Consider the following 57671-nt stretch of genomic DNA (forward strand, 5'->3'; position numbering starts at 1 on the left):
AGCGCGCCCCAATTGCCGCGCAAGCAGCCGCTCGACCCGGTTCATCAGTGCGCCCGTCTCATGACCCATGATGGTGCCGTAGCTTTCCCAGCTATCGGGGCAAATCAGCGCCTGCGGCACCGCCCGGACAATTTCCACATCATTGCTGCCGAACGTCGCGACCGCACGTTCAAATACATCGGTTATCCGCTTTTCCACCGGCAAAATATTTGAGCCGCTGCAAACGGCAAGCCGTATTCTGTTTGCCTCAATTTCCTGCCGGACTTCACCACTCATATGCGTCCACAGGAGTTCAAGATCGTCGACGGACCGCGCGATCGGCCCGATGCGGGCAAAGTGGCGCAGCTCAATTCCGTTTCCCTTCATCATGCCGTCGCCGGGAAGCGCACCGGCGCTTGGCAACAGGCTGTAAACCCCGCAAAAAGCGGCCGGAATGCGCAGCGAGCCGGCAAGATCGGCTCCGATATCGGCAAGGCTCATGCCGCTGGCGACCGCCGCCGCGCCGCCGCCACTGCTGCCGCCCGAAGTGTATTCAAGGTTCCACGGATTGTTTGTGCGGCCGATGAGGTCGTTGCCGGTCTGAAAATCCATCGCCAGCGGCGGCAGGCTGGTTTTACCGATGATGGTAGCACCGGCATCAACAAGCCTTTGCACGGCGGTTGCTGTTTTCTCGGGAACCATGGGCCGCTTTTCCGCCAGCCCGAATGTGCAGGGCATGCCGGCGACATGAATCTGGTCCTTCACGCTGATCGGCAAACCGGCAAGCGGGGTATCGGCAGCGAGTGCAGCTGGTTCGTCGACACAGTGAATGAAGGCATTGATCTGCGGGTCGAGCGCGCGCCGCCTGCCTTCCAGTTCCGATAATATGGCCTGATGTGTCACGTCGCCCGCCTTGAGCGCCGTAACCGTTGCCGATGCGCCTTCCATGTCATTTGCTCCAGAAAATTGATCCGGAGGCGAGGGTGTCACGGCAGCGGCGGCAATTCTGTCCCGATCGTGCTGTTTTGGCGAACATGGTGCCCGGCATCACACGACCGGGATATGGATAAGGGCTGTCGGTCGTCTCTTGCTCGCAAAATCCGGATCCGGCAAATAGGATTCGAACGGCCATTCGTCCCTCAAGGTAGGATCGGTCACAGCCGCCCAGCCGTGATAGATGCGGTTCCAGCTCTGATAGAGATATTTGTAGCTGCCGAAATGTTCGAACACCGCATAACGCCCCGGTTCGAAGCGGCGCCAGCCCTCACCCCAGCTGCTTGCATAGACTTCTTCGGTCAGCCCGCCGAAATATCCGGTCACCTGTGTGTCGTTGAGCTGATCCGGTTCATCCGGAAAGCTGCCGATAACCGCCAGCAGCCGGTTTCCGGCCTCGGCGACCAGACCGCCGCGAACCTGGTCGGATATCACTTGCCCGCCATCGAAGAAACTGCCATCCAGCGTTCCCTTGAACGAGCGAAAAACGAATGCGCGGCGGGGCTGATCCACCAGCTTCGGCTGTGACACCGGATGGTCTGCTGGTTGGGACAGTAAAAAGGGTCTGGAAAGGCCTTCCCGGCGACGTCCGTTGGCCGGATCTTTTCGGAACTGCGACGGCGTGCACCCGAAATGGCGGCGAAAGGCGCGTGAAAAGGCGCTATGGGTCTCGAAACCGCACTCCAGCGCAGTGGTGATTATCGACTGGCCCCGCTTGTCGAAAATCATCCTGGCCGCGTGTTCCAGCCGCCGGCTGCTGACATAGCCGCCGACAGATTCGCCCATATGGGCGACGAACAGGCGTTGAAAGTGGAAAGGCGAAAGATGGGCGTGCCGGGCGATGCGCTTGATCGTCAGGCGCTCGGAAAGCGCGCCCTCGATAAAAACAAGGGCACGTTCAAGCCGCGCCCTTGTTTGGTTGATCCGGGCGCCGTCTTCGCTCAAGACGATGCCTTGCCGGTCAGGAGAACATCAGTGAGGACAGCTTGCGCCGCGCCGAAACCGTTGCCGGATCCGTCGGACCCCAGGCCTCGAAGAATGTCAGCAACTGCTTGCGCGCGCCGTCGTCCTGCCATTCGCGGTCGGTCTTCATGATGTAGAGCAGATGGTCGGCCGCCTCTTCACGCTGTCCCCTCACGTTGAGGATCTTCGCCATGTCGAAGCGCGCTTCGTGATCGTCCGCATTGGCTGCCAGCCGCGCTTCGAGCTGCGCCGGGTCACCGAGGCTCGCCACCTCTTCTTCCAGTGCGAAACGGGCAAGGATACTGGCGACTTCCGGAACTTGTCTCTGCTCGTCGTTCAATCCCTCGATCAGCTCTTTTGCGCGATCGACCTGACCGGCAGCGATCATGCATTCGGCCATGCCGGCCATCGCCTTGGCATTGTCGGGCTGCTCCTGCAGGATCGAGCCGAAGATCTGGGCGGCAAGATTGACATCGCCGCTATCGAGCGCGGCACGGCCTTCGGCAAGGATCGCGTCGATATCCGGCGCACCGCCGTTTTCCTTCACCAGCTTGTCGATAAATTGCTTGATCTGGCTTTCAGGCACCGCGCCCATGAACGCATCCACCGGCTTGCCGCCCGAAAACGCCACAACCGCCGGGATGGACTGGATGCCCATCTGGCCGGGGATCGCCGGATGATCGTCGATATTGAGCTTGACCAGCTTGACCTGGCCGCGCTGCTCGGTCACCACTTTTTCGATGATCGGACCGAGCTGCTTGCAGGGTCCGCACCAGGGCGCCCAGAAATCGACAAGCACCGGCTGATTTTGGGATTCGGCAATGACATCGGCGGTAAATTCCGCCGTCGTGGTGTCCTTTATCAGCGGACCGCCCGACGGGGCGCCGGCGGGCGCTGCGGGAGCCTCAGGCTGGCCATCGCCAAAACTCACCGTGCCGCCCATCTGGTTGCCATAGGAACCGCCATAGGGGTTGTCGCCATCCTGCATCAGGTTTCTCCGGTTTTCCGTGCGGCTTTACGGGCCGCTCAATTATCTGCGTCACCATGCAAAATCGGTGACATCGCCTTGAATTTCAAGGTGTGCTTACGATAGCGCCACTATTAGCGGCTTATGGCCGGTTGATTCAAGAAATCGTATGAGATCGTCGCGGCCGATCGATGTCGTGGCATCGTTTCGAAGCGGGTGCGCGTTGATCGTATCATGTTTCATCAGCGCCTCGTCCAGCACCATCTGCACCCGGTTTTGGGAATCGTTGATGACACCGAAGGCCGTCACCGCGCCCGGGATGACACCGAGAAACTCCATCAGCCGATCGGGCTTGCCGAAGGAGACGCGGCCCTTAGCGCCGATCAGTGTGTGGATCGCCTTCAGATTGACTTCGGCATCTTCTTCTACCGTCACCAGGAAAAAATTGTCCTTCTTGTCTTTAAGGAACAGGTTCTTGGTGTGGCCGCCCGGGATCTCGTCGCGCAGCGATTGCGATTCGGAAACGGTGAAGACGGCCGGATGGTATTTGGTGCTGTGGGCGATGCCCATTGCATCGAGGCTCTCGAACAGCTCTTCGGCGGTTTTCGGTTGCGCGGCAATTGTCTCGGCGCTCATGTGCGGACCCTGTCGTTTCCTGATGTTGCACGGGGTTTTTTCGAGCCATGTGATAGGCTTGACGGCGAAAAATCGCAATCGAAAACCATGGCGCCGGCTCAATTCATTTTTCCTGTTGCATTTGCCGCCCGGTTGCGCCATATAGCGCCGGACGCAGGGTTTGCCCCTGCCGATTACCCCGCCGGGGATCGCAAGAACCACCGGCAAAGCCGAGCGGGCGTAGCTCAGGGGTAGAGCACAACCTTGCCAAGGTTGGGGTCGTGAGTTCAAATCTCATCGCCCGCTCCAGTTTTTCTCAGAGATATCAATAATTTACGTCTCGCTGGAATTGCAGCGGCTGGTATCAGTCGATGTTATTGCCGCGCTCGCCTATCTCGACCCGAACGGCATGGAGGTCATCTTGATGTTTCGGATCGGATGAAAGGATAAATCCTTCGTTCACATGATTACTCGCTCAGAACTGTCCATGTTCCATTTGTCTGACACCTGATGTTATTTTGATTGGTGCCTCCCGGCGATATTATTGCCCCATCGGTATAGAGTGCTCCTGCGTAGAGGCAAAATCCGGGCGCCGAGTCTTTTTTTGGTTTCTGCCAATTTGCGTTTTCACACTGGTTTCCGCCCAACACTGTTCCACCGGAAAATTGTTTCTCGCCGAGGAAGCATGTCCTTATAGGCTTGTCTTGTGCCATTACCGAAGAACTGCACGAGAGCAGTAATGCCGCAAGTAAAATTCGTTTCATATTCCCCTCCCAAAGTCGTGCGGGAGGATTTTCGCACGCAATTATTGATTGTGCAAATTGTCGACAAGTATTTAACACGCTGACATCCGTCATTCAGGGCACCAAAAACCGGTGCCTGACGACCGCGCCAAGATCAATACTGATCCGGTCTACGACTCGGGCAATTACGATAATGGGATGGACGCCCCCGACGGCTTCGCAATGAGCGTTACTGGATTTGTGTCAAAGAAATCCTGAAAAACGGGTCGTCCTTGTTTGAGATTGCTGCGGTCGGGGATCGCAAGAACCGCCGGTAAAGCCGAGCGGGCGTAGCTCAGGGGCAGAGCACAACCTTGCCAAGGTTGGGGTCGTGAGTTCGAATCTCATCGCCCGCTCCAGTTTTCCTGAGTGAAATCAAATTTTTAGCAGGATATCTCCCAAGCACGAGTTCTGCCTTCTCCCGCGTGTCGTCACCACGCCGTCACAGAAAAGAGGCAAGAACTCGGAATGGAGCCTCAATCGCCGTAGTAACCGAACTCGAACGCATAGGCTACGCGCCGACGTTGCATGACATGATATCAGCGAAGGGCTCGAATGCCGGCGCATCGCCCGGCAGGTGGATCGAGAACGGCTGCTTTTCTTTCGTCTTCCTGTCCGGCACCGGCCATTCATAACAGCTCGTGGCTGGGTTTAGGCAGTGGCCTTGCCCAGAAGCGTTGGGAAGAACTGCTTTTCCGCCGTGTATCTCCTTCTTCACATCACCAAAGCGGAGTTTCTATTTTTCGTGTGAACGCACCGCCGTTTCGGGGCTCTCCCCGTTGCCCGACGAAGTAAACAACCCTGTCCGGATATGTCGCATAAAGTCTACCGTCTGAGAGATAAAGCCGCGTCTCCCGTGGTTCCACGCCATCCCGAATGACCTTCAACTCACCTCGACGCCGGCCGTTGACAAACAGCTCCGAACGAACCATTCCCCCCGACGTGTTCTCACGGAGATACTCGAAACGATTTGCGGAACTGTCATCAAATTCCTCACGAACAAGCTGTCCCTGCTCGTAGAAGCGGTTGTAATATGTGCCACCGGCATTATCGGTAAGACGTATTCGTTCCCCGGTCACTGTACCGAACCGGTCGCGCGTGATTTGCGCTTCCTGTAGCTTTCGCCCCCCTTCATAGCGGTCGAAGGCGGAGGGCAAGCTGCCCTGTTCATAGAAGTAAACGTATTTATGACGATCATCTGCGCCGCGGTAGAGCGTCATACCTGTAATGTAATCCGATAACCAGTAGTCGTTGTATTGTCGCGATGCGACCGACCCGTCAAACGAAAGCATGGTCCACAGCGTACCCCGCTCCGTGGGTGTCACGGGAATGAGCCTGTTTGCCTGGCCCGTTGCACCGAATCCGACAAAGTGAGTCAGATGGCCGTCAAGTGTCCGCCCAATCCGGATCGTTTGCGATGTGTTACCATTCAGATCCTGAAACTGAATCTGTATCGGCGCATCGCAACACGAATCGTAGGTGTAGAATGCGCGATTCGCGAGTTCGCCCGCATTGTAGTGGTCTGAACGCTCAACATGGCGGCCATCTTTACAGTGGACCTCAATCCAAGTTCCATTGTCACGGTTTGCGGCAACTACATCATCGTCTATCGGATCGCCCCAGTGCTGGACGCCCTGAACGTGGGTATAGAGCGAGCCGCTGGTATAGGCGCCGTTCTCACACGGCGGCACTACCAGTTGCCCGGAACCGGGAGACAGGCCAACGGCCGTTTCTGCGCGCAGGCGGTTGAGCAGCACACGTATCGCACTCCGGTCAAGTTCGCGCGACTCGGCGAAATCGGAAAGTGCGGTTTTTGTCTTTCGCCCGCTGATACCATCCGGTGCGCCGACCCCATAGCCAAGCAGATTAAGTCGTAGTTGAGCTTCGAAGACCTCCCCTTTACGAAGAGGCCCGTTTGCTCCCTGATCGGCAATCAATGCGGGGCCAATGGCTTCCGCGTTGGCCGAATGATGCAAAGTTGAGGACAGTAGTATGAGAGCAGCACAACTCCACAGCCTAATCATCATCTCAAAGACCCTTGTTCTATCGACAGCGTAATACCACTAACAATGTGGAACTTGCCGCAAACAGGGTCGCAATGAGTGACTAAAGCCCCAAGTTAATCCACAAAGTACTTGCCATTTTTAATACAAAAGTCAAGTTAAGCTGGAATTCCAGTGATTTCAACTAGCGCATGCTTTTGCCCGCAACCAAAACAATAGGTCGGTCACGCCAGACGCTGGCGAATTTGACGGTGGAGCGGTAACGTTGATAACGCGGTTGGTACCTGCGGCATTGAAATGGCGGCGAAACCTGTCACACGGTCGCTCGCCCGGACCGGCTGTCTCGATTTCACGTTTCATTTAGCCGTCCAAGCGCATGGAGGAAGCATCATGGACTATTATGATCTTGGTCAATTCCGTCGGAAGGTAACCACCTCCTCGCCCAAAGCGCAGCTCTGGTTCGATCGCGGCCTGAACTGGTGTTACGGCTACAATCATGGCGAAGCGGTTTCCTGCTTCAACAGGGCGCTGGAGGCCGACCCCGATTGCGCCATGGCCCATTGGGGCGTGGCCTATGCGCTTGGACCCAATTACAACATGCAATGGCATCACTTCGACGAGGCCGGCAAGGCCGACGCGCTGGCCGGTGCCTATGACGCCACCGAACGGGCATTGGCACTGGTGGAAAACGTCACGCCCATGGAGCGGGCGCTGATCGAAGCACTGCCGGCGCGCTATCCGCAGCGCGAGCCGATCGGGGATCAGGTTCCCTGGAATGTCGATTTCGCGGACGCGATGCGCAAAGCTTATCAGGCGCAACCGGACGATCTGGAAATAGCAACGATTTTTTCCGAATCGGTGATGAATGTGACGCCCTGGCAGATGTGGGACCTTAAGACCGGCGGTATCGCAGAGGGCGCCGGGACGGCCGAGGTACGCAACGTGCTGGAGCGCGCTATGCGCGAGACCCCGGATGCGATGGAGCATCCCGGCATCCTCCATCTTTATGTACACCTGATGGAAATGTCGCCGTTTCCCGAACTGGCGCTGCAGGCCGGCGACCGTTTGCGCGAGATCGTGCCCGACAGCGGCCACCTCATTCACATGCCGACCCATATCGACATTCTGTGCGGTCACTATCGCGACACGCTGGTCTACAACCAGAAGGCCATTGCAGCCGACCGCAAGTTCCTCGAGCGCGACGGCGCCATGAATTTCTACACGGCCTATCGCATCCACAATTACCACTTTGCCGTCTATGGCGCGATGTTCCTCGGCCAGTACGAACCGGCGCTCGCGGCCGCGCAGGAACTGATCGATACGACTCCCGAAAAATTGCTGCGGACGCCGTCTCCGCCGATGGCCGATTTTATCGAGAGCTATATCTCGATGAAGCAACACGTCTATATCCGCTTCGGCAAATGGCGCGAGATCATCGCTCAGGATCTTCCGGACGACCGGGAGCTCTACAGTAATACGCTTGCCTCGATACACTATGCAAAGGGTGTCGCCCATGCGGCGATGGGCGACGTTGCCAGCGCCGAACGCGAGAAGGCGCTGTTCCTGGAGGCGAAGGCAAAGGTGCCCGACAGCCGGCTTCTGCACAACAACACCTGCCAGGATCTGCTTGCCATTGCCGAAGAGATGCTGAACGGCGAAATCGAATACCGCAAAGGAAACTATGACGCCGCCTTTGCGCATCTGCGCCGCTCGGTCGCGCTCGATGATGCACTGCCCTATGACGAGCCGTGGGGCTGGATCCAGCCGGCGCGCCACGCGCTCGGCGCGCTGCTTTTCGAGCAGGGGCGGTTCGACGAGGCGGAAGCCGTCTACCGCGAGGATCTCGGCCTTGGCGGCAACCTCAGCCGCGCTACGATCCATCCTGACAATGTCTGGAGCCTTCGCGGCCTTCACGATTGCCTTGCGCGCAAGCAAGAGACCGCCGAAGCACGGCTGATCAGGCAGCGCCTGGATCTGGCGGCTGCCCGCGCCGATGTGCCGGTCAATGCATCGTGCTTCTGCGCCCGGGCTGCGGCCGAATAGGCCGCACAGAGCCGGCCATTATTATGGTTGCCTACGCAACGCTTTGCGCGCCGCCTCCAGCTCATCGGCCGGCACCTGGAAGAGGTCGCGCACCTTGCCGAAAGGCACGTTCTGATCGGTTCTGAACTGCAACTGCCTCAGCGGATCGTCCACCGCATCCGGCAAGGCAAGCCGGTCACCGAAATCCTCGATGAGGCCCTCCCGTTCCAGTTCACGGAATATCTTCTGGTTGGCAACGGGCAGGTCCTTGTTGCTCATCCTCTTGACGAACTGGGGATCCGGATTGTTGATTCGTGCCTGGACTTTGCGGGCAAAGCTTGCCGCATCGTTCCCGGTTACCTTGACGATACCGCCGGGATCGGTGATCACCACGCGCAGCTTGCCACCACCGTCCGGATGCGGTTCGAACGCGTAGTTATGCGTGTGGTTGTCGAGCCAAACATAGCCTTTCTTGTTAATCTCACGGGTTGCCTTGTCATAGGCGATCGCCTGTTCCGGCGTCATGACGCCGGCATATTCGCCCGGATTGCCCTCAATCTGCCGCGCCGCGGTGTTCTCGAAGAATTCCAATTCGCGCGCCCGAAAATTCTGATCACCAATCTTCGTCTCGTAAGTACCGCGCACTTCGGGTCCGCGCACCGCCGCCGAATCGAAATCGTCAAGCGCCGACCAGCCGGCATCGTCGATCTGCACATCAACATGGTCGGTCGGCACTTTTGAAACGCGGTAAACGGAATCGTCCCCGGATCCCTTGTAGACATTGTTGAACGAACCCTCGGCAATGAAATCGCCAAGGACAACCGGCTCTGCCGGCGTGCCGTCGACGGACCTTGCGGGAAGCTCGGCACCAGCAAGTTCCGCAGGCGCGGCAGGTGCGGGCCCTCCACCAATCGGACCGGCCCCGGCATCGACCGGATTGACGGGATCAACCGTGGCGATCATGTTTTCCGCATCCCCGGCCGGTTGCCGGACTGCCGGCAATGGCTGATCCGCCTGCCCTGGAATGCGCATTGTTGGATCGTCCGGTGCGGCACGTGCACCGGGTGCGGGAAGCAGAGCCGTTGAATTCGGATCGAGCGGATTATTCATCAGCGCTGTCCTGTTCGGATCATTCGTACGCACAGTGGGTGCAGGAAGAATTTCCGTTGCACCGGGATCGACCGGCGCACGCGGCGGGAGCAGCACGGTCGAATCGGGATCAACCGGATTGTTCAAAAGTGCCGTTCCGTTCGGATCATCAAGCCGCACTGTTGGCGCCGGCAGGATCTCCGTTGCGCCCGGATCAACTGTCGAGCCCGGCGTAAGCAGAACCGTTGAATCCGGATCAACCGGGTTGTTCAAAAGTGCCGTTCCGTTCGGATCGTCCATACGCACCGTGGGCGCGGGAAGTATCTCCGTCGCACCCGGGTCTACAGGCGCGCGCGATGGCTGCATCAGCGCCGTCGAATTCGGATCAAGCGGATCGTTCATGCGCACCGTGGGTGGCGGAAGAATTTCCGTCGCGCCGGGATCGACCTGAGGACGCGGCGGAAGCAGCACGGTTGAATCCGGATCAACCGGATTGTTCAAAAGAGCCGTTCCGTTGGGATCCGGCCCCGGCAGGGCGCGCGGCGGAAGGATTTCGGTCATGTCGGGACGGACAGGATTGACCGGAACCGGAGGCTGTACAGGAGCCGGCGGCGGAATAATGACGGTTGAGTCAGGGTCCAGGGGGTTGCTCAGCAGCGCCGTCTCGTTCGGATCCGGGCCCGGCAGGTTGCGCGGCGGCAGCAGAACCGTCGAGTCCGGATCGAGCGGATTGTTCAGGAGCGCCGTCCCGTTCGGATCTGAGCCCGGCAATCCGCGTGGCGGCAGGATGACCGTCGCATCGGGATCGAAGGCGCTACCCGGCAACCCGGCCGTACCGCCGCCGAAATCATCGGCAACGCCGCTGAGCGAACGTCCGGGCAGTGCATCGTCCAGTGTGGACCCGATCGACGGCAAACCGCTTCCCGGAAGCGCACCGCCAAGGTCCGAGCCGAGCGGTGACAAGCCACCACCGGACGGCACCCCATCGAGTGCCGAGCCGCCACCTTCGAACAGGCTGCCACCAAGGCCATTCCCAGTCGACGCGACGCGCTTTGCCTGCCTGGCGCTCTCGCCCGCCTTGTCCACGACCTTGACGAACTGGCGTTCGAGATCCGACAGCGAGCCGATGCCGCTTTGCAGCGCCTTGTTCTTTGCATGCGCCACAAATGCGCCAAGCTGTGCAGCCTCGCTGGGGCTGAGCTGCCGTGCAGCGCTCTTGGACAATTCACCGGCAAGCGCTTCGCCGCTGGTGACAAGATCGACAAGCGGCGCCCCCCGCGCACCTTTAAGCACGTCGACGACGTCGCCGGCTGCACCGGCCGCAAGGCCGATCGCCTCCATGTAGGCAATAAGCGCAACATCCATCCAGTCGATGGCTGCAAGCTCGGCCGTATCGAGGCGGTCTGTGCCGATGACGGCGGAAGCGCCGACTGCAAAATCCAGTTCGCGCTGGCTCGCGAGATACTCGCGGAAACTGCCGTCAATCGAATAGGCGACCGCCGGCAGTTCAGCGGCAATCACCGTGACGAGACTGATAAGGCCCTGGGAATAGAGCGATCCGATCCCCGCAGACAATATAACCGAGCCTATGGCGATCGAATATTGTGTATCGGCTTCCGCATAGGCATCGAGGGCCTGAACCGCTGACGCCACGCTGCTCAGATTGTAAACGAACGCCCTGCCAAGCCGGTCGGTCTCAAGCACCGTATGCTGCTTGTCCTGATCGAACCGGTAACGCATCAGGCGCGGCGCCACTGCATCGGCAATCTGATCGAAACTGACGCCGGTCAAAAGCAGCAGCTCTTCGGTGTCGCAGTCCGTGACACCGGTTGCACGGACAATGGACTTGTCCATGGCGCTGATCATGTTCTGCAGCGCGGCACGGGTCGGCCGGACGAGCGCAGGCAATGCGATATCGTTGTTCTGAAGAAGAAAACTGCCGAAATCCATGGTCTGGCTCAGGTCTTCGGGATCGGAAACCTGCATCCGGTAGACCGGATTGTCATCGGTGAAAAGATAGGGATTGATTGACTTCACGAACCCCAGGACAAGACGGTCGTTTTGCAGGATGGTTGCATAGTCTGCCCGGTTCTTCTGCATCTGCTTGATAAACTCGTCGCGGAGCAAAAGCATCGCCGCATGATCGCCGTGCTTGATCGGGATCGACCGTCCCCATGATCCGGACGTCACGAACTCCGTCAGAATAAAATTGGAGACGTCCGTTGCCGTCCGGTTCGTCATCCGTTCCCAGTCGTGGTCGGGCTCGGTACCGTGGCAGCGCGATGCGGCGCGCATCGCCCCGATAAAGCTGCCGGCAACCTCGTCGGGCGAGGTCTCCAGCCAGAGCGGCAAAAGCCTGGGCTGGGCGCGAAACCGTTTGTCGGACCATTTGGCGAATATGCGCGCCGGAATATCGGCGCGAAGAACCTGGCCTCTCGGGCCGTCGATGCGGTGCTGCCCGTCCTCATCGGCCCGCCTGACAATATGAAATATGTCCGATTGGTAGATCCGTGGATTGTCCGCCGACTTTTTCAGGACGACATCGGAAGATTTTTGTGTTTTCGGCCCTTCGGGCGTCTTCAGGTCGATCTGAAACACCTCCGGCGGACCAAGCTCGACCTTGAATTCATCGACCGGATAGCTGTTGCGAAGCTCCATCTCGAGGCGGATTTGGTCGTAGATGAATGCGACATCCGTCATCTCGCTGTTCTGGACGATCTCCTCCAGTTCCTTGCGTTCGATCCACCGGTTCTGGTCCTTGCTCCATACCCGTTTTCGGATCTTGCGCACATTCGGCACATCCAGCTTGCGCACGAATTTCAGCTGGCCCTCCGCATCGCCGAATTCCAGCGTCCAATGACCTTCGGCACCGTTCAACTTGAATTTCTGCCTGCCGGGAAGCACGCCATCTTCAAGCCCGGCGGTAACGATGATCGCCTCCAGCTCGCCCTGGCTGCCGCCGGTCTTTTCAAGATATTTCTTCCAGCCCCTTGCGAAATCCGCCGCGGACGACTTGAATTCTTCGGCATCGCGCTTTGTTTGCGTTACGGCATAGTCAAGGGAGGGTGCTTCGTCCGAAAGCGCCACCGCCGGTCCGCTGCGCTGCGGCAGGCCACGGCCGACGACAAACAGCGTGCGCGTACGCATGCCACGGGCCTTGGCCTCCGGATCATCGCCGAACGGATAGGGAAAAAGCGCCGAACCGACCTCGTTGCGCCCGGCCTGGTCCTCCATGACGAGGACATCGACGATTTCTGCATCGCCCGGTTTCCAGAGCTGCTTGCCGGTTCGAGGCTCTTCACCGGGAAAGCCCGCGACCCAGGTGCCTTTCAGATGGTCATCGATCAACTGTTCGCGCGCGACGCTGATTTCAAAGCGGAATTTCCGGTTGCGGATTTCCGTATTGCGGTTGATTTCGTCGATAAGTCCGCCCAGTTCAAATTGAGCGCATTTTTCGTTTTCAGAAATATATATGTCATATTCAGGTATCCAGCCGTCGCCGCCGATGGCAAAGCTACATTCGGCAATCAACCGCTCAAGCATCGCGTGGGGTGCCGGATCGATGAACAAAAAATCATTCGGCGGCGCGTTGTTCAGGCCGTGAAAGACAATCTTGATGCCGTTTTTGCCGACGGTTATCTCGTTTGATCTGTAGGTATTTACGATTGGCCGATCCGGTACCTCAGAGCCGAAATCGTCGCCGGCGACCGAATGGCCAAGATCCCGTCCTTCAGCATGTGTCAGCGTCAGTTCAGCCGAACCCGCGTCGACATCGATCCTGATTTCGCCGGTGTAGGTGCTGCCGAAATTCGCCGTCGTATGCTCGACCAGCCACACCTGCTCGCCATTTTTCGATTGCGCCAGAGACTGCGGCGGCGCCATGAAAAACGAAACAAGCCCGACAATCGCCGCCAGCAATCCCCAGACGACATTTCCCATCGATGGATTCATGCGCTGCCCCTCCGTACCGCAAGTCCGGACCGCTCCACCCCACTGCCGGTCAAATATCGGCTGCAACCTTATCACGGCCTGTTGCTGCTGGTGAAATAATAGCGAAATCGTGATGAAGAAGACGGAGCACGGGGTTTGCAAAACAAACAGCCCGTCTCGAAATTAAATTCGAGACGGGCCATCCATATTTGTTCAGCCTTTTTTGGCAGCGTGCTGTGCCGCCGAAGATGATTTTATCGGCTACCCCGCCATCCGGTAGTTCGCGGCATCAGCCGGTGCAGCCTGCGTCTCGCCGGATTCGCTATTGCCATCCGCCAGGCTGAATTCGCCAACCACCGAAGACAGGCCGTCGGCATCGTCCGCCAGCTGGTGGACAACGGCATTGGTCTGCTCGACCATCGCGGCGTTCTGCTGGGTCATCTGATCCATCTGGGTAACTGCGGTGTTGACCTCCTGGATGCCGGTCAGCTGTTCACGGGCGGCCGTGGCGATATTGGCGATCCGCCCGTTGATGTCGGTGACATGGTGCGAAATCTGATCGAGCGCCTCGCCGGTCGCCTTGACGAGACCGACGCCGTTGGAGACCTCAGTACCGGATTTGGTGATCAATTCCTTGATCTCCGTTGCTGCGCCGGCAGCCCGCTGCGCCAGCTCGCGCACTTCCTGGGCGACGACGGCAAATCCCTTGCCCGCTTCCCCGGCACGCGCCGCTTCAACACCTGCATTGAGAGCAAGCAGGTTTGTCTGGAACGCAATCTCGTCAATCACATTGATGATGTTGGAGATTTCCTGCGATGCCTTTTCAATGCCTTCCATCGCGGCAACGGCATCGGAGACGACGGCGCTGGACTGGTCCGCATCGGCCTTGGCTGCTTCGGCCATGGTAGCAGCTTCAGCCGCCCGTTCCGATGTTTCCCGGACCGTGGAGGTGATTTCCTCAAGCGCAGCCGAGGTTTCTTCCAGCGAAGCGGCCTGCTGTTCGGTTCTGCGCGAAAGATCGTCGGCCGCAGCCCGCATCTGCCGCGCATTGCCGTCGATCGAGCCGGAACCGTCCTGAATGCGATAGAGCGTCGAGTTGAGTTTTTCGACCGTAGCGTTGAAGTCGATGCGCAGCCGGTCGAGACTGTCCATGAAAGGCGTGTCGAGACGGACGGACAGATCGCCTTCTGACAGCCGTGTCAGGCCGCCGGCAAGGGAATCGACCGCCGCCTGCAGTTGCTGCGTTTCCTCGGCTTTCAGGGTAGCGCGTTCCGATGCCTCGCGCTCGGAAGTCTCGCGGGTTTCCTCGGCCTCGTGCTCGAGCCGTTCCTTTTCAATCGTCGCTTCCTTGAAGACCGCAACCGAGCGGACCATGTCGCCGATTTCATCCTTGCGGTCCATATTGTCGATCTGGAAATCGGTGCGGCCTTCTGTGAGTTCGCGCATATTGGCGACAAGCGCGATGATCGGTCGCGTCAACGTGCGCGAGAATAGGAGCGCGCTTGCAAGCGCAACGGCCAGCAGGACGAGCGAGGCGACGATCACCAGCTGGCGCATCGAGGCAACGGCCTGCCCGGCCTCGCTATTGTCCACCAGCGCGGCGACCACCCAGTCGGCATTGAGGAAATTGACTCGTGCGAAGGCCACATTGGCCTGCATGTCGCGATAATCGCCGGTTTCGCTGTTTACAATGTCCCGCGCCGTCAAACCGCCGAAAAGCGCCGGATCGATGCGGGCGTTGTGGACATCATTGGCTTCGGTCAGCGGTGAATTTGTCAGAAGATAGCCGTCATTGCGCAGGAGCACGGTTTCACCGGTTTCGCCAAGGCCCGTCCGATTGCTCATGATCTGCTCGATCTTGCCGGTCGGTAGCGAAACGATAAATGCGCCCTTGACCTCGCCTCCGACGACGATCGGTTTGCCGACAAACGCGGTCAGCGGCCGCTCGCCGGGCGCATAGGGAAGATAGTCGGCAAAGGCGACCCCATCGGTTTTGTCCATCGACATGGTGTTTTGATGGATGAGCCCCAAGGGCGTGTCCTTCCAGGCCGCATCCGAAAGATTGACGTAAAAATCGTCACGCTTGAGCAACGTGTAGACAACCGTTCCGTCGGCCTTCACCAGGAGAATGTCTTCGAAATCGTTCTCTTCGGCGATCTTCTCAAAAACCGGTCCGAATTTTCCTTCATGGTTGAGGTAAACCCTGGCACCGCTGGGCCTGCTGCGTTCCAGTTTTTCATCCTGCGACAGAGTATGATCCGAGACCAGTGCCAGGAAATCCGGCTCCATGCCGTCCTTGATAGTCGTCAGGCCGATGCCGAAAAGATTGAGCGCCGCCGCGACATTCGGGGTTACCGCAATTTCCTCGATATCCTTCTTCGTCGCTTCCAGATAGGTCTCGATCTGGTTGCGCCGTCCGTCGGCGATTGCAGAAAGCTTAGCGTCATATTCGCTCTTGAGGGCATTGGAGCTGATAACAAGACCGCCAATGCTGGAGGCGGCAATGGAAACGACTGTAAGAAGTGCAGCCGCAAGCGGCAATTTCCTGGAAATAAGCATAAAAAATCTTCCGGTCACTGGAAAATAGAGATGCCCTTTGGGGCTGCTCAGTCGGAAGCATCATGCGAATTCGCGGGCGGCGCGAATGACCGGCGCCGGCAGATTATTGGCCAATTGCAAAGGATCGATTAACGCGGATAGATTGTCTGCCGCAATGATGCAAGCCTTTAGCCTGTATTGACAATACGGCTTCTGGCACGACGGATTTATTCTGCACAACCGGGTCAACTGCCTGTGAGATGCGTCGGCTGACGATTGGCGCTATGATGGATGGATGGCCGACGAAGTTTCAGGGAAAAAATGGCCGAGCCAGGATATCGACGCGGATGTCATGGGCGCCCTTGCGCATTTATACCGCGCAGAGGTTTTCCGCAGCACGCACTGGCGCAACCGGCTCGACAACACGACGAACTGGGCCGTTGTCACCACCGGCATCGCGCTTTCGGCGACTTTCAGCAACGTCAACGCCTCGCCCTTGCCGATGATCCTCGTCGGCTTTCTTGTGACATTTTTCCTGGCCTTCGAAGCCCGCCGCTACCGCTATTACAATATCTTCCGCGCCCGCGCCCGGCTGCTGGAATCCGACTTTTACGCCCCCATGCTCAATGGCGAGAAGGTCAAGGTCGATGGCGAATGGGGCGAGCTTCTGGCCGATGACTACCGCACGCCGCACTACCATATCAGTTTCATCCGCTCAGCCGGACGGCGATTGAGGAGCAACTACTCCTGGATCCTGGCGATCCAGGCGGTTGCCTATTACGGAAAACTTGCCATTCATCCGGTGCCGCTGACCAATTTGACCGAGTTCATCGACCGGGCAGCCGTCGGACCGATAGCCGGCATCTATGTGATCATCGCCGGTATTCTGTTTCACGGAAGCTGGTTCATCTTCGCCTTCGTCACCCTGCGGCTGGACTATATCCACCGCCGCGACCGCACATCGCCGATGGCGCATTGATCAGAGGCTGTCCTACAGCCCCAGGCCGCCGCCAACGACAAGAACCTGCCCCGAAACGTAGTTCGATTCCGGTGCGCAAAAGAGATAGACACCGTCTGCCGCTTCCTCGACCGTGCCCGGGCGGCCCATCGGGATCATCGCCTTGAAGCCCGTGGCGACCTTGGTCGGAATACCGACCGCAACTTCATTGCCTTCCACGACAATCGTTTTCTTGTCGTCGGTGGATTCGGTCAGCCGCGTTTCGATGTAGCCGAAGGCAACGCAATTGACGTTGACCTTGGCGCGTCCCCATTCCTTGGCAAGTGTTTTGGTAAGGCCTATGACGCCGGCCTTGGCGGATGAATAGTTGGCCTGACCGGCATTGCCGCCGGTTCCGGCGACCGACGAGATGTTGACGACCTTGCGGAACACTTCCTGTCCCGCCTCGGCCTCGCGCTTGGCTTCGATGCGGATATATTCGCTGGCTGCGCGCAGGATCCGGAACGGTGCTTTCAGATGCACATCGATCATCGCATCAAACTGATCGTCGCTCATCTTGCCGATCATGGAGTCCCATGTGTATCCGGCATTGTTGACGATGATGTCGACGCCGCCGAAGGTCTCGAGCCCGACACCGATGAACCGATCGCCGAAATCCGCCTCGGTAACGCTGCCTGCAACCGCAATCGCATTGCCACCGGCCGATTTGATGGCCGCGACCACTTCATCGGCGGGGCCCTGGTCGAGATCGTTGACAACGACACAGGCCCCTTCGCTGGCAAGTTTCAGCGCGACGGCGCGGCCGATCCCGCGGCCCGAGCCACTCACATAGGCGGTTTTTCTCTGCAGCTTTCCCATGACAAAACCTTTGGTTTACGGCAGCGCTATGAGCGCTTCGCCGGCAAGTTTGACATCGCCGTCCTGATTGGCGGCCTGAATTTCGAGACGCACGCGTTTTTCGCCGTCCTGCTCGAGTTTTTCCGTCACCTTTCCGCTGCAGACGATACGCTCGCGCAGCTGTGTGATGGCGACGAACCGCGTGCTATACGCGCGTAGCGCCGTCTGCGGCACCCAGCCGGTCAAGAGCCGCGCCAGATAGGCCATCGACAGCATACCGTGGGCAAAGACGTCATCCATCCCGGCCTTTTTGGCAAAATCAATGTCGATATGGATCGGATTGTGATCCCCGGACGCGCCGGCAAAAAGCGCCAGCGTGGTACGTGATATCGGCCCGGTGGTCAGAACCGGCAGTTCGTCGCCGATATTGACGGTTTCAAAGGTCAGTTCAGACATTTTGTCAGTTCCTCACCACCACAACCTGCTGCAGTTCGGCGACCTGATCGCCGTCCTGGTCGGTCACGTCCGTCTTCTGGACGATGAATTCGAGTGCTCCGCCCTTCTTGTCGTAAATGTCGGTGATGGTGGAATTCAGCGTTACCATATCGCCCGCACAAACCGGCTTGTGATAGGTAAAGGACTGCTCGCCGTGCAGCACCCGCGCAAGATCCACCTCCAGAAGGTTCAAGAGTTCGAACGGGTCTGGTTTTTCAAAACCCAGCGAAAAAAGGAAGGTGGGCGGCGCCGGCAGGGAACGGTAGCCTGCCGCCCGCGCCGCATTCTCGTCCGTGTAAATCGGATTGTCCTCGCCCGTTGCCTTGGCGAAAAACCGCAAGCGCCCTTTTTCGATCTCTACGGTCAGCGGGTCGAGGCTGAGGCCGATGTGTTTTCTGTCAATCATGGCGTGTTCACGCCGCCCGCTGATACATGGTCACAACGCAGGCCCCGCCAAGTCCGAGATTATGCTGCAGGGCAGTGCGCGCGCCGTCCACCTGCCGCTCCCTGGCGGTGCCGCGCAGCTGGTTGGTCAGCTCGTAGCACTGCGCAAGGCCGGTCGCGCCAAGCGGATGGCCCTTCGACAAAAGGCCGCCGGACGGATTGGTGACGACCTTACCGCCATAGGTGTTGTCCTCATCGGCAATGAATTTCGGCGCGTCGCCTTCCGGACAAAGGCCGAGCCCCTCATAGGTAATGAGTTCATTATGGGCAAAACAGTCGTGCAGCTCGACAACATCGAGATCCTCCGGGCCGACGCCGGTCTGCTCGTAAACCTGCGCGCTGGCGGATGCCGTCATATCGTAGCCGACCAGCCGCATCATATCGCCGGAATCAAAGGTGCTGGGTGTGTCGGTCGTCATGGCCTGACCGGCAATCACCACATCCGCGCGCAGGCCGTTGGCACGGGCAAAATCTTCGGAAACGAGGATTGCCGCAGCGCCGCCGCAGGTCGGCGGGCAGGCCATCAGACGCGTCATCACGCCCGGCCACATGACCGGCGACTGGAGAACATCGCCGGGTGTGACTTCCTTGCGGAAGAGCGCCAGCGGATTGTTCTTCGCGTGACGGCTCGCCTTGGCGCGCACCCTGGCGAAATCCTCAAGCGTCGTGCCGTATCTTTGCATGTGGTGCAGGCCGGCGCCGCCGAAATAGCGCAGCGCCAGCGGGATTTCGGCATTGCCGACAAGTTCGTCGCATTTTTCGTCGAACGGATCGAAGGGGCTCGGCCGGTCTTCAAAGACGCTGGTCAGCGCCCCCGGCCGCATCTGCTCGAACCCGACGGCCAACACGCATTCGGCCGCGCCGCTCTCGATAGCCTGGCGAGCCAGGAACAGAGCCGTCGATCCGGTCGAGCAATTGTTGTTGACGTTGATCACCGGAATTCCGGTCATGCCGACGTCGTAGACGGCCCGCTGTCCGCAGGTACTGTCGCCATAGACATATCCGGCATAGGCCTGCTGGACCCGCTCATAGGAAATTCCGGCATCTTCCAGCGCCTGGCTAACCGCCTTTGCGCCCATTTCGGGATAAGCCTCGTTGTCTCCGGGCTTGACGAATTTCGTCATGCCCACACCGGCCACGATCACCTTGTTGTCCATGCTGCGCTCCCTTGATTTCGACCCCGTTCCATTCGATCGAAATTGACTTTTCCACTCATCAGTTACATATTCCACCTAAAGGTTACAAGTCAATATATGCAGCCGGTTTTAAAAGACAGTGCCGTCGCCGCGCAAAAAGTCCGGGCCATGTCTGGCGGTGATGCAAAAAACAGCTATGAAGGAACCATGGGAAAGCCATTGTGGAACAATGCAGTGACCAGCCGGGACGAGCAGCGCCAGCAAAAGCGCCTTGCCGTGCTTGGTACCGGCGCGCGGCTTTTCAATGACCGGGGCTTCGACCGCACGACGCTCGACGACATTGCCAGCGAACTGAACGTTTCGAAGCGCACGCTCTATTATTATGTGAGCAACAAGGAAGAGATCCTGTTCGAATGCAGCCGGCTAGCGCTCGAGTTCATGCAGGAGACCATTGCCCGCTGCAAGGATCCGGCGGTGCCCGTACTTGAGCGGATAGCCCTGTTGTTGCGCGGCTATGCGCAACTGCTGGCGGACGATATGGGGGCATGCCTCGTCCTTTCGAAGGACATTCCGCTGTCCGAGCCCAACCGCGACGTGCTGCGGGAGGGACGCCGATCGCTCGACGGCCTGCTTCGCGATCTTGTCCGCGCCGGCGTGGAAGACGGATCGATCGCACCGAACGACGCCAGGCTGACCGCGGCGGCAATGTTCGGGGCATTCAACTGGATTCCGCACTGGAACCGCACCGACAACCCTGTCTCGCATGATGAGATTGCCGACCGCTATATCGGCCTGCTGATCGACGGTCTGCGCAAGCGCTGAATTCCGCTTCTGTCCGTCGTCACAAGTAACAATAAGTGAACCGGCAATATTTATTGCATATTTCAAGAACCAGTCCTGTTGAAATAGGTTATAGTGTGTCTTTCGGCGACAAGTCTGACCTTTCACAGGAGAGTTTCTATGTATCGCGCCGCCAGAACTTCCCTCTTGAGCCTTTCAATCGCAGTATTATTCCCTCTGGGCTGGACCGTCCATGCGGACGCGCAATCAAGCGCGGCGACGACGCAGCAGGGTGAGACAACCACCGCATCGGACGCAGAAAAGGCGCAATGGCCAAGAAGTTTCGAAACACCGGCCGGCGCGACCATCACCCTGCACCAGCCGCAGGTGACGCAGTGGAAGGATTTCAAGAACCTGACCGCGCTCATTGCCAGCGAATATCTTGCGAAGGGCAGCGAAGATCCGGCATTCGGTGTGATCGAGGTCACGGCGGACACGGCGGCTGACCGCGAGGCCGATGAAGTCACGCTCACCAACATTGCCGTCACCGACATCAATTTCTCGACGCTGGCGCGAAACGAAATGTCGGACGCCTCGCTCGAGGTTGGCAAGCTTATGCCGACAGCGGCGATAACGCTGTCCCTGACGCGGCTTACGGCAAGTCTGGAAAACTATCAGCGGCTTCAGGACACCAGCGGCCTGGCAACCGATGCGCCGGCGATATTCGTTTCCGAAAAGCCAGCCGTTCTGCTGCAGACCAACGGCAAGCCGACCACCGCCTCCGTCAAGCAAGCCGCCGGGCTCGAATTTGTCGTCAACACCAACTGGGACCTGTTGGTCGCCGGCGATCCGCAAACCTGGTACCTGCGCATTGAAAAATCCTGGGTCTCGGCACCTGCAGTCGACGGACCGTGGACACCGGTGAGCGAACTGCCGCCGGTCTTCGGCGATCTGCCCGATGATGACAACTGGAAAGACGCGCGCGAGGCCATGCCGCCGCTGCCGTTCAAGGACGGTACTGTTCCGGTGGTCTACTACAGCGACAAGCCCGCCGAACTTGTTGTCATCGACGGTCAACCGTCGCTGGAGCCGGTGCCAAATACCGGTCTCGAATGGGTTTCCAACGCCAATTCCGATCTGTTTTTCGATCAGGCGAACAGCACCTGGTATTTCCTGACGTCGGGCCGCTGGTTCAGCGCGGCCGACCTTCAGGGTCCCTGGGCATTTGCATCGGAAAATCTACCGCAGGACTTCCTGAAAATACCGGACGGTCAGCCCTATTCGATCGTGCGCGCCTCCGTACCCGGCACATCGGAGAGCGAGGAGGCGCGGCTTCTGGCCGCCATTCCGACGACGGCACGTGTCGACCGGTCCGAGGTCACCGTCGATGTCACCTATTTCGGCGACCCTGAATTCGTCCGCATCGAGGGCACCGACCTTGCCTATGCGGTCAACACAAACTTCACGGTCATCCGTGTGGATGACAGGTATTTTGTCCTCTATAACGGTGTCTGGTTCGTCGGCGATACGCCGACCGGGCCGTTTGCCGTCGCCGATACGGTGCCGGACTCAATCTATGGAATTCCGCCTTCTTCGCCGGTCTATAACGCGACCTATGTGCGTGTCTACGACAGCACCCCCGAATATGTGACCACCGGCTACACTTCCGGATATCTGTGGGCGTTCCTTGCCTGGAACACCTATGTCTACGGAACCGGCTACTATTATCCGCCTTACTGGGTCTACCGGCCGGGATACCCGCCGATCTACCGGCCCTGGAACGTCAGCTACGGATCGGGAACCTACTATCTTCCCGGGCGTGGAACATTCACCGCCCATTACGGCCGCGCCTACGGGCCCTATGGCGGCATTTCCGCCGGCGGCATCTACAACCAGAACACCGGCGCCTATGTCCGCGGCGCGCGGGCCTGGGGGCCCTATAACCATGCCGGCTATATTTCGGTTAGGGGACCCGGCGGCAACAAATACTGGGTCGCCGACATCAACGGCAATATCTACAAGTCCTGGGACAAGGGCGTTACCCGGACCAACAGCTGGGCCAAGGGATATACGGGTGCGTCGGCAACCAACCGCTGGCAGTCGCGGAACGGCAATCAGGGCCTCGTCAACCGGGCAAAGCAAAGCGATCTCTACGCCGGCAGGGACGGCAATGTTTTCCGCAAGGATGATGGCCAGTGGCAGCAGCACAAGGACGGCGCATGGCAGGCGATACAGTCTTCAAAAAGAGCCCCTCAGGCAAATTCAACCGCCAAAAAGAAAGTCCAGGACCGCAAGAAAGAGCCAGCCCGGTCAACGCGCATACGCAACACGGAGCGGTCACTGAATAACCAGCGGGCAGCAAGGCAGCGGGGCGCTCAACGCGCGCAAATCCGGCGTCAGCCGCATTCGGGTGGCCGCAGCAATCTGCAAAGGCCGACAACACGCCGCTTTGAGCGGCGGCGTTAGGGTGCGCGCAGAGCGGCGAACGCCGCATGTCGTTGTTACCATTGACACATTGGCGCGCAACCGGTCTGCGGTACAAGGTGATAATAGGTAATATCCACCGGCCAAACACGTCCTGTAGACCCGATTCTGCGCTAGATCGGCGCGCCGTTATGCCCGTTATCCACAGCCATGTGGCACGGTGTGCGCAAGTCGGTGTTATCCTTGAAGCGAATCACGGTGCCAAACCTATGCGCCAGCCGATTACGTCAAGGAGGTCCTCGCCATGACGGAATATCAGGTTGCGATCATTGGCGGCGGACCAGCTGGTCTGGCGGCGGCTCTTACGCTGTCGCGCTCGATGATGCGCACTATTGTATTCGATTCGCCTTTGCCGCCGCGAAACGACGCGTCATCGCATGTGGGCGCCTTTCCCGGCATGGATATGGCCGCTCCCAAGGACATACGCGAGACGGTTACGGCCCAGATAAGCAAGTATGGCTACACGGACATGAAGTCTGCGGAAATTGCTTCCGTTTCTGCAGATGAAGAAGGCTTTGCCCTTAAGACACAGGGCGGATCGTCATTTCGTGCAAGACGGCTGCTCCTGACCACCGGCATGATCGACATTTTCCCGAAAATAGCCGGCATCAGCAATCGCTGGGGCACCTCGGTCATCAACTGCCCGTTCTGCCAGGGGTTCGAGCTGAAAAACCGGCCCTGGGGCATTTATGTGCACCGACCGGAAATCCTGTCCGCGGCGGAGGTCTACCGCAACTGGACCAGCGATCTCGTCATGTTTGTGGAGCCGACAATCAACGTGCCTCAGGACCGCGCGGACGCAATCACGGCGCTTGGTATTGAGCTCATTGCCAGTGGAGCCGAGGCTTTGGAAGGACCCGGCAATTCACTTACCGAAGTCGTCCTTCGCGACGGCAGGCGCGTGCCGCGCGAGGTGTTGCTGATCTGGCCGCACCAGACCCAGGGCGACCTCGTCAAGACGCTTGATCTGCCGCTATGCGAAGACGGCTATGTCGAGATCGACGAATGCTACCGGACGGGAATGGCGGGCATATATGCGGCTGGTGACCTGACCTATGGCGGTCATCAAAGCACCACCACTGCGATCCATATGGGCAACCGGGCGGCGACCTGGATGGTGTTCGATCTTTGCCAGACCGACAATGCTCTCGCACCTTCCCGGTCAGACCGCCAGTCCGAACTCACCCCATCTGACTTGGCAGATACAGCGCCAGTGCCGGAATTCCAACAATTAGGGCAAGCCTGAAGATATCGGCCACCCAGAACGGCGTCACGCCCTTGAAGATCGTCGCCGTTGGAACGTCCCCGACAACACCTTTGAGGACAAAGACATTCATCCCCACCGGTGGTGTAATCAGGCTGATTTCGGTGACGACCACCACGACGACGCCGAACCAAACCGGATCAAAGCCGAGATCGCGCACCAGCGGAAAGAAGATCGGTACCGTCAGGAGCAGCATCGACAGGCTTTCGAAGATGCAGCCGAGCCCGATATAGATCAGCAGGATCAAAAGCATCACCACCCAGGGTGAAACAGAATAGGCGGTAACCGCGCCTAGCAGCGCCTCGGGCAGACCGGCAATGTTGACGAAATTCGAAAAGATCCATGCACCGATCAGCACGCTGAACAGCGATGCGGCGGTAATGGCGGTTTCCTTCAAAACCTCCAGCGTGCCGCTCCAGCTCAAGTTGCGGCGCGACAGTGCAATGAGGAAGGCGCCCGCCGCGCCCATCCCGGCAGCCTCGGTCGGCGAAAACGCCAGATGGATCGGCCAGAAATCAAGTGCGCCGTAGAGCCCGCCAATGACCAGGAAGAACAATGCCAGGACCGCCCACACGCCTTTCAGCGCGGTCAGCCGGTCACGCCAGGTGGTGCGCTGGCCAGCAGGCCCGGCTTCCGGGTTGCGCGAAACGGTGAAGAATACCGCACACAGGTAAAACAGGATCCCGAGCATGCCCGGAACAATGCCGGCAATGAACAATTTACCGATCGAAGTTTCCGTCAGCAGGCCGTAGATCACCAGGATGACCGACGGAGGGATGAGAATGCCCAGCGTTCCGCCCGCCGCAATCGACGCGGTCGAAAGACTGTCGGCATAACCGTATTTGCGCATTTGCGGCATGGCCACTTTCGACATGGTCGCCGCCGTTGCCAGTGACGAGCCACAGACCGCTGCAAATCCGCCGCAGGCGACGATGGTGGCCATGGCGAGGCCGCCGCGCAGGTGCCCGAGAAAGGCATAGGAAACCTGGTACAGCTCACGGCTGATGCCGCCCTTGTTGACAAAAAGGCCCATGAGGATGAACAGCGGCACGACGCTCAGACCGTAATCCTGGCTGGCATCGATGATCAGCCGCGCGACCATGGATATGGCGCCCCGGTAGCTCGTCTCCATCATGTAGCCGACCATGCCGACGAGCCCCATCGCAAAGGCAATCGGAATCCGCAGGAGCACAAGGACTAAAACAGCGGCAAAGCCGATTGAGGCTTCAAACATCGTAATTTTCCAGAAGTTTCGGGGCAAACAGCGCAATGACCCCGCGCAGCAACAGAACCAGGGCGGTCATATAGGTCATGATCGCAATGAACCAGCCGATGTAGAACTGCGGAATATTCAGATATTCGGTCAGGTCGCCATAGGACCGCGCCCGTTCCGCCAGCACCAGGACCCGCCCCGCCGGCAGGATCAGCATGGCGCCGCAGGCGATCGATATCACGGCGTCCCTGATGCGGTTGAGCAGTGATCCGTGAAACAGCGGATCGAGAAGGTCGACGACGATATGACCTTCGCGAACCGAAAGAACCGGCAGCACCGCAAATACGGTGATCGCCATCAGCATCCGCGTCAGTTCGGTCGCAGCCTCGATTGGCGCATTGAACGCCGAGCGCAATATGACGTCGGCAAAGGTCATGATCATGAGTACAAACAGCGCGGCGCTGGCCAGGAATATCGGCAGTTGCGCGACGCGTCTCGCAAAATTCGCGAGATTGCTCATCTTGTGTTCCTTAGAGATTGCCCATCTTCATTCCGGAATGGCGCGGCAAGTGTGCCGCGCCATTGTCAATTTTGCCGGGCGGTCAGTTGCCTGACATTTCCGACTTCACCATGTCATGTGCCGCTTTGGCATCGACACCCTTGTCGGAAAGCTCCGTAAGGACGCTTGTCGTCACCTTGTCGATGATGGGCTGATAGGCGGCGACATCCGCATCGGAAGCCGTGCGGATGGTATTGCCGTCGGTCGCCTTGGTAACCTCAACGCCCTCGCGGTCGATCTGGTCCCAGGCTGCTCCGAGCATCCTGCTGGTCTTTTCGCCGAAGACTTCGCTTTCGAGCGCTGCCTTCACATCGTCCGGCAGCTTGTCGAAGGTTTCCTGGCTCATGATCAGGGCGAAGGAGCCGCGGTAGAAGCCGCCCGGCATTTCGAAGACATTGGTGGCGACTTCGGTGAGCTTGAAGCCCTTGCGCGATTCCATCGGCATGGCAACCGCGTCGGCGGCGCCGGATGCAAGCGTCTCATAGACTTTCGGTGCCGGAACGCGGATGCCGACCAGGCCGAGTTCGCCGCCGACATCACCTGCAACACCACCGCCGATACGGGTTTTCAGGCCATTGAGATCGGCAAGCGAGTTGACGTCCGCATTGGTATGCATCTGGCCAGGTCCATGCGTATGAAGCGCCACCAGCTTCACGCCCTTGTGCTCGTCGAGCGGTGCAAGGTGCTTTTCGTGGACGCGCCAATAGGCGACAGATGCATCTTCCGCATTGCCCTCATAGCCGGGCAGTTCGATCAGCTTGGTGCCGACAAACCGGCCGGGCTGGTAGCCGTGGAAGATGATGGTCATGTCGGCGGCGCCGTCCATCACCAGGTCCATCATGGCGGGCGGTGGCGCCAGTCCGAATTTGATTTCGGCTGTGACTTTGCCGTCCGTCGCCTCTTCCATCATCTTGACGAAGTTCGGCCACATGATCGAGTTGAGACCGTGGGTCGGCGGCGCCCACCCGGCGATCGTTAGATTGTAGTCTGCCGCCAGTGCGCCGGCTGCTGTGCTGAAGAAAATTGCCGCGGATGCGGCAAGCTTAATGAGCTTGTTCACGTATTCCCTCCCATTTGGCAGACCATTGGCACGTTCCTGATGCCTGATCTGCGCGGCTCGCCCTTCCATTTTAAGGGCATTGTTTTGTACGCTAGTACATAAAGCGCTGTAAGAACAGCCATTGCTAGCCACGTGAGCCCGCCAATTGCAAAGCTCAAACGCCGACTGTCCGTCTGATGGACAGAGCAGCGAATCCTCGACAACCCGCATATCTGCAGATCGGTCGTGACCGTGTTTCGAGCCTTTGGCAGGTTCCCGTGCAGCAGCCCATAGGAACTTTTGGCCAGGATAGTTGTCAATCAGATCGGATCGATATGACCTATCGAAAATTTCAATATCCGCCTGTCCGCACTACGGACAACGCCGGCTGACTGGCTTAACCTGCTCAAAATGGGCGATATTGTCGGTAACCGGCAAAAGAAGAGAACAGGCACAGACAAAATGGCAATCAATGCTCTGGGATATATTGGTATCCGCTCCGACAAGCTGGATGACTGGTCCGGTTTTGCCGGCAGGCTGCTCGGCATGCAAAGAATTGATCGGGGCGGCAAGGCCCTGGCTTTCCGCATGGATGACCGCAAGCAGCGGCTCGTCGTATCCAACGAACCGGGCGACACGCTTGCCTTCATGGGCTGGGAGGTGGAGCAACCCGGCGATCTTGATAATTATGCGGCACGGCTGGAAAAATCCGGCCATCGGGTGGAAAGGGGCAGCCGCAGCCTTGCCGACCGGCGCTTTGTCGAAGATCTCATTGTTTTCGACGATCCGGACGGCAATCGCATTGAGCTTTTCTGCAATCCGATGATCGACACGGACCCCTTTAAGCCCGGAAGGCCGATACAGGGCTTTAATACCGGCCCTCTGGGCATGGGGCACGCCGTATTGCATGTACGCAACGCTGATGTTTTGCTGCCGTTTTACCGCGATATCCTCGATTTCCGCGTCAGCGACTACGGGCTGACGCCCTATCCGTTGTATTTCTTCCACGTCAACGGGCGCCACCACAGCTTCGCTATGGTCGGCTCCGGCAAAATGGGCTTTCACCATTTCATGGTCGAGTTCCAGAACCTTGACGATGTCGGCCAGGGTTATGACCTTGCACAGCTCGAAGAGGGCCGCATTGCCTATACGCTCGGCCGCCACACCAACGACTACACAACCGGTTTCTACGCCCATTCGCCCTCCGGTTTTTTTGTCGAGAGCGGCTGGGGAAGCCGGGTGATCGATCCGGAAACCTGGGAGCCGCACGAAACCTTCGACGGACCGAGCTTCTGGGGTCATGAGCGGCTTTACCTGCCGGATGAACCGCGGGCCCGCATGCGCGAGATGCGCCTCGATGCGGCCTCGCGCGGACGCCGTGCGCCGCCGATCGTCGACTGCCCGTGGCTGTATGGTGAGCTTGTCAACCATGACTGACGAAGACGGCGAGGTCTATGACGTTGCCGTCGTCGGCCTCGGGCCGACGGGTGCGACGCTGGCCAATCTCCTGGGCATTTGCGGTCTGTCCGTGCTCGTTCTCGACCGGGAAGCAGCGATCTATCACCTGCCGCGCGCCGTCCATTTCGACGACGAGATCATGCGCATCTTCCAGAATATTGGCGTTGCCGAAACCCTGGCGAAGATCGTCCGCATCAACCCCGGCATGCGGTTCGTGGATACCCGGGGAAAGCTGCTTCTCGACTGGCCGCGCCCCGGCGAGGTCGGCCCCCATGGCTGGCACGCCAGCTATCGCTTTCACCAGCCCGATCTGGAGCGCATTTTGCGTGGCGCGCTCCAGCGCTTTTCAACGGTCAAAGTTCGAACGCAAGCCGAAGTCCTGTCGGTCGAGGATCGCGGCAATTTCGTTGAGCTTCGATACGAAGAGCGCAAAACCGGCAAAAGGCGTGCGGTCTTCGCCGGATACGTCGTCGGTTGCGATGGTGCGCGCTCACTGGTGCGCCGCACCATGAACACGGAAATGGAGGACCTCGGCTTTCACGAACGCTGGCTTGTGGTCGATGTTCTTTTGAACGGTCCCAAACCGGAACTCGGCGATCACACGATCCAATATTGCAATCCGGAGCGCCCGGCCACCTACTGCCGCAGTCCCGGCATGCGCCGAAGATGGGAAATTGCGGTTCTCGACGGTGAGGAATCCGATGAAATCGCGACAACGGATTCCGTCTGGAGACTGCTGAAGGACTGGCTGGCACCCGGTGAAGCGGAAATTGAGCGCAAGGCGGTTTACACCTTCCATTCGGCCATTGCCCGGCGCTGGCGCATCGGCCGTCTTTTGCTTGCGGGCGACGCCGCCCATCTGACACCACCCTTCATGGGGCAGGGCATGTGCGCCGGAATTCGCGACGCGGCCAACTTAGCCTGGAAACTGGCGCTATGCGCCAAAGGCCTGGCCGATGAAACACTGCTCGACAGCTACCAGGCCGAACGCATGCCCCATGCACGCGAATATATAGAAACCGCAATCCGCCTCGGTGGCCTCATCAATACAGCCGGCACACGGCAGGCGCTGGAAGCGGCCTTCCGCCAGGACGACGGAACGGCCCGGATGGAAAGCATTTCTCCGCGCCTAGGACCCGGACTTGCCGCCGGATCGGACGAACATGCCGGACGGCTGTTTCCGCAGCCGCAGCTCGCAAACGGCGAGATGATGGATGATGTCTGCGGTTATGCACCGGTCCTGCTTGCAGAAAGCGCGCTCGTCGACAAAGGCGGCGATCTGCCGTTCCCGGTCCTGACGACCGAGCGCGAACCCGCGGTCGCCGCCTGTTTGAAAGCCATGGACACGCGCGCTGCACTCATCCGCCCCGACCGATATGTGCTTGGCACTGCAACGACGCGCGAAATGCTCCTGACCATGCTCAGGAATACATTTGCCTCACCGCTGCAGCAAGGAGCTTCGGTCTGATCAGGCCTTCCTTTGCAAACCCTCGATTGACAATAATTGGCTGCTCTTGTCTCCTGTGCGGCGGCTTGAGACCGGAGGAATGAGTTACGTCGTCGAAAAACGAAAATGTGCGTGCTTTGGCGCGCGGTTTGAAGATCCTGCGCTACGTCAATGCGGTGGGAGAGGCGAGGGCTGCGGAAATCGCCGCCCATATCGATATACCGCGACCCACCGTTTACCGGATTTTGCACACGCTCGAGGAGGAAGGCTATGTCTACTATTCCGCCTCCGACAGCCGCGTTCGGGTAACCGCGCAAGCGGCAAGCCTTGGCGACAGTTATGCGGCAACATCGACGATCTGCCAGGCGGCAGGTCCGATCCTCGCCAAATTCACAGCAACATACACCTGGCCGATCGATCTGTCCTTCTATGAGAACGCCCATATGGTGGTTCAGGAAACGACCCACGCGCAAAGCCCGCTTTCAATCGACCGCGGCATGATCGGTTACCGCCTGCCGATGCTGCGCACATCGGCCGGCAGAGCCTATCTCGGTCATTGCGGCCCAACGGAAAGAGCACTGATCGTAAAACATATTCGTCGGCTGAATGACCCGGAGGATGAACCCTTCCTTGTGCCGAGCAGGCTGGATTCGATGATTGCCGATGTTGCGGGCAAAGGTATTGCAATGCGCGGATCCGGGACGTTTCGGCCGCAAACGGCAAGCATTGCAGTTCCGGTCATCATCAAGGCCAGGGTTGCAGCCTGTATTTCGACGATATGGGTCAGCAGGGCAATGACTATGAACGAGGCAATCAGCCAGTATGAGGCGCCGCTGCGCGATGTCGCTGCCGGTATCAAGGCTGCCGTTGAGACCGGTGACTGATTGCGCTATCCGGTCAGGGCCGCATGGACCAGCGCCTTCAGTTCGGCGCGGTTGGGATAGGTGCTTGAGGGCACCAATTGGGTAAAGAAGACAACGGTCAGCTGCTCGACCGGATCGGTCCAGAATATGGTGCTTGCAAGACCGCCCCAGCTGAAATCTCCGACGGAGCCGGCCGTATGCATTTTCGCCGGATCAAGCACCACGGCGCCGCCAAGACCGAAACCAACGCCTTCCATGCTGACTTCGGCGAAGGATTTAGGCCCCATGGATGCGATATCGCCGGGAAGATGGTTGCGGCGCATGAATGCCACTGTGCGCGGCGATAATAGCCGCTGGCCCTCCAGTTCTCCGCCAAGCCTCAGCATTTCGGCAAAACGGAAATAGTCGGCGAGTGTCGAAACCAGTCCGCCGCCGCCGCCGATCGTTGAAACACTGCCTACCCGAAATTCCGATGTTGCTGCCTCATCCAACAGGCGAAGGGGATTGCCTTCAACGGGGGTATAGCAGCTCGCGAAACGGTCAAGCCCGTTATCGGCAACGCTGAAGGCGGTGTCGGTCATCCCGAGAGGTTCGAGAATTTCCGTGCCGATGAATTCGTCCAGCGGCTTGCCGGTCACCACCTCGATCAATCGGCCTATGACGTCGATGCCGACCGAATATTCCCAGCTGCTGCCAGGCTGAAACGCCAGCGGCATCGCCGCGATTTGCTTTACCCACTTGTCGAGGCCGCCCGATCCCGGGCTGTAGGCAAGTCCGTGCTGCGTATAGGCTTCGGCCAGAACACCGGTGTTGAAATCATAGGAAAGACCCGAGGTATGGGTCAGCAGCTGATGGATAGTCGGTGAGGGGGCGGATTCAAGCTGATCGATCGCGGGAGCCCCCTTGATCAGGGCGGAACAATCAGAAAATTCCGGCAAAAAGGCGCTGATTGGCGCATCGAGGTGAAAATGACCCTGCTCGACAAGCATCATGACGGCAACCGTGGTAACCGGTTTGGTCATCGAATAGATGCGCACGATTGTGTCGAGCTCAAAAGGTAAATCCTGTTCGATTGAACGCCGGCCCGCCTTTGCGAGATGGGCGATCTCTCCGTTGCGGGCAATCAGCAGCGAGCTGCCGGGAAACTTGCGCTCATCGACATAGCGTTGCATCCACCGGTCGATCCGGGCGAGACGGCCGGCATCGAAACCAAGCGAGGACGGGTCATTAACGGCGTTTAGAGACATTCAGACTTCGAGCCATTCCTTGCGAATTTCTGCGTTTTCCTGAAGGGACTGCGGACTGCCGTCGAACACGATATGGCCGTGTCCCATGACATAGACACGCGTCGAGACCTTGAGCGCGATCGTTAGCTTCTGCTCGACAAGCAGGATGGAAACGCCCCTGGCGGCGATCTGTTCGAGAAGTTCGCCGACCTGCTGGACGATCTTCGGTGCAAGACCCTCGGTCGGCTCGTCGATCATGATCAGGGAAGGATCGCCCATAAGCGTTCTACAGATTGTCAGCATCTGCTTCTCGCCGCCTGAGAGCACCGAGGCCTCGACATCGGCACGTTCGCGCAGGTTGGAAAAGAGGCCGAACATGTCCTCCATCGACCACCGGCCGTCGCCGTCTTTCTGGCCGGGTTTCAGGCCGAGCAGCAAATTTTGCCGGGTGGTCATCCCGGGAAATATGTCCCGGTTTTCAGGTACATAGCCAATACCCGCCTGAGCAATCTCATAGGGCTTTCTGCCGACCATTTCAGCGCCCTTGAACTGCACAGAGCCGCTTGGCGGCACCTCGCCCATGATTGCCTTGCAGGTGGTCGACCGGCCGACGCCGTTGCGCCCGATAAGCGCGACGATTTCGCCCTCGCCGACCGCCAGGTTGACGCCCTGTAGGATATGGCTTTTGCCGTAATAGGCGTGGAGGTCGTTTACTTCCAGCATGTCAGTGATCCGCCTCCTCCGCCGCACCCAGATAGGCCTCCTGCACCTTTTGGCTCGCCCGCACGTTTTCCGGCGTATCGCTCTCGATGATCTCGCCATAGACAAGTACCGATATGCGGTCTGCCAGGTTGAAGACCACGCCCATGTCGTGCTCGACGATGACCAGTGTCTTGCCGTCGGTTACCTGGCGGATGAGATCGACAATATAGTCGGTCTCCGAAGCGCTCATTCCGGCCGTCGGCTCGTCCAGCATGACAATATCAGCCCCGCCCGCAATGGTGATGCCGATTTCGAGAGCCCTTTGCTCCGCATAGGTCAGAACGCCGGCCAGAAGATTGCGCCGGTCGGAAAGATTAATCTGCTCGAGAATCTCCTCGGCTCTTTCTGTCAGCTTCGGCTGCCGGTCGACCAGGTGCCAGAAGGAATATTTGTACCCCATCGTATAAAGCAGGCCGCAGCGGATATTCTCGAACACCGACATTTTCGGAAAGATGTTGGTGATCTGAAAACTGCGGCTGAGGCCCATCCTGTTGATTTCATGCGGCTTGAGCCTGCTGACATCGGTACCGTTCAGATGGACCGATCCGGATGTCGGATGATATTTGCCGGTAATCAGGTTGAACAGCGTCGATTTACCGGCACCATTCGGCCCGATAATCGCGTGGCGCTCGCCGCCGGCAATCGCAAGATCCACACCGCGAATAATCTGTGCCAGACCGAAATTCTTCCTCAGCGCCTTCAGTTCGATTGCGGCCCCGCTCATCGGCCCACCTCGCCGTGATTGGCCTCGTCCCAGGCTTCTTTCAGCGATGGCGCCAGTCTTTTAAGGATCAGATAGCTTGCCACGCATATGATGATGGCAATCGTCAGCGGCCACACACCGTGCGAATTGAAGGTGAGGCCGAAGAGCGACATCTGTTCTTCGCCAATCGCCGCATGGCGGGCATGAAAAAGGATTTCAAGCACCGCCGCAGCCGAAAAGACGAACAAAAGGGCGGGAACGAACATTTTCAGGTAGGGCGATGCCAAAAGCCCGATTTTCCCCAGCTGCCACGGGCGCACATGAATGGCAAAGACACCGGCAAGGCCGCTCGGGAAAAACATCACGGTCAGCACAAAGAGCAGGCCGACATAAAGCGCCCAGATTTCCGTATAGAGGCTGAGAACCGTCTGCAGCAGTGTGAAGACGACGGCACCAATGACCGGTCCGAGAAAAAAGCCGACGCCGCCCAGGAATGTGATCAGCAGGATCGACCCGGACGTCGCGAGATTGAGGTTCTCCTCCGTCAGAATCTCGAAATTGATGGCGAACAGGCCACCGGCGATACCGGCGAAAAATCCCGATGCGCAAAACGAGATCCACCGCACATAGCGTTGCGAATAGCCGAGAAATTCCGCCCGTTCCTCATTGTCGCGCACGGCATTGGCGATGCGCCCCACGGGCGTGCGCGAATAAAGGAACATCGCAAGCGCCGAAACAAACAGCCACGCCGCCGTGAGATAATAGACTTCCTTTTGTGAAGCAAAGTCGAAACCCGCAACGACAGGGCCCATTGTTCGGTCGCCGCTGACCCCTTCCTCGCCGCCGAAAAACGCCACGACGATGATGGATAGCGAGGCGATCAGCTCGCCGACTCCAAGCGATATCATCGCAAAGACGGTGCCCGCCCTGCGCGTGGAAAAACTACCTATGATGAAGGCGAATAACAGTCCGAACAGTCCGCCGAAAAGCGGCAGAAGCGGTAGCGGCAGCAGCAACCCGTCATATTCCACCATGTTCATCAGATGCACGCAGAAGAAACCGCCAAGTCCCATATAGACCGCATGGCCAAAAGACAGCATGCCGCCCTGCCCCAGAAGCATATTGTAGGCCAGCGCGAAGATGATGGTGATCGCCATCTGGTTCATCACCGTCAGGGCTGCGCCTCCGGTAAAGACGAACGGCAGGCCGGCAAGTAGCACAATGGCAATCAGCCAGGGCGCCGCAGCCGATAGTGAAAGCCCACCCGTTTTGCCGCGGCGCGCGGCTTCCGCATCACCCAGGGCACTCATGTTTCACGTTTTCCCAGAAGACCGCGAGGTCTTATCACCAGCACCAGCACCATCAGGAGATAGGGCAGGATAGGGCCGATTTGCGGTAGCGTGAGCGTCCACAGGTCCCGCAGCGGATTGTCAGACAGATCAACCGGCTTATCTATTCCTATTGCCAACAGAATATCGGTCATGGTGACGTTGTAGGATGCGGCAAATGTCTGCATCCAGCCGATCAGAAGGGAGGCGATCAGTGCGCCCCACAGCGAGCCGAGCCCGCCGATGACGATGGTCACAAAGACAATGCTGCCGAGTAGCACGGCCATACCCGGAAATGTTCCGAGAACCGGACCGGCGATGACGCCGGCAAGGCCGGCCATCGCGGTTCCGACACCGAAGACGCCCATGAAAACCAGCGGAACGTTGTGGCCAAGATTCTGCACGGTGTTGGGATAGGAAAGCGCCGCCTGGATGATCAGGCCGATCCGTGTGCGCGTCAGGATATAAAGCAGCACCAGGAAGATGCCGATCGCGACAAAGATCATGAACACCTTGTAGGCCGGAAACGAGTTGCCTGCGATCGAGAACGCGGTGAAATTCAGGATCTCGGGCTCATAATAGGCCATATGGCTCTTGCCCCAGAAGAACTGGACAAGTTCCTCGATCAGCAATGCCAGTCCGAAGGTGAAGATGAGTTCGGGCACATGGCCGTATTGGTGTACGCGCCGCAGCCCATAGCGCTCGATCGCCGCGCCGGCAAGACCAACCGCAAGCGGTGCAATGATCAGGCCGGGCCAGAACCCCACATAGGTACTGATCTGATAGGCGAAATAGGCCCCCAGCATATAAAAGCTGGCGTGGGCGAAGTTCAGAACACCCATCATCGAAAAAATCAGTGTCAGGCCGCTGCACAGCATGAAAAGCAGCAGGCCGGTCACCAGACCATCAAGTAGATTGACTGCCAGAAGAGACAATTGAGACCCCCAGATTCACAGTAGGCAATGCGGCGTTTTCAGATAGGAAAACGCCGCACTGTCCGGACTTATTCGGGGCGGTCCATTTTGCAAGTCGTCGGAGCGTCGGCAGACGCCATCTCAACCGTGCTTTCCACTAGAAGTCCATAACCCGAATTGTCGTAATCATGCGCGACACCATCGTTGGTGTGGGAGAGAATGTGAACATTCTGGATCGCCTGATGGTCTTGCGGCCGCATATAGACAGTCGTTCCCCACAGCGATTCATGCTCCATGCCTTCAAGTGCCTTGCCGATGGCGACCATGTCTGTATCCGAACCGGCCTGATCGATCGCCTTGGCAAGCATCTCGATGACATTGGCTATGCGCGGCTGACCTATGTCCGTGTCCGGATATTTGGCTTTGAATGCTTTTGCATAAGCGTCCGCGCGGTCATTGGGCGGCGGATTGAGCTGACCTTCGCCGACCAGTTTCACCTTTCCCTTGCCGTCCTCACCCAATGTCTTGGTGATACCGTCAGCTGCCGCATAATAGGTGTAGATCGGGTTTTCGTATCCCGCCGCAATAACCGATTTTCCAAGGCCGACCATGTCAGCACCCCAGTTTCCGGTGATCATCGCATCGGCGCCCGAGGACATGATCTTGCGCGCATAGGGCGTAAAATCCTTCACCTTGCCGATCGGATGAAGCTCATTGCCGACGATTTCGATGTCCGGGCGTTTTTCACCCAGCATCTTGACTGCAGCCGCGGCAACGGCCTTGCCGAACGAATAGTCCTGGCCGATCAGATAGACCTTTTTGACATCTTCATTGGCGGCGATGATATCGGTCAGCGCATCCATTTTGATATCGGCATTGGCGTCGAAGCGGAAATGCCAGAAATTGCATTTGTCATTGGTCAAAGCCGGATCGACCGCCGAATAGTTCAAAAACAGAACCCTGTTGTCGGGGTTGCGCTTGTTGTGTTTCTTGATCGCATCGGTGAGTGCGTTGGCGACGCCGGAGGAGTTGCCCTGCGCAATAAAGCGAATGCCCTGGTCAATCGCCACCTGCAGCTGGATCAGCGATTCCTTCGGGCTGATCTTGTTGTCGAATGCGACAATTTCGAATTCCTTGCCGAGGACACCGCCCTTTTTGTTGACGAGCTCATCGGCGGCGAATTTGTACTGCGAAAGCCCCTGCTTGCCGGTCGAGGCAAACGGGCCGGACAGAGGATCGATGAATGCAATCTTGATGGTATCGGCAGCGAACGAAGACGTTGCCGTCAATCCGGCGATCGCCACACCGAGTAAGAGTCCTGTCAGTTTCTTCATGCGCAGTTCCTCCCATGTCATTGTTGTGACCCCGTCAGTTCGTATTTTAATTTCCGGGGCAATTTGAGAAAGTATTACCGAATGTGCGGATAAAACAAGGCCATGACACGAAATGGGATGCAACCATTGGAATAAATTCCTCCGATTGCCGGTCCGTTTGGAAAACGGCCATGACCACAACCGGTCATTGTGGTGGCCTTGAAGCAAAAGATCGTTCATCTTTGTTATGACGGCGAATCCCTTTAAACAGAGCTGCTCGCCAATTGAATGGAGTTGTGATGGATTACCGGTTTCTTGGCCGCACCGGTGTGCGCGTTTCCAGCCTGTGTCTCGGGACAATGTCGTTCGGCGGCGAAGCCGACGCCGAGGCGGCGTCGGCCCTTTACCGCGCCAGCCGCGATGCCGGCATCAATTTTTTCGACTGTGCAAATGTTTACAATGCAGGACGGTCTGAAGAAATTCTCGGGACACTGATCAAGGGCGAACGCGACGATCTGGTCATCACGTCAAAATGCTTTTTCCCGGCCGGCTCCGATATCAATGCGCGCGGCGCGAGCCGGCGCCATATCGTCAAGGCCGCTGAAGACAGTTTGAAACGGCTTGGCACCGACAGGCTCGACGTTCTCTTCATCCACCGCTGGGACAAAAACACGCCGCTTGAGGAGACGCTGCGGGCCCTCGAGGACCTCGTACGTGCCGGCAAGGTGCTTTATCTCGGTGCCTCGAATTTCGCTGCCTGGCAGGTGGCAAAAGCCCTTGGCGTATCGGAACGCAAGGGCTGGACCCGGTTCGAGGTGCTTCAGCCGATGTACAATCTGGTCAAGCGCCAGGCCGAGGTGGAAATCCTGCCAATGGCCGAATCCGAACAGCTGGGTGTCATATCCTACAGCCCGGTCGGCGGCGGTCTTTTGTCTGGCAAATACGCGTCGGGACGGGAAGACGGCACTGGCCGCATTACCGACAACGACGTCTATTCGGTTCGCTACGGCGAAGATTGGGTGTTCGAAACGGCACGCCAGTTCGCCGATCTGGCGATTGCTGAAGGCCATCATCCGGTTTCTCTTGCCGTTGCCTGGGTCAGGGCGCATCCGGGTATCACCGCGCCGATCATCGGCGCGCGCAATGTGGACCAGCTGAAGCCGAGCCTTGAGGCCGCCAACATCTATATGACACCCGAGCTTTATGCCCGCATCGCCACCCTGTCGCGGACGCCGCCGCCGGCAACCGACCGTCTGGAAGAAGCCGGCAATGGCTGAATTGGTCCGGCGTTTTCGCAGCGCCGGGCGATCACAATGGCGTCAACCTCACCAATAACGGCATACCGCCCTTTTCGCTTAGGCGGCTGTGTGTCTACTATTCGAGCCAGTGACATCACGGTCAGGGATAAGGCGATATGGTGCATTGCCCGGTCATAACCGGCGACCTTCTAAAGCCGGACACGGCATGAGCAACAAGGATTCCGGCGCTGGCGGTTTGACGATTTCCGGCTTCGGACTGGAATATCCGGGCCTGTTTGCCATTCAGCACCCCCGGATTGCGGCAATGGTGTTGATTGCGCTCGTGGCCTCGGCGCTGGCTTCCCTCGCCTCTATCCGCTTCGACGACAACATCCAGCGCGCCATGTCGTCCAACAGCGTCTACGCGAGGGACTACCGGGCATTCGAACAGGGCCTCGGCACCAAGACGTCAGACTTTATCGTGCTTGTCGCATCAAACGAGACTTTCGGGCCGGCCGAGCTCGAACGGTTACGCGATATGACGCTCGACGTGGCGCTGCTTGATGACGTGTTGACGGTGCTTTCTCCATTTTCCGCTCGATTTGCGAAAAACCACGAACAATTCCCCGGCGCGCCGGTATTTCCGCAGGATATTTCAACCGAAACCCTGACCGATCGCCTGCCGGCCTACCGCGCCGGCAATATGAACCAGCCGGAAATGATCTCGCCGGACGGCCGCATCATGATCGTCACAATAGCGGTGGATCCGGCCAACGGACGCGCCCGGCTGCGCGACACCCATGCGGATATCATTGAGACCCTGTCCGACTACACCGGTGACGGATTTACGCTGACGGTGACCGGAGAGGACGCCATTGCCTTCGAGATTGTCGGCGGCCTGCAGCGTGACCTGATAACGCTCAACCTGCTTGGCTGCCTTATCGCCCTTTTCATGGCTCTTCTGATTTTTGGCGATCTCACCGTTGCTCTTGTGGCTGTCGTGCCGGCGATCCTCGGGACGCTGACGGCGCTTTCGCTTTTTGTCCTCTTTGGACTTCCGATGACGGTCATCAGCAATGTCATTCCGGTTCTGGTTCTGGTGCTAGGACTTGCCGACAGCATCCATCTGACAATGTATTTCAAAAAATCACCGGCAGATTTGTCGGCAAAGGAACGTGCCGAACTCAGTATCCGCGAAATCGGACCGGCCTGCGGGCTTACCGCCCTTACGACGGCCATTGCCTTCGCGGCGGTGGCTATGGTGGACAATGAACAGTTGCGGGAATTTGCCCTGATTGGAGGCCTCGGCGTCATGGTCTCCTATGTTGTCGTCATTATGTTCTTTGCGTTCCTTGCACCGCTTTGCGTCGGCGCAAAGGCCGGCCGCTCCCGCGGAGACTGGTTTAAGGTCCCGCCTCTCATAGGCCGGCTCGTCCTGTCGCGCGACAGGGCGATCATGGTGGCAAGCGCTCTCATTGCAGCGGCCAGCATATGGGGATTCCTGCGCACCGAGCCCTGGTTTCACTTCAATGCCTATCTGCCAGTCAACAGCGAAATCAGGCAGGCGAACGAAAAGATCAACGAGACCTTCGGCGGGTTTTTCCGCATGTGGCATGAGCTCGACCTTACCGGCGACGAAACGTCCGGTGATGACTGGCAACGTCTGACCGCACTGACGGATACGGTCGCCGCCGCCGCGCCGGATTATACAGTGGTTTCGCTCGTCACCATCGCCAGATGGTTCGGACGTCCCGAAACAATGCCGGACCGCACGGATCTGTCCGACCTGCCGGAGAGCATTCTGACGCAGTTCCTGTCCTTGGATGGCAACACCGCCCGAGTGGTAACCTTTGCCCCCGAACCGATGGCAAACCGTCAGACGCTTGAAACCCATGACCGAATCGAAAGGGCTGCCGGCAATGCCGGAGCGATACGCACGGTCGGTTTTCCGGTGATCCTGCGACACGAACCGGCTATCGTCATCGGCCAGCTCGAGGTCAGCCTCATCGCTGCCTGCTTGATAGCCGTTGCACTTGTTGCTCTGGCCTTTCGCTGGCCGGCGCTCCTGGTCGTACTTGTTGTCCCGAATATGCTTCCGCTGATTCTGACGGCCGCGTCCCTGCATCTGATTGCCGGCGGACTGCTCAATCCGACCGCAATGATGGCGCTGACCATCGCCTTCGGCATAGCCATCGACGATTCCATCCATTTCATCAACCGGTTCCGCCTGGAAAGGGCGCGCGGCCACGATGTCGACCAAGCGCTGAACATTGCCATTGACCGCACCGGACGGGTGATGATCGCGACCACGCTGCTGATTTCAGCCGGTCTTCTTGTCACCCTCACAAGCCCCTTCACCATGGTGCGGCTGTTTGGCATCATGCTTATCCTGACTTTTATAACGGCATTGCTGGCAGATCTTGTTCTTCTGCCTGCTCTGTTGCGTCAGAAATGGGTCCGGTCATGAGAAAGCTACCCAAAACAGCTATTGCCGCAATCTTCGCCCTCTGCCCGGCGGCTCCCGCGCAGGCGGCCGAAATCCTTGAAACGCTTGACGGAAAGTGGTCCGGTTCGGGCTGGGCTAGGCACAAGCCCGGGGCCGAGCGGGAAACCGTGCGCTGCAGGATTTCAGGAATCTACAGACAAACGGACCGGCGGCTGACGCTGAAAGGAAAATGCGCGTCCCCGGGCCGCAGCGGACGCCTTGACGGCTATGTCGAGCCGGTCGACAAGGCCGACACCTATGCCGGGCGCTGGTCAAATCCCTTCGGCGCCGGCAGCACCATGGTGCACGGGCGCAACAGGGGCGATGCGATCACATTCCGGTTCAAATTCCGCGACCGGGAAACCGACGAAACGGTCAACGGCATCATGGTCTGGACGGTGCGTGCCGACCGCTTCACCATCGCAACGGGCGACGTGAGTGGCGGCAAGGCCGCCATTCTCAGCGAGATCGAATTCCAACGCTGATTTTCTAGTAGACAAGAGCCGGCAGGAAAGTGGTGATCTTCGGGGCCAGCCAGATCAGCGCCACGCCGACGATCTGCAGCAGAATGAACGGTGCCACGCCGAGATAGATCGCTCCCGTGGTGACATCAGGAGGAGCAACGGATCGCAGATAGAATAGCGAAAAGCCGAATGGCGGCGTCAGGAACGATGTCTGCAGATTGATGGCAATCAGCACCGAAAGCCAGATCGGATCATGTCCCATCAAAATCAGCAGCGGCGTGACCAGCGGCAGCACGATGACGCTGATTTCGACAAAGTCTAGGAAAAATCCGAGCACGAAAATGAGCAGCATGCAAAAGATCAGCGCGCCTGTCGGCCCGCCCGGCATGGCCGTTATGACATGTTCGACCCGGTCCTCGCCGCCAAGACCGACAAAGACCAGGGAAAAGATGCTGGCTGTCAGGATCGTGGTGAAAATCATCGCCGTCACCGACATGGTTGACGTCAGTGCCGGCAGCAGGAGACCGTGTTTATATGCGTTGCGCACGCACATGCAGACGGCCGCAAATCCAACGACCGCGAGGACGGCGTAAACACCGCCGCGCAGCCAGTCGGTCATCAGTGTATCCGAGCGCTGCAGGCGCACCGGTATGATGCCGGCGGCAATGATGACGGCAAAAAGCGCAACCAATCCGACGACCACGAGCCTTTGCGAAACGCCCTGCCGGTAGCCCGCCATCAGGAACGCGCCGGCTGCGCCAACCGATGCGGCTTCAGTGGGCGTCGCTATGCCGCCGAGGATCGCTCCGAGCACCGCAATAATCAGGAACACCGGTGGAAATATTGCACCGGCAATGACCCAGCCGGAGGGTTTTTCCTCCAGGGCGCGCGCCGCCGGCGCATCATCGGCAAAAAGCCACGCGCGCGCCAGCAGATAGACGATGTAGATGGCGACGAGCAGCAGGCCGGGCATCAGTGCCGCGGCGAACACCTGGCCGACCGAAATCGTTTCGACGGTGAACTTGCCCTGCTCATATTGCGCCTGCTGATAGGCGTTGGACATAACGTCCGACAGGATGATCAGCAAAGTGGAAGGCGGTATGATCTGACCCAGCGTGCCGGCGGTACAGACGATACCGGAGGCAAGCTTCGGATTGTAGCCGTTTCGCAGCATGGTGGGCAGAGCGATCATACCCATGGCGATAACGGTGGCGCCGACAATGCCTGTCGAAGCAGCAAGCAGCGCGCCCACGAGCACAACGGAGACGCCCAGCCCGCCGCGCAGATTGCCGAACAACCGTCCCATGGTTTCCAGGAGCTCTTCGGCTATGCGGCTCTTTTCAAGCACAACACCCATCAGCACGAAAAGCGGTATGGCAATCAGCACATCATTGGTCAAAACACCGAAGATGCGTTGTCCAAGGGCGCCGAACAGCGACAGGTCCATGGCGCCGGTGAGCGCGCCGATAAAGCCGAAGACGATGGCAACACCGGCGATCGTAAAGGAAACCGGAAAGCCGAGGAGGATGCAGACGATGAGCGCCGCGATCATGAGGATGTCGAGCGGAAGGCTCATTCGGCCGTGTCTCCGAGTTTAACGAGGTCGCGCAGCAGGCATGAGACCGACTGCACCAGAAGCAGAATGCAAAAGGCCGGAATCAGCGATTTGAGCAGGAAGGACGCCGGTATGCCGCCGACCGAAATCGGCCCTTCGAGAATAGCCCAGGCATTACGCACGCTCGGCCATGACCAGTAGAGGACGACAAGCATCGAGGGAATGAGCAGGAAGATATGGCCGCAGATATCGATGATCGAACGGGTCCGCGGGCTGGCAGAGGCGTAGAAGATATCGACCCGCACATGGCCGTCGACGAGCAGGGTATAGCCGGCGCCAAGCATGAAAAGGCCGGCATGCAGGTAAAGCACGCTTTCATTAAGCGCAATGTCGCTGACGCCGAAAACATAGCGCAGCAGAACGACAAGGAACTGCAAAAGCATCATCGCCAGCGCAAACCAGCGTACCAGCGATCCTACCACACGGTTGACCGCATCGAGCCTGTCGGCAAATTCGCCCATTACCCCTCCAGTGCAAGACCGGCGCGACAGCCGCGCCGGCCTTTATCAGCATCAGGCAAGCGGATCAGTATTTGTAATCCATGACCCGTGCATTCATCTGCCCGTTGTCCGCATAGGGCTTATAATCCTTGACGATTTCGCGATAGGCAAGGAAGCTGTCGGTGATGCGCCGAACCAGCTCATCCTGATCTTCGCGCAGATCGTTGATGACCTCACCGGCGGCATTACCCATTGCGATGATGACATCGTCCGGCAGTTTACGGACCTGAACGCCATGATCAGCGACAAGCTGCTTGAGTGCCTGCCCGCTCTTGGTTGTGTATTCGGTCCATACCGGGTTGTAGAGGCTTTCGCAGGCATAGGCGACCGCCTGTTTGAGATCGTCGGGAAGCGCGCCATAGGCTTCGGTATTGACCGCGCATTCCTCCGCAGAAGAAGGCTCGCCGACACCTGGCCAGTAGTAGTTCTTCGCCACCTGATAAAATCCGAGTGCGCTGTCGGTCCACGGCCCGATGAACTCGCCGGCATCGAGCGCACCCGATTGCAGCGCCTGGAACATGTCGCGGCCACCCATGGCCTGAACGGCCATACCAAGCTTGCTGCACATTTCGGAAGCAAGCCCGGTGGTGCGGAATTTGAGGCCTTTCAGATCATCTACGCTTTTGATTTCGGTGCGGAACCAGCCCTGCCACTGCGGACCGGAATTGCCGCAAAGAAACGGCTTGAGGTTGAATCGGCCATACATTTCATCGTAGAGCGCCTGTCCTCCGCCATGCACCATCCAGCCGGCCTGCTCATCGGCCAACAGGCCGAATGGCTGGGAGCCGAACAAGAGTATGCCCTTTGATTTCGAGCCCCAATAGGCGGGCACGGCATGGTAAAGTTCGGCGGTGCCTTCCGATACGGCATCAAAGACGCCGCGGCCTGGAACGAGTTCGCCTGCGGCAAACAGCTTGACTTCGATGCGCCCGCCCGAAAGGGCGGTAATACGGTCGGCAAGCATTTGTGCCGCAACCCCCGGACCTGGCAGGTTCTTCGGCCAGGCGGTGACCATTTTCCACTGGATGACATTTTGTGCAATCGCCGGCGCGGCGAGAGCAACGGACGCCGCTCCGGCGGCACCGACTTTCAGCACGTCTCGTCTGTTCATGACTTCGGATCCTCCTGATTGGTTCTGTTTTTTGCTGCTGAACGAAAAACCTGCGCGCGCCCGGGGTCCTGAAACCGTCGGGCTGCCTTGTTCTATGTATCTGTAATGCTTGTATCTGTTGTTCCGCGTTACGCTTGCGGCAATTTCCCGGCCCTCAACCGTCTCCCTGAAATGCAGCCACCGTGTGCTTAATTTTATTATGTATAGACAAAAAGAAAAGTCAACAGGAAAACGACTGCCCAAGGCGGGAACTGATTGACGGGTGTTCAACAACGGATCCGTTGAAGTTTCAATGACAGGAGGACCGGCAGTTAGGCTGATTTGTTTGCAGTGGCTGTTTCCGAAACATCCGCGGCAATAAGTTCACGCACCCACTTTTGCATCGCCGACTGATGGGTGCGCATGGTCCAGTAAAGATCGACTTCCAGCGACACGTCAAACGGCAGCGGCAGGCGGGCAATCCGGTCGGAGAACATTTCGGCGATTTCGTTCGGTACGGTCGCTATCAGGTCCGTTCCGGTGATATAGCCCTCAAGGTCGCCATATTCCGAAAGCTCGATCACCTTGCGGATGACACCGCCGCGTGCCTCCAGCGCATCGAGATAGAACGGCCGCCAGTTGCCGACATAGGTGATGACCGCATGATTGGCGGACTGGTAGGCATCAAAGTCAAAGCGCGTTTCGGTGAACGGATTGTCCCGGTCCATGATGCAGACATAGCGGTCCGTGCGCACTTTACGCTTGTACATGTGCTCTCCCGATATCTGCACCGGTCCTAATAGGATATCGCATTCACCGCGCTTGAGCTGCTCTTCGCCGACCGCCGAGGAACTTAAGACCCGCAGCCTGATGCCGGGCGCCAGCCGCCGCAATTGCTGAATGAGTCGCGGCAGGATAGTGACGCGCTCATAATGGTTGCACGAAACTGTAACCAGTCCCTGCGCCGTCGCCGGATCGAAGGTTTGGCGTCTTGCAACACCTTGAAATTCTTCCAGGAATTTAGCTGCATGGGCGACGATGACACGACAACGATCCGTCGCGGCAACACCGTTTCCCTCTCGCACGAACAGCGGGTCGTCAAACACTTTGCGCAGCCGGGCCACGGTATAGCTCACCGTCGACTGGTTCTGCCCCAGCCGGTGAGCCGCCTTTGAAAAGGATCCCAGGTCATGGACATATTGCAGCGTTCGAAGCGCTGCAAAATCGACCTTCAGAATGTCCTGCCTTTCCATGTTCTTCGGCTGCCATGATTAGGTTATTGAATTTCTCGATAACCTAGATCAGCGCCATCTGATTGACAAGTAACCCGGTTCGGCCATCCAATAGGGTCAGGCAATTTCCCTCAGGAGAACAGATATGGCGACACCGGTTCCAGTCATGGACGACATTTCGATCGGAACGCTGACGGCGGATCCCTATCCGAGCTTCCAGCGCATCAGAAAGACGGCATCGGCCGTCTGGGTCAGCGATGCGCGCATCAATCTCGTCACCCGCTTCGACGACATCATGACCGTCGAGCGCGATCACGGGCGTTTCGCCTCGACCAATCCGGGCTCGCTGATGAACCAGGTGATGGGGCACTCGCTGATGCGCAAGGACGACGAAGCGCACCAGGTCGAGCGCAAGGCGATTGAGCCGTCCTTCAGGCCCGGCGTCGTCAAGAACCACTGGTCGCCGATTTTTAACGACATTTCGCGGCGCCTCATCGACGCTTTCTCAGATGACGGTGAAACGGATCTGTTCATGAGTTTCGCCGCACCCATGGCCTCTCTTGGGCTGGCTGAAATTCTGGGGCTCAAAAATGTTGCCTGGCAGGATCTTGCCCGCTGGTCGCAGGCGCTGATGGATGGGGTTGGAAATTATGGTGCCGACCCGGAAATAATAGCCCGCGCGACCGAAGCGTCGGACGGTATCGATGCCGCGATCGACGAAACCCTGGATCATTATCGCAACAATCCCGATCCATCCGTCCTTTCATCCATGCTGCACGCCGAGCACACCCATACGCTGGATCAGATCCGCGCCAATGTGAAAGTCATCATCGGCGGCGGCCTGAACGAGCCGCGCGATTCGATACTGACCACGGTTTATGGATTGCTGTTGAACCCCGATCAGCGCGCCCGCGTCGAGGCGGACCGCAGCCTCTACCGCGTCGCTTTTGAGGAAGCCGTGCGCTGGGTCTCGCCCATCGGCATGTATCCGCGGCGCGTGACATGCGACACGGTCCTTGGCGATACTGCCCTTAAAGAGGGCGATCAGATCGGTATCTGCGTTGGCGCCGCCAATCGCGACGAAAGCCATTTCAGCGACCCCGATTCCTTCAACATCTTCCGCGACCGAGGCCAGCATCTCGGCTTCGGCGCCGGTCCGCATTTTTGCGCCGGCACCTGGGTGGCACGGCAGATGGTTGGTGAGATCGCCGTGCCGATGCTTTTCGAACGGCTGAACAACCTGCGGCTCGACGAAGACAAGCCGGCAAAGGTCAGCGGCTGGGTTTTCCGGGGGCCGATATCGCTGCCGGTGCGATGGGACAATTAAGAGAAAGCGACATGGTCAAGATCACATTCATACAGTCCGACGGCAGCCGCCACGAGGTGGAGGCCGAGCCCGGTAACACGGTCATGCAGACCGCACTTGACAGAAACGTCGATGGCATTACCGCCGAGTGCAACGGTTCGGCCGCCTGCGCAACATGCCACGCCTATTTCGAGGAAGAGCGGCTCGATGCGCTCGATCCGATGCAGGAACACGAAAACGACATGCTCGATTTCGCCGCAAGCGAACGAAAATCCGGAAGCCGCCTGAGCTGTCAGGTCAAGGTGACGGAGGCACTCGACGGGATTGTCGTCACCCTTCCCGATATGCAGTAACCCCCGAAACCGGGGAGGCTATTGCGCCAGTCCCTGCTCCTCGAAACGCGCGATGCAGACGGGAATATCTGCAACATAAGACCCGAACACCTCTACGACCAGCCGCGGGTTTTCGCTGTAATTTCGCAGCGCCTCGAAAACGGCTGGCCAGCAGATCGTGCCCAGCCCGGGCAGCCAGTGTCGATCCGCATAACCGTCGGTATCCTGCAGATGCACGTGGCCCAGCTGTTTGCCGGCTGTCTTGACGAAATAGTCAACCGGCGGCGCACCGGACGCCCCGCGCGCGCAATTGGCGTGACCCGTATCGATCGATACCTTGACCGCATCGCTGTCGAAGGATTCGGCCAGCCGCACGCGCTCCATCGGATCGACGTCCTCGATATTTTCGATCACCAGCATGCATCCCTGATCCTCCGCCCGGGCAACCACCGGGTCCAGACAAGCGTGACAGGCCTCGTAAATCTGGCTTTTGAGATTGTCGGAATTGCCGAAATTCAGGTCGTTCCAGTGGGTAAACGGGCTGTGCACCACCATATGCGTTGCACCGAGCGCCTCGCAGATGTCCAGGCCCTGGAACATGCGGTTGCGGATCACATTCTGAATTTCGGGATCCGTAGCCGCCAGATCCAGCCCGAAGAACGGGCCGTGGATGCCAATTCGCCCTTCGAATCCGGCAAAATGCTGCTCGTAGAGGCTGACAATGCCCTGCCAGTCACCATCCATGACGCTGGGATAGACGAAGTCCTGGATTTCGACGTCGCGGTTTTTTTCAAACAGCCACGGCTTGAGAAGCTTCACATTCATAATATTGAGCGCCGCGCCGATGACCGGCAGATCCGTTTTGCTCACAATGTTCTCCTACGTCCGTTTCGGTGATCGTCTGCGCAGCCGGCCAAAGAGTCAAACTCCCATTAGCCATCCGCGGGCATGCCTTTACGAAACGAGCATGATCCCCGCGTGGCCGCCCGACGCTTGCGGCAATATATTTAACATGTTATCTAATATTGTCGCTCGACATCGCCACGCCGCCGCCTATAGTCCCGCCAATGACACGAGGATTGTACCTATGGACAAATCCGAATTTCGCAAATGGTCGCACAGGGCCAGCGACTGGACCGCCGATTACAACGACACGCTGTCGCAGCGACCGGTGCGCGCGCAGGTAAAGCCCGGCGATATCGGAAAGCTCATCGAGGCCGCGCCGCCCGACACCGCCCACGACATGGAGACCATCTTTGCCGATTTCGAGCGCATCATTCCGGACGGCATGACCCATTGGCAGCATCCGCGCTTCTTTGCCTATTTCCCCAGCAACGCGGCGCCCGCGGCGGTTATTGCGGAACAGCTCGCCACCGCCATCGGTGCGCAGTGCATGTTGTGGCAGACCTCGCCGGCGGCGACCGAGCTTGAGGTCAAGATGATCGACTGGCTGCGCCAGGCGCTCGGCCTTCCGGAAGGTTTCAGCGGCACGTTTCAGGATACCGCCTCGTCGGCCACTCTGTGTGCCGTTTTGACCATGCGCGAGCGGGCTATGGATTGGACGGGCAACAAGAAGGGCCTGTTCGGCCAGCAGCCATTGCGGGTCTATGCCTCAAAGGGCACGCACAGCTCGATTGACAAGGCGATGTGGGTGTCGGGCATGGGGCAGGACAACCTTGTCCATATCCCGGTCGACGACAATGGCGCGATGGATATCGGCCTGTTGCGCGCGGCAATCAAAGCTGACCGCGAGGCGGGCTATCTGCCGGCAGGGCTTGTCGTCTGCGTCGGCGGAACCTCCGTCGGTGCGACCGACGATGTCGCGGCCCTTTGCGCACTTGGCCGCGAGGAGAACCTTTTTATCCACGTCGATGCGGCCTGGGCCGGCTCGGCAATGATCTGCCCGGAGTTCCGGTATCTGTGGGAAGGGGTCGAGGCTGCCGACAGCATTGTCTTCAACCCGCATAAATGGCTCGGCGCCCCGATGGAATGCTCCGCACATTTTGTGCGTGAACCGGAAAAGCTGGTGAAGACGCTCGCTATCCAGCCGGAATATCTGAAGACCTACGGCAAGGAGGGGCTTGTCAATTTCAGCGAGTGGTCGGTTCAGCTCGGCCGCCGCTTCCGGGCGCTGAAGATATGGTTCCTGCTGCGCGCTTACGGCCTGGACGGGCTGCGCAGCCGCATTCGCAACCATGTTGCCTGGACACGGGAACTTGCGCAAAAGCTGGCAGCCGAGCCGGATTTCGAGATCACCTCGAAGCCGGTACTGGCGCTGTTTTCCTTCCGCTACACACCACCCGGCTACAAAGGCGATCTCGACGCGCTCAACCGCGATCTGGTCAACGCCATCAATGACGATGGCCGGATTTACCTGACCCAGACCCTGCACAAAGGCGAGCAGGTGATCCGTTTTACGGCCGGACCATTTGAAATGGAGGAGGAGGACGCACATATCGCTTTTGATGCGATTTGCGAAATCGCCCGTTCACTCGCTCCGGACAAAGAGGCGCTCTGACATGCTCAAACGCAACCGGCTGTTACGGCTGATTTGGCTTGTCGCCGGTTGCCTCAGTTTGGTTGCGGGTATTATAGGGATTTTCCTGCCCCTGTTGCCAACGACGCCCTTCCTGCTCCTGGCGGCCTATTGTTTTGCCCGCGGCTCAAGAAAGCTTCACCAGTGGCTGATCAACCATCCGCGCCTCGGACCACCCATTCGCGACTGGGAGACTTATCGCGCCATATCAAAGCGCGGCAAGACCCTGGCCATGGTCGGCATCGTCGCGGTTTTTGTCATCAGCATCATCGCCGGTGTTGCAAACTACGTCATCATCATCCAGATCGTCGTCCTGTCTGCCGTCAGCCTCTTTATCCTGACTCGCCCCGTGCCGCCGGGGGAGCGGCGGATGAAGTAGTTCATTTTTATATTCGCTCACGGCCGTACCGCCGCTGCGCGGCTGGCCTGCGCGAACGCGCCGCATAAGCGGCGACGGCCAGTCGGCCTTGCGAAGCTCTACGAGCTTCGATCCTTTTGCCCCGAGAGGCCCGTCATGGGAAATGAATACGGTGCGTAGCACCGCTGGCGCAACCGCGCGTCGGGGAGTGTTCCTTCCGCTCACGGCCGCACCGCCGCTGTCGCGGCTGGCCTGCGCGGGCGCGGGCGAAAAGTCGCCCGGCAGCCAGTCGGCTGCGTTTGAGGAATCACAATACGCCGAAGGCGCAAGCGCGACTGCGCGTCGGGCCTCATAGCCCGCCCCGTCCGGAGGTTAGCGGCGAAGCCGCGCTCAACCGTGAGGACAGTATTTTAATGAAAATTCCGCCCGCCCGGCAAAACGCGGCGGGTGTCGGACAGATGCTGGTCGCCGATGGTGCGTGTCTGCGGCGCCTGCTCGAACAAATGCCGCAAGCGCATGGCCGGCCGCACGCGATCCTTGGGGCTGATCGGATTGCGCTTTACCTCATCGGCGCGGGCAAGGCCGTCGATCGGCGCATCGGCATCCGACAGGCCGGTCAGGAGCGGCGTCAGGTCCTCAAGCTCGCGGGCGACGACATGAATCACCCCGTCCTGCGACTGCAGCGGACCGCGAACGCCAATGAACCGGCTGCCGATCACGATGGTCCGATAGCGCTCGAACACCTTCGGCCAGACGATCGCATTGGCAACGCCGGTTTCATCCTCGAGTGTCTCGAACACCACGCCCTTGGCCGAACCCGGCCGCTGACGCACCAGCACCAGCCCGGCGACCGAGACGAAACGGCCGGCGCGGATATCCGGCAGTTCGGCATTTTGCCGGTACCCGGCCTTTTTCAGGCTTTCGCGCACAAAGGAAACCGGATGCGCCTTCAATGAAAAGGTCAGGCTGCGATAGTCGTTGATCACCTGTTCGCCGAGCGGCATCGGCGGCAGCATCACCTCCGGTTCCTGCTGCAGGTCCCTGGCATCGGCAATGGCAAAGAGCGGCAGGCGTTCGGCCGCGCCCAGCGGATCGAGCGCCCGCACCGCCCAGATCGCATCCCGGCGGGAAAGCCCGATGGACGAGAACGCATCGGCATCGGCGAGCTTTTCCATCGCCCGGCGCGACAGGCCCGAGCGCATCCACAGATCCCGCACACTGTCATAGCCTTCGCCCCGGTTGCCGATCAGGCACTCGGCATCGTCCTCGCCGAAGCCCTTGATGCGGTGAAACCCCAGCCGGACGGCACGGGTGTTTTTCATGATGTTCATCATTTCCCTGTGGCGTGCTGCCACCGGTTGCTTTTGGACATCGTTCTTCTCCAGCGTCGACAGCCATTCGGAATGGTTGATGTCGACGGGGCGCACCTCGACGCCGTGTTCGCGCGCATCGCGCACCAGCTGGGCGGGCGCGTAAAACCCCATCGGCTGGGAATTGAGGATCGCGGCGCAGAACACATCCGGATAGTAGCATTTCAGCCAGCACGACACATAGACGAGGAGGGCAAAGCTGGCGGCGTGGCTTTCAGGAAAGCCGTAGTCGCCGAACCCCTCGATCTGGCTGAAACAGTGCTCGGCAAATTCGCGTTCATAGCCGTTGGCCACCATGCCCTCGACCATCTTGACGCGGAAATTATGGATCGTGCCGACCCGGCGGAACGTTGCCATGGCCCGGCGTAATTTGTCGGCTTCGCCCGGCTCGAAATTGGCCGCCACGATGGCGATGTTCATCGCCTGCTCCTGGAAAAGCGGCACGCCGAGCGTCTTTGAAAGAACCTGCCTGAGTTCCTCCTTCGGATAACTCACCTCTTCCTTGCCCTGCCGGCGGCGCAGATAGGGATGCACCATGTCGCCCTGGATGGGGCCGGGCCTGACGATCGCCACCTCGATGACGAGGTCGTAATAGCTGCGCGGCTTCAGCCGCGGCAGCATCGACATCTGCGCCCGGCTTTCGATCTGGAAGACCCCGATCGTGTCAGCCCGGCAGATCATGTCATAGACCTTCTGATCCCCATCAGGCAGCGAGGAAAGGGTTTCGCTGCGGCCATAATGGTCTTCAAGGAATTCGAACGCCTTGCGGATGCAGCTCAGCATGCCAAGGCCCAGAACGTCGATCTTGAGCATGCCGAGGCTTTCCAGGTCGTCCTTGTCCCATTCGACGACGGTACGGTCTTCCATGGCCGCATTTTCGATCGGGATCACCGAACTCAGCCTGTCGCGGGTGATCACAAAGCCGCCGACATGCTGGGACAGGTGCCGCGGAAAGCCGATGATCTGGCTCGCCATGTCGAGAATCTGCATCAGGTGCTTGTCATGCGGATCAAGCCCGGCGCGGCGTGCATCGGTTTCATCGAGTTTCGACGAGGACGAGCCCCAGCGCGTGCCTGAAACCGCGGTGATCACATCGTCGGAAAGTTCAAAAACCTTGCCCACCTCGCGCAAGGCGGAGCGGCCCCGATAGGTGATCACCGTGGCGGCAAGCCCGGCCCGGTCGCGGCCGTATTTCTCGTAGATATACTGGATCACCTCTTCACGCCGCTCATGCTCGAAATCGACGTCGATATCGGGCGGTTCGTTGCGTTCTTCCGATATGAACCGCTCGAACAGGAGGTCGACCTTCTCCGGATCGACCTCGGTGATGCGCAGGCAGTAACAGACGGCGGAGTTGGCCGCCGATCCTCGCCCCTGGCACAGGATTCTTTGGCTGCGGGCAAAGCGAACGATGTCGTAGACAGTCAGGAAATAGGGCGCATAGTCCAGCTTGCGGATGAGCCCGAGCTCGTGATCGAGCGCCGCCAGCACCTTTGGCGGTGCGCCGTGCGGATAGCGCTCCTTCAGGCCCTCGGCGGTCAGCCGTTCCAGCGTCTCCTGTGGCGGTGCGTCGCTGCCGGTCGGCTCTTCCGGATAGAGATAACGAAGTTCGTCCAGAGAAAAATCAAGGCGGCGAAACAGCTTCTGCGTCTCGGCAACAGCATATTCATAGCCCTTGAAGAGGCGCAGCATTTCGGCTGCGGGGCGCAGGTGCCGCTCGGCGTTCGGCTCCAGCTGCTTGCCCGCTTCGCGCAGGGTCAGATGTTCGCGGATGCAGGTCACCACATCCTGCAGAAAACGCCGTTCCGGACCGTGATAAAGAACATCGCCCACGGCCAGCAGCGGCAGGCCGGACTGCCGGGCAAGCTGTGCCATTGCGGCAAGCAGGCGCTGGTCGGCCGCGCCATAGCGCCAGGAGGCGGCAAGATAGACATGACCGGCAAAGCGTCCGGAAAGCGACGCAAGGCAATCCGGCGCTGCAACCGGCAGGGCGGGCGGCAGCATGACGGCCATGATCATGCCGGCGCCATGTTCCACAAGATCGTCAAGTCCAAGATGGCATTCGCCCTTCGGCGCGCGGCGCTTGCCGACCGTCAAAAGCTCGCACAGCCGGCCATAGGCGGCGCGGTCCTGCGGCCACACGAGAATGTCGGGCGTGCCGTCGGCAAAGACCAGCCGGCAGCCCGGCGCGAAGGCAAGTTTGGCTTCCTTTGCCGCCATATGCGCCCGCACCACGCCGGCAAGGGAATTGCGGTCGGCAACGCTCAGCCCTTGCAGGCCGAGGCGGGCGGCCTCCGCCACCATTTCCTCCGGGTGGGATGCGCCCCGCAGGAAGGAAAAATTGCTGGTGGCGGCAAGCTCCACATAGCCGGGAGTAAGATCCGTCATGCGAAGAGCCCGTGCATGAACCATTTCGGATTGCGCGTCTCGCGCTCGAAAAGCCCCTGGCGGAAGATCCAGAAGCGGTAGCCCTCTTCGTCCTCGACGCGGAAATAATCGCGGCTGTGACCGCCGCGCCCGTCGCGCCACCATTCACAGGCGATCCGCTCGGGCCCCTCGGAACGGGTGATGCGGTAAAGCGTCTTGCGCCAGCGGAACCGGATCGGCGGCCCGTCGGGAACCTCGGCAACCGCCTCGACCTGTTCCGGCCGTTCGAAAAGGATAACGGGGCGGGTCAGCACCACCGGCCCGCCGCTTTCCGGAACGTCCCCGTCCTCGCGCCAGAAACCCGCCTGGGTGGCTGCCGCCTCGCCGACGGCGGCCTGCGCCACAAGCCCGTAGCTGCGCTCGGGAATATGGGTGTCGGCGGCAACAAAACGCTGCACCCGGTCGGTGCCGAGGCGCGCACCCAGCTTGTCGACAAGGCCGCAAAGGGCCTCGCCGCGTCCATTGCCCCCATCACTGCCGCCAAGATCTGCCTGCTCGACCTGCCGCGCTTCGCTCTCGACGATATTGAGGCGCACGAGATCAAAGCCGAAGCCCGCATCGAGATCCTCGTGAAACCCGGCAATGCGCTCGCGAAACAGCATGGTGATGCGCTCTGCGTGATAGACCGGGCTTGCCGCCCTGACCGCAATGGTTGCGACATGGCCGTCGACACGAAACAGTTTCAGTTCCAACCGGCGTGCACCCAGCTGGCGTTCGTCAAGACGCTGGCGAAGGTTGCCGGCAAGCTGCGCCGCCGTCCTTTCAATATCCTCCTGCAGGGCGATCGGCTCGGCGAAAATCCGCTCCGACGACAGTTCGGGAACCGGCAGGCGCGGCGAAATCGCTTCCTCCTCGCGACCGAGCGCCTGATCGAGGCGTAAAAGCAGGGCATTGCCGAAGCGCGCGGCGAGCGGAGCGCGCGGCAGGGCGGCAATGCATCCGACGGTCCGCAGGCCCAGTTTCCTGAGCATATCGAGCATCTCCGTCTCAAGGCGAAGGCCGGCAAGCGGTAAATCGAGCAGGTCCTGCCTGTGACGGCCCGGTTCAATCACCTGCCTGTCGCTGTAGCGGGCAAAGGCCCAGGCGGCGCCAGGCGTATCGGCAATGGCGGCCCGCGCCATGAGGCCGCCGACGCGCAGGCGGGAAGTGACATCGGCAAGCATTGCTTCTTCGCCGCCGAAAAGATGGGCGCAGCCGGAAATATCCAGATAAAGGCCGGCACAGCTTCCCGAAACCGTCTCGGGCAGCCGTTCAAGCGCCACCAGCGGCGTATAGCGGTCGCACCAGGCGGCAACGGCCTCAAGCAGCGCCGCATCGGCTTGCGGGTCATAGTCGAAAACGTCGAGATCGGGAAACAGCGCCCGCGCATCACTCAGCGTCTGTTCCACGCGCAGGCCCGCCTGGTGGCCGCAACCATCCACGGCGACAAGACGCATGGCATTTTTCACCTTTGCGATCGCGGCAAGGGGCGGTGCGTCAGGACGCCCGTTCAAACGCCATGACCTGCCCCATTTGCGGCGCGCCATCCGGTCGGTCGAAAGGTGCGGCAGGGCGATCGACATAATCCGTTGGGACATGTTCAAAACCGTGTTCGTGCTGATTCCATGCAACGGTCCAATGCCCCGTTTGACCATTGCGGTTGCGTTCAAGGACAAGGCTCAGCCGCAAAAGCCCGATGCCCCTTTCAAGGTGCGGATCGGCAGCCGATGGCTGTGCGCTCACATGCCATCTGGTTGCCGCCGCATTGGCCTCCTCGTCGCCCCCCTGCCGAAGGATGCCGACAAACAGCCCGTTCTGCTGTGCCTTCAGCATCAGACGGCGGGTCGCCGTCATGTCGAAGCTCGGCTGGTTGCCCTTCACCTGAAAGACAACGCCGGCAAGATCGGCACATTTCGCCGCCTCGTCGCTGGCCCACAGCGCGGATTTAAGATCGGCGGGACGCACCAGGACAAGCCGCGCCGGGTCGAGCCCGAACATGGAAAGCCCGGCGGGAAAGAGCTGCCCGCCATCCAGCCGGCATGCCGGATCGCAGATCCACACGATGCGGCCCTGCCGCTGTTTCATGCACCCGGCAATCAGCCCGGCAAGAAAGCCGGTGGCCGCGCCGATATCGCGGGTCAGGGAACAGCGCACTTCATGCAGGGCAAAGACCGGAAAACCGTCTTCAAAAACCGCATCGATGGCATTAATGCCGAATGCGGCAGTTCCGCTGTCCCCGCGCATCCGCGCATGGCGCGCAAAAGAAGCATGCCGCCTGTCGATCCTTGCGACGGCGCCCTGCAATGCCTCTATCCTTTGCCGGTTGCCCTGCATTGTTTTTCCGCATGTTCTTGTTTTGTTCTAATATTGATTCCAAAAAAAACATAAAGAGTCAAGCAAGTCGAACAGGAGATTTTCAGCGGTTTTACTTGTATTTGCGAAAGCCTGCCAACTAAAGTTGTACTACCAAAGCAGCCGGCCATTGCCCCGATCCGGCCAAATTTCGCCAGCATAGGCGGCCTCGGGAGGCATGAACCTTAACAGGAACATAAACAATGACGGATACCGCCTCCCAAGTCAGCACGGGTTTCATTGCTGCAATCGAACGCACCGGAAACCGGCTGCCCGACCCCGTCTTCATCTTTATCTGGCTGATTGTGATCCTGATGCTGGTCAGCGCTGTCGCTGCCTATTTTGGTCTGTCCGCCATTCATCCTGTCACCGAACAGCCGGTGGACGCAAAAAGCCTGTTCTCGGCGGAAAATCTGCGTCAGCTGATGACCAAGATGCCGACGACGTTCACCCATTTCCATCCGCTGGGTTATGTACTGGTCGTCATGCTGGGCGCCGGGGTTGCCGAACGCACCGGATTTCTCGGCGCGGCCATGCGCGCCGGTGTCCGCGATGCGCCGAAACTGCTTTTGACGCCGATCGTCGTCGCCGTCGGTATGATCGGCAATCTTGCCGCCGATGCGGCCTATGTTGTCCTCATCCCACTCGCCGGCGTCATCTTCGCTGCCGCCGGACGACACCCGGTCGCCGGTATCGCCGCAGCCTTTGCCGGCGTATCGGGCGGGTTTTCGGCAAACCTGTTCCCCGGCCAGCTCGATGCGCTGTTGTTCGGCATCACCGAGGCCGGTGCGGAAATCCTCGATCCGACCTGGAACGCCAACATCGCCGGCAACTGGTATTTGATCATGGCGCTGTTCTTCATCTACCTGCCGGTCATCTGGTATATCACCGACCGACAGGTCGAGCCGCGCCTCGGGCCGTGGACCGGCGGCGCTGTTGCCGAAGCCGACGAAGCCGTTTCCGGCCCGCTCACCGATGCCGAGCGTCGCGGTTTGAAATGGGCGGGCCTCACCGTGTTCGCCGTCATTGCCCTTTGGGTGTTCCTGACCATCGGCCCCGGCACGCCGCTGATGGATCCGGATGCAAAACCAGAAGCGCGGCTCACGCCCTTCTACCAGTCGCTGGTCGCCGGCTTTTTCTTTCTGTTTTTGCTGAGCGGCTGGGTCTACGGTCACGTCACCGGAACGATCAAAAATCATCGGGATCTGGTGAAGCTGATGTCCGAGTCAATGGCCGAAATGGGCTATTATCTTGTTCTGGCATTCGCCGCTGCCCACTTCGTC

General features: G+C 59.2%; 43 protein-coding genes, 2 tRNA genes and 1 pseudogene (2 of these 46 cut by a window edge). 18 read left to right on the forward strand and 28 right to left on the reverse strand.

Going from position 1 to position 57671, the window contains the following annotated elements; all coding sequences use genetic code 11:
* The 4 genes from ABVT35_RS25215 to ABVT35_RS25230 all read right to left on the reverse strand — a co-directional run.
* A protein-coding gene (locus ABVT35_RS25215) for an amidase (RefSeq protein ID WP_368470343.1) crosses the window boundary here: on the reverse strand, window positions 1–927 show its 5' portion. It extends 477 nt beyond the left edge of the window; the window shows 927 of its 1404 coding nt (coding positions 1–927); the start codon lies at window positions 925–927; the stop codon falls past the left edge of the window.
* Window positions 928–1026: 99 nt separating this feature from the next.
* Window positions 1027–1917 (reverse strand): helix-turn-helix domain-containing protein, encoded by an 891-nt coding sequence (locus tag ABVT35_RS25220; RefSeq protein ID WP_368470344.1) that lies wholly within the window; start codon window positions 1915–1917, stop codon window positions 1027–1029.
* Window positions 1918–1933: 16 nt separating this feature from the next.
* On the reverse strand, window positions 1934–2923 hold the full coding sequence (gene trxA / locus ABVT35_RS25225) for a thioredoxin (protein WP_368470345.1): 990 nt from the start codon (window positions 2921–2923) through the stop codon (window positions 1934–1936).
* Between the two features lie 96 nt (window positions 2924–3019).
* Window positions 3020–3538 carry a prolyl-tRNA synthetase associated domain-containing protein gene (locus tag ABVT35_RS25230; protein WP_368470346.1) on the reverse strand — a complete coding sequence of 173 codons (519 nt, stop codon included), beginning with the start codon at window positions 3536–3538 and terminating at the stop codon, window positions 3020–3022.
* Window positions 3539–3751: 213 nt separating this feature from the next.
* On the opposite strand from ABVT35_RS25230, the gene ABVT35_RS25235 reads away from it, so the two are divergent.
* Both ABVT35_RS25235 and ABVT35_RS25240 read left to right on the forward strand, forming a co-directional pair.
* Window positions 3752–3826, forward strand: a tRNA-Gly gene (locus tag ABVT35_RS25235).
* A 757-nt stretch (window positions 3827–4583) separates the two neighbouring features.
* Window positions 4584–4658, forward strand: a tRNA-Gly gene (locus ABVT35_RS25240).
* 360 nt (window positions 4659–5018) lie between these two features.
* On the opposite strand, the gene ABVT35_RS25245 is transcribed toward ABVT35_RS25240, so the two are convergent.
* Window positions 5019–6326 carry a peptidoglycan-binding protein gene (locus tag ABVT35_RS25245; protein WP_368470347.1) on the reverse strand — a complete coding sequence of 436 codons (1308 nt, stop codon included), beginning with the start codon at window positions 6324–6326 and terminating at the stop codon, window positions 5019–5021.
* A gap of 366 nt (window positions 6327–6692) precedes the next feature.
* Here ABVT35_RS25245 and ABVT35_RS25250 point away from each other — a divergent pair, with 366 nt between their 5' ends.
* Window positions 6693–8345, forward strand: coding sequence for a tetratricopeptide repeat protein (locus ABVT35_RS25250; RefSeq protein ID WP_368470348.1), 1653 nt, complete (start codon window positions 6693–6695; stop codon window positions 8343–8345).
* Between the two features lie 21 nt (window positions 8346–8366).
* Here the strand turns inward: ABVT35_RS25250 and ABVT35_RS25255 are convergent, their stop codons facing one another.
* A complete protein-coding gene (locus ABVT35_RS25255; RefSeq protein ID WP_368470349.1) occupies window positions 8367–13364 on the reverse strand; it encodes a hypothetical protein in 4998 nt (1665 codons plus the stop codon).
* Between the two features lie 240 nt (window positions 13365–13604).
* Complete coding sequence (locus ABVT35_RS25260; RefSeq protein WP_368470350.1) at window positions 13605–15902, reverse strand: methyl-accepting chemotaxis protein; 2298 nt, start codon at window positions 15900–15902, stop codon at window positions 13605–13607.
* A 274-nt stretch (window positions 15903–16176) separates the two neighbouring features.
* Here ABVT35_RS25260 and ABVT35_RS25265 point away from each other — a divergent pair, with 274 nt between their 5' ends.
* Window positions 16177–16860 carry a DUF2270 domain-containing protein gene (locus ABVT35_RS25265; RefSeq protein ID WP_368470351.1) on the forward strand — a complete coding sequence of 228 codons (684 nt, stop codon included), beginning with the start codon at window positions 16177–16179 and terminating at the stop codon, window positions 16858–16860.
* A 12-nt stretch (window positions 16861–16872) separates the two neighbouring features.
* On the opposite strand, the gene ABVT35_RS25270 is transcribed toward ABVT35_RS25265, so the two are convergent.
* The 4 genes from ABVT35_RS25270 to ABVT35_RS25285 are packed head-to-tail and all read right to left on the reverse strand — an operon-like array spanning window position 16873 to window position 19772.
* The gene (locus ABVT35_RS25270) at window positions 16873–17697 is read right to left on the reverse strand and encodes an SDR family NAD(P)-dependent oxidoreductase (RefSeq protein WP_368470352.1); all 825 of its coding nucleotides are present in this window, start codon (window positions 17695–17697) and stop codon (window positions 16873–16875) included.
* 15 nt (window positions 17698–17712) lie between these two features.
* The gene (locus ABVT35_RS25275) at window positions 17713–18132 is read right to left on the reverse strand and encodes a MaoC family dehydratase (RefSeq protein ID WP_368470353.1); all 420 of its coding nucleotides are present in this window, start codon (window positions 18130–18132) and stop codon (window positions 17713–17715) included.
* Between the two features lie 4 nt (window positions 18133–18136).
* A complete protein-coding gene (locus ABVT35_RS25280; RefSeq protein ID WP_368470354.1) occupies window positions 18137–18577 on the reverse strand; it encodes a MaoC family dehydratase N-terminal domain-containing protein in 441 nt (146 codons plus the stop codon).
* A gap of 7 nt (window positions 18578–18584) precedes the next feature.
* Entirely contained in the window at window positions 18585–19772 is a 1188-nt protein-coding gene (locus ABVT35_RS25285) for a lipid-transfer protein (RefSeq protein WP_368470355.1), read from the reverse strand.
* Between the two features lie 147 nt (window positions 19773–19919).
* Between ABVT35_RS25285 and ABVT35_RS25290 the strand changes: the two genes are divergently transcribed.
* The 3 genes from ABVT35_RS25290 to ABVT35_RS25300 all read left to right on the forward strand — a co-directional run bounded on the left by ABVT35_RS25290 (window position 19920) and on the right by ABVT35_RS25300 (window position 24261).
* On the forward strand, window positions 19920–20573 hold the full coding sequence (locus ABVT35_RS25290) for a TetR/AcrR family transcriptional regulator (RefSeq protein WP_368470356.1): 654 nt from the start codon (window positions 19920–19922) through the stop codon (window positions 20571–20573).
* Between the two features lie 138 nt (window positions 20574–20711).
* A complete protein-coding gene (locus ABVT35_RS25295; RefSeq protein ID WP_368470357.1) occupies window positions 20712–22997 on the forward strand; it encodes a hypothetical protein in 2286 nt (761 codons plus the stop codon).
* A gap of 262 nt (window positions 22998–23259) precedes the next feature.
* Entirely contained in the window at window positions 23260–24261 is a 1002-nt protein-coding gene (locus ABVT35_RS25300; protein ID WP_368470358.1) for an NAD(P)/FAD-dependent oxidoreductase, read from the forward strand.
* Here ABVT35_RS25300 and ABVT35_RS25305 read toward each other — a convergent pair.
* The 3 genes from ABVT35_RS25305 to ABVT35_RS25315 form a co-directional block, all read right to left on the reverse strand.
* The gene (locus ABVT35_RS25305) at window positions 24197–25513 is read right to left on the reverse strand and encodes a TRAP transporter large permease (RefSeq protein ID WP_368470359.1); all 1317 of its coding nucleotides are present in this window, start codon (window positions 25511–25513) and stop codon (window positions 24197–24199) included. The two genes, ABVT35_RS25300 and ABVT35_RS25305, sit on opposite strands and share 65 nt — an antisense overlap.
* Window positions 25506–26012, reverse strand: coding sequence for a TRAP transporter small permease (locus ABVT35_RS25310; protein ID WP_368470360.1), 507 nt, complete (start codon window positions 26010–26012; stop codon window positions 25506–25508). The genes ABVT35_RS25305 and ABVT35_RS25310 overlap by 8 nt, the downstream gene beginning before the upstream one ends.
* Before the next feature lie 82 nt (window positions 26013–26094).
* Window positions 26095–27111, reverse strand: coding sequence for a TRAP transporter substrate-binding protein (locus tag ABVT35_RS25315; RefSeq protein WP_368470362.1), 1017 nt, complete (start codon window positions 27109–27111; stop codon window positions 26095–26097).
* A 441-nt stretch (window positions 27112–27552) separates the two neighbouring features.
* On the opposite strand from ABVT35_RS25315, the gene ABVT35_RS25320 reads away from it, so the two are divergent.
* The 3 genes and pseudogenes from ABVT35_RS25320 to ABVT35_RS25330 form a co-directional block, all read left to right on the forward strand.
* Window positions 27553–28527 carry a VOC family protein gene (locus ABVT35_RS25320; RefSeq protein WP_368470363.1) on the forward strand — a complete coding sequence of 325 codons (975 nt, stop codon included), beginning with the start codon at window positions 27553–27555 and terminating at the stop codon, window positions 28525–28527.
* The gene (locus tag ABVT35_RS25325) at window positions 28520–30016 is read left to right on the forward strand and encodes a bifunctional 3-(3-hydroxy-phenyl)propionate/3-hydroxycinnamic acid hydroxylase (protein ID WP_368470364.1); all 1497 of its coding nucleotides are present in this window, start codon (window positions 28520–28522) and stop codon (window positions 30014–30016) included. Before ABVT35_RS25320 ends, ABVT35_RS25325 begins: the two co-directional genes overlap by 8 nt.
* Before the next feature lie 98 nt (window positions 30017–30114).
* Window positions 30115–30879 (forward strand): annotated as a pseudogene (locus ABVT35_RS25330) (DNA-binding transcriptional regulator); the annotation flags it as partial.
* 5 nt (window positions 30880–30884) lie between these two features.
* Here ABVT35_RS25330 and ABVT35_RS25335 read toward each other — a convergent pair.
* The 6 genes from ABVT35_RS25335 to ABVT35_RS25360 form a co-directional block, all read right to left on the reverse strand.
* Window positions 30885–32105: a serine hydrolase domain-containing protein gene (locus tag ABVT35_RS25335; RefSeq protein WP_368470365.1), complete on the reverse strand. Its 1221-nt coding sequence runs from the start codon at window positions 32103–32105 to the stop codon at window positions 30885–30887.
* Window positions 32106–32807 carry an ABC transporter ATP-binding protein gene (locus ABVT35_RS25340; protein ID WP_368470366.1) on the reverse strand — a complete coding sequence of 234 codons (702 nt, stop codon included), beginning with the start codon at window positions 32805–32807 and terminating at the stop codon, window positions 32106–32108. It lies immediately after the preceding gene.
* Window position 32808: 1 nt separating this feature from the next.
* Complete coding sequence (locus tag ABVT35_RS25345; protein ID WP_368470368.1) at window positions 32809–33570, reverse strand: ABC transporter ATP-binding protein; 762 nt, start codon at window positions 33568–33570, stop codon at window positions 32809–32811.
* Window positions 33567–34859 (reverse strand): branched-chain amino acid ABC transporter permease, encoded by a 1293-nt coding sequence (locus tag ABVT35_RS25350; RefSeq protein ID WP_368470369.1) that lies wholly within the window; start codon window positions 34857–34859, stop codon window positions 33567–33569. The genes ABVT35_RS25345 and ABVT35_RS25350 overlap by 4 nt, the downstream gene beginning before the upstream one ends.
* Entirely contained in the window at window positions 34856–35812 is a 957-nt protein-coding gene (locus ABVT35_RS25355) for a branched-chain amino acid ABC transporter permease (RefSeq protein WP_368470370.1), read from the reverse strand. The genes ABVT35_RS25350 and ABVT35_RS25355 overlap by 4 nt, the downstream gene beginning before the upstream one ends.
* Window positions 35813–35880: 68 nt before the next feature.
* Window positions 35881–37125, reverse strand: a complete 1245-nt coding sequence (locus ABVT35_RS25360) for a branched-chain amino acid ABC transporter substrate-binding protein (RefSeq protein WP_368470371.1) — start codon at window positions 37123–37125, stop codon at window positions 35881–35883.
* A 278-nt stretch (window positions 37126–37403) separates the two neighbouring features.
* Here ABVT35_RS25360 and ABVT35_RS25365 point away from each other — a divergent pair, with 278 nt between their 5' ends.
* From ABVT35_RS25365 to ABVT35_RS25375, 3 genes are all read left to right on the forward strand, one after another.
* Window positions 37404–38381 (forward strand): aldo/keto reductase, encoded by a 978-nt coding sequence (locus ABVT35_RS25365; protein ID WP_368470372.1) that lies wholly within the window; start codon window positions 37404–37406, stop codon window positions 38379–38381.
* A 187-nt stretch (window positions 38382–38568) separates the two neighbouring features.
* Window positions 38569–40809 (forward strand): RND family transporter, encoded by a 2241-nt coding sequence (locus tag ABVT35_RS25370; RefSeq protein WP_368470373.1) that lies wholly within the window; start codon window positions 38569–38571, stop codon window positions 40807–40809.
* Entirely contained in the window at window positions 40806–41312 is a 507-nt protein-coding gene (locus ABVT35_RS25375; protein WP_368470374.1) for a hypothetical protein, read from the forward strand. The genes ABVT35_RS25370 and ABVT35_RS25375 overlap by 4 nt, the downstream gene beginning before the upstream one ends.
* A gap of 4 nt (window positions 41313–41316) precedes the next feature.
* Here the strand turns inward: ABVT35_RS25375 and ABVT35_RS25380 are convergent, their stop codons facing one another.
* The 4 genes from ABVT35_RS25380 to ABVT35_RS25395 all read right to left on the reverse strand — a co-directional run bounded on the left by ABVT35_RS25380 (window position 41317) and on the right by ABVT35_RS25395 (window position 45749).
* Window positions 41317–42867 carry a TRAP transporter large permease subunit gene (locus ABVT35_RS25380; protein WP_368470375.1) on the reverse strand — a complete coding sequence of 517 codons (1551 nt, stop codon included), beginning with the start codon at window positions 42865–42867 and terminating at the stop codon, window positions 41317–41319.
* A complete protein-coding gene (locus ABVT35_RS25385) occupies window positions 42864–43367 on the reverse strand; it encodes a TRAP transporter small permease subunit (protein WP_368470376.1) in 504 nt (167 codons plus the stop codon). The genes ABVT35_RS25380 and ABVT35_RS25385 overlap by 4 nt, the downstream gene beginning before the upstream one ends.
* Before the next feature lie 64 nt (window positions 43368–43431).
* A complete protein-coding gene (locus ABVT35_RS25390) occupies window positions 43432–44517 on the reverse strand; it encodes a TRAP transporter substrate-binding protein (RefSeq protein ID WP_368470377.1) in 1086 nt (361 codons plus the stop codon).
* A gap of 311 nt (window positions 44518–44828) precedes the next feature.
* Entirely contained in the window at window positions 44829–45749 is a 921-nt protein-coding gene (locus ABVT35_RS25395) for a LysR substrate-binding domain-containing protein (protein WP_368470378.1), read from the reverse strand.
* A gap of 124 nt (window positions 45750–45873) precedes the next feature.
* Between ABVT35_RS25395 and ABVT35_RS25400 the strand changes: the two genes are divergently transcribed.
* Together ABVT35_RS25400 and ABVT35_RS25405 are read left to right on the forward strand one after the other, a co-directional pair.
* Window positions 45874–47055, forward strand: a complete 1182-nt coding sequence (locus ABVT35_RS25400) for a cytochrome P450 (RefSeq protein ID WP_368470379.1) — start codon at window positions 45874–45876, stop codon at window positions 47053–47055.
* 11 nt (window positions 47056–47066) lie between these two features.
* The gene (locus tag ABVT35_RS25405) at window positions 47067–47387 is read left to right on the forward strand and encodes a 2Fe-2S iron-sulfur cluster-binding protein (RefSeq protein WP_368470380.1); all 321 of its coding nucleotides are present in this window, start codon (window positions 47067–47069) and stop codon (window positions 47385–47387) included.
* An 18-nt stretch (window positions 47388–47405) separates the two neighbouring features.
* Here the strand turns inward: ABVT35_RS25405 and ABVT35_RS25410 are convergent, their stop codons facing one another.
* Entirely contained in the window at window positions 47406–48236 is an 831-nt protein-coding gene (locus ABVT35_RS25410) for a sugar phosphate isomerase/epimerase family protein (protein ID WP_368470381.1), read from the reverse strand.
* Between the two features lie 217 nt (window positions 48237–48453).
* Between ABVT35_RS25410 and ABVT35_RS25415 the strand changes: the two genes are divergently transcribed.
* Together ABVT35_RS25415 and ABVT35_RS25420 are read left to right on the forward strand one after the other, a co-directional pair.
* Window positions 48454–49884 carry an aspartate aminotransferase family protein gene (locus tag ABVT35_RS25415; protein ID WP_368470382.1) on the forward strand — a complete coding sequence of 477 codons (1431 nt, stop codon included), beginning with the start codon at window positions 48454–48456 and terminating at the stop codon, window positions 49882–49884.
* Between the two features lies 1 nt (window position 49885).
* Window positions 49886–50281: a YbaN family protein gene (locus ABVT35_RS25420; RefSeq protein ID WP_368470383.1), complete on the forward strand. Its 396-nt coding sequence runs from the start codon at window positions 49886–49888 to the stop codon at window positions 50279–50281.
* A gap of 389 nt (window positions 50282–50670) precedes the next feature.
* On the opposite strand, the gene ABVT35_RS25425 is transcribed toward ABVT35_RS25420, so the two are convergent.
* From ABVT35_RS25425 to ABVT35_RS25435, 3 genes are read right to left on the reverse strand one after another with little or no spacing between them, the layout of a single operon-like run.
* Window positions 50671–54018, reverse strand: coding sequence for an error-prone DNA polymerase (locus ABVT35_RS25425; RefSeq protein ID WP_368470384.1), 3348 nt, complete (start codon window positions 54016–54018; stop codon window positions 50671–50673).
* Entirely contained in the window at window positions 54015–55634 is a 1620-nt protein-coding gene (locus ABVT35_RS25430; protein ID WP_368470385.1) for a DNA polymerase Y family protein, read from the reverse strand. Before ABVT35_RS25430 ends, ABVT35_RS25425 begins: the two co-directional genes overlap by 4 nt.
* Window positions 55534–56370 (reverse strand): ImuA family protein, encoded by an 837-nt coding sequence (locus tag ABVT35_RS25435; RefSeq protein ID WP_368470386.1) that lies wholly within the window; start codon window positions 56368–56370, stop codon window positions 55534–55536. The genes ABVT35_RS25430 and ABVT35_RS25435 overlap by 101 nt, the downstream gene beginning before the upstream one ends.
* A gap of 221 nt (window positions 56371–56591) precedes the next feature.
* On the opposite strand from ABVT35_RS25435, the gene ABVT35_RS25440 reads away from it, so the two are divergent.
* On the forward strand, window positions 56592–57671 hold the 5' portion of the coding sequence (locus ABVT35_RS25440) for an AbgT family transporter (RefSeq protein ID WP_368470387.1). The gene runs 465 nt beyond the window's last position; 1080 of the gene's 1545 nt are visible here — the first part of the coding sequence; it begins with the start codon at window positions 56592–56594; the stop codon falls past the right edge of the window.

It is taken from the genome of Hoeflea sp. TYP-13, assembly GCF_040932035.1.
In the GTDB taxonomy this organism is placed as follows: Bacteria; Pseudomonadota; Alphaproteobacteria; order Rhizobiales; family Rhizobiaceae; genus Hoeflea_A.

Bases quoted from the DNA above. Each gene is read 5' to 3' on its own strand.
- ABVT35_RS25325 (WP_368470364.1), top strand. From the start codon at position 28,520: ATGACTGACGAAGACGGCGAGGTCTATGACGTTGCCGTCGTCGGCCTC.
- ABVT35_RS25370 (WP_368470373.1), top strand. From the start codon at position 38,569: ATGAGCAACAAGGATTCCGGCGCTGGCGGTTTGACGATTTCCGGCTTC.
- ABVT35_RS25395 (WP_368470378.1), bottom strand. From the start codon at position 45,749: ATGGAAAGGCAGGACATTCTGAAGGTCGATTTTGCAGCGCTTCGAACG.
- trxA (WP_368470345.1), bottom strand. From the start codon at position 2,923: ATGCAGGATGGCGACAACCCCTATGGCGGTTCCTATGGCAACCAGATG.
- ABVT35_RS25425 (WP_368470384.1), bottom strand. From the start codon at position 54,018: ATGACGGATCTTACTCCCGGCTATGTGGAGCTTGCCGCCACCAGCAAT.
- ABVT35_RS25245 (WP_368470347.1), bottom strand. From the start codon at position 6,326: ATGATGATTAGGCTGTGGAGTTGTGCTGCTCTCATACTACTGTCCTCA.
- ABVT35_RS25285 (WP_368470355.1), bottom strand. From the start codon at position 19,772: ATGGACAACAAGGTGATCGTGGCCGGTGTGGGCATGACGAAATTCGTC.
- ABVT35_RS25340 (WP_368470366.1), bottom strand. From the start codon at position 32,807: ATGCTGGAAGTAAACGACCTCCACGCCTATTACGGCAAAAGCCATATC.
- ABVT35_RS25260 (WP_368470350.1), bottom strand. From the start codon at position 15,902: ATGCTTATTTCCAGGAAATTGCCGCTTGCGGCTGCACTTCTTACAGTC.
- ABVT35_RS25390 (WP_368470377.1), bottom strand. From the start codon at position 44,517: ATGAACAGACGAGACGTGCTGAAAGTCGGTGCCGCCGGAGCGGCGTCC.
- ABVT35_RS25360 (WP_368470371.1), bottom strand. From the start codon at position 37,125: ATGAAGAAACTGACAGGACTCTTACTCGGTGTGGCGATCGCCGGATTG.
- ABVT35_RS25380 (WP_368470375.1), bottom strand. From the start codon at position 42,867: ATGAGCCTTCCGCTCGACATCCTCATGATCGCGGCGCTCATCGTCTGC.
- ABVT35_RS25405 (WP_368470380.1), top strand. From the start codon at position 47,067: ATGGTCAAGATCACATTCATACAGTCCGACGGCAGCCGCCACGAGGTG.
- ABVT35_RS25420 (WP_368470383.1), top strand. From the start codon at position 49,886: ATGCTCAAACGCAACCGGCTGTTACGGCTGATTTGGCTTGTCGCCGGT.
- ABVT35_RS25275 (WP_368470353.1), bottom strand. From the start codon at position 18,132: ATGTCTGAACTGACCTTTGAAACCGTCAATATCGGCGACGAACTGCCG.
- ABVT35_RS25265 (WP_368470351.1), top strand. From the start codon at position 16,177: ATGGCCGACGAAGTTTCAGGGAAAAAATGGCCGAGCCAGGATATCGAC.
- ABVT35_RS25295 (WP_368470357.1), top strand. From the start codon at position 20,712: ATGTATCGCGCCGCCAGAACTTCCCTCTTGAGCCTTTCAATCGCAGTA.
- ABVT35_RS25320 (WP_368470363.1), top strand. From the start codon at position 27,553: ATGGCAATCAATGCTCTGGGATATATTGGTATCCGCTCCGACAAGCTG.
- ABVT35_RS25300 (WP_368470358.1), top strand. From the start codon at position 23,260: ATGACGGAATATCAGGTTGCGATCATTGGCGGCGGACCAGCTGGTCTG.
- ABVT35_RS25335 (WP_368470365.1), bottom strand. From the start codon at position 32,105: ATGTCTCTAAACGCCGTTAATGACCCGTCCTCGCTTGGTTTCGATGCC.
- ABVT35_RS25310 (WP_368470360.1), bottom strand. From the start codon at position 26,012: ATGAGCAATCTCGCGAATTTTGCGAGACGCGTCGCGCAACTGCCGATA.
- ABVT35_RS25350 (WP_368470369.1), bottom strand. From the start codon at position 34,859: ATGAGTGCCCTGGGTGATGCGGAAGCCGCGCGCCGCGGCAAAACGGGT.
- ABVT35_RS25290 (WP_368470356.1), top strand. From the start codon at position 19,920: ATGTCTGGCGGTGATGCAAAAAACAGCTATGAAGGAACCATGGGAAAG.
- ABVT35_RS25255 (WP_368470349.1), bottom strand. From the start codon at position 13,364: ATGAATCCATCGATGGGAAATGTCGTCTGGGGATTGCTGGCGGCGATT.
- ABVT35_RS25250 (WP_368470348.1), top strand. From the start codon at position 6,693: ATGGACTATTATGATCTTGGTCAATTCCGTCGGAAGGTAACCACCTCC.
- ABVT35_RS25375 (WP_368470374.1), top strand. From the start codon at position 40,806: ATGAGAAAGCTACCCAAAACAGCTATTGCCGCAATCTTCGCCCTCTGC.
- ABVT35_RS25345 (WP_368470368.1), bottom strand. From the start codon at position 33,570: ATGAGCGGGGCCGCAATCGAACTGAAGGCGCTGAGGAAGAATTTCGGT.
- ABVT35_RS25435 (WP_368470386.1), bottom strand. From the start codon at position 56,370: ATGCAGGGCAACCGGCAAAGGATAGAGGCATTGCAGGGCGCCGTCGCA.
- ABVT35_RS25230 (WP_368470346.1), bottom strand. From the start codon at position 3,538: ATGAGCGCCGAGACAATTGCCGCGCAACCGAAAACCGCCGAAGAGCTG.
- ABVT35_RS25305 (WP_368470359.1), bottom strand. From the start codon at position 25,513: ATGTTTGAAGCCTCAATCGGCTTTGCCGCTGTTTTAGTCCTTGTGCTC.
- ABVT35_RS25385 (WP_368470376.1), bottom strand. From the start codon at position 43,367: ATGGGCGAATTTGCCGACAGGCTCGATGCGGTCAACCGTGTGGTAGGA.
- ABVT35_RS25400 (WP_368470379.1), top strand. From the start codon at position 45,874: ATGGCGACACCGGTTCCAGTCATGGACGACATTTCGATCGGAACGCTG.
- ABVT35_RS25430 (WP_368470385.1), bottom strand. From the start codon at position 55,634: ATGTCCCAACGGATTATGTCGATCGCCCTGCCGCACCTTTCGACCGAC.
- ABVT35_RS25415 (WP_368470382.1), top strand. From the start codon at position 48,454: ATGGACAAATCCGAATTTCGCAAATGGTCGCACAGGGCCAGCGACTGG.
- ABVT35_RS25365 (WP_368470372.1), top strand. From the start codon at position 37,404: ATGGATTACCGGTTTCTTGGCCGCACCGGTGTGCGCGTTTCCAGCCTG.
- ABVT35_RS25280 (WP_368470354.1), bottom strand. From the start codon at position 18,577: ATGATTGACAGAAAACACATCGGCCTCAGCCTCGACCCGCTGACCGTA.
- ABVT35_RS25270 (WP_368470352.1), bottom strand. From the start codon at position 17,697: ATGGGAAAGCTGCAGAGAAAAACCGCCTATGTGAGTGGCTCGGGCCGC.